Here is a 57,671-nt window from a genome sequence, read left to right as displayed (position 1 = left end):
AGAAGACGGCTACGACATCGCCTTCGGTGGCCTGCGGCTCATGAACCGGCTCTCGGACCGTATCCGTATCGAGCATCAGATCGCGTACTTCGACCTGGAGGAGTTTGAGCAGTACGACGTCACGAGTGGGATCGAAATCTTCGACGTCATCAACCCGAACTTGCCGCTTGACGACGACAACCTACTCGCCACCGGCACCGCTGCAGAGCGCGACGTTGCCGACAACCGCATCGGCTTCACCTCGTTGACAGGAGCTGGTCGCTATGGCCTTGCGCTCGACCGGCACGCCCTCGAAGTGGGCTGGCAGGCGCGCCTGCTCGAATTCCGCGACCAACTGTTCGAGTTCAAACAGATTGTGGGGCGCGACGGCATGACCAACAATCAACTCGTCTTCGCGCTCGACTCAGTCAACGCCGTCGCGCAGTTCGAGGAGTCGCAGCTTGGGATCTACGCGCAGGACGCCATCGACCTGCTGCCGCAGGAAGGCCGACTCGTCGCCACGCTAGGCGTCCGCGCGGACTACTTCTCGTTCAACGACGAGTGGACGGCCAGCCCGCGCCTCTCCGTGCTCTACCAGCACACGCCTCAGCTCACCTTCACCGGCGCGGCAGGGCTCTACTACCAACAACCTACCTACCGCGAACTTCGCGGCGACCTCGCCGAGGCCGCCACGAGCGACCAGAGCGTGGGCAATGACGACCTCAACGCCGCGTTCAACCGCGACCTCGTCAGCCAGCGTTCAATCTTAGTCGTCGGCGGCGTAGAGCGATTTTTCCCGAAGCGACGCCTCTATGTTCGCGCCGAGGCCTACTACAAGCAGCTCTCGGACCTCATCTCGTACACCGTCGAGAACACGCGCGTGACCTACACCGGCGAGAACGACGCCGATGGCTACGCTGCGGGCTTCGACGTTCAGGTGCGCGGCGAGATCGTACCGGGCGTGGAGAGTTGGGTCAACTACGGCTTTCTGACCACCCGCGAGACGTTCAAGGACGGCACCGTGGTGGACCCGACCGTGGTGGGCGTTCTCCCGAGTGACAACACCGTCGCACGCCCCTTCGACCGACGGCACAACGTCACGCTGTTCGTTCAGGACTATGTGCCCGGCGACGACTCATGGAAGCTCCACATGCGCGCGCTCTTCGGCACGGGCCTTCCCTACACGCCGCCAGTCCCCGACCCCGAAAACCCTTCGAACACCGCACTGCGTGTGCCGGGCGACCGCAACAGCGACCGCTTCCCGCAATACCAGCGCATCGACCTCGGCGCAACGAAGCAACTCATGCTCACCAACCCCGGCGCGGCGCGGCCGGTAGCGATGAAGCTCACCGTGGAGGTGCTGAACATCTTCAACTTCCGCAACACGATTGCCTACTCGTGGATCGGCAACAACTGGCAGCGGGTCCCGACGCGCCTCACGCCGCGCACGGTCAACGCGCGGCTGCGGGTCAACTTTTAGGTGCCCCTCGTGACGACCTGACTAGCCGAGGTCGTCGCGGTTGGCTTCCAGCTTCGCGATCTCGGCGCGGGCGTCGGCGGCCTTCTGGCGCTCCTTCTCGACAATGGCCTCGGGGGCGCGACTGACGAAGTTCTCGTTGGAGAGCTTCTTCTCGACGCCCTTCAGGAAGCCCTTCTTTTGCTCGATCTCTTTCGTGAGGCGCGCGCGTTCCTGTTCGAGGTTGATCATGCCCGTGAGCGGGACGAACACCTCGTGTCGGTCCACGACCACGGCGGCAGAGGCTTTCGGCTTGGCGAGACCTGTCCCGAGCGTGAGACCATCCACGCCTGCAAGGGCCGCGAACGTCGCGCGGTTGGCGTCGAGCACGGCGACGAGCTCAGCACGGCCGGCGTCCCCCCCGTCCACATCAATGTTCACCGTCACAGCGATGCCTTTCGAGGGCGGGACGTTGTACTGCGCACGCACCGAGCGGACGGCCGTCACGAGATCCTGAATCAGGCTGAACGCCGTTGCCGCCTCAGTGTCTTCGAGCGACGCATCGGCTTCGGGCCACTTGGCGACGATGCACGCAGCGCCGTCTTCCCGCGGGCGAAGTCGCCACCAGAGGTCTTCGGTGATGAACGGCATGAACGGGTGCAGCAGCTTCGTCAGCTGCTCGTAGATCTCGACGGCCAGCGCGAGCTTGTCCGGGTCCATCGCGCGGAGTTCACCGTCCGGCCCGTAGGTTGGCTTGATCAGTTCGAGATACCAGTCGCAGTAGTCGCGCCAGAAGAGGTCGTAGATGCGGTTGGCCGCTTCAGAGATGCGATAACGGTCCATCGAGGCGGTGATATCGAGGATGCCCTCCTGGAGGCGCGTCAGCATCCAGCGCTCGACCAACTCCAACTCCTCGAAGGAGCGCGTGCGGACGTGATCCGAAACGGGTCGCCCGTCGTCGCCCGTCTCCATGAAGCGGCCGAAGACGCGGAAGGCGTTCCAGATCTTGTTCGCGAAGTTGCGCCCGCCCTCGAACTTGGCCGGGTCGAGCTTGATATCCTGCCCCTGTGCGCAGAGGACCGCCATTGTGAAACGCACGGCGTCGGCACCATACTGCTCCACCATGTCGAGCGGGTCGATGCCGTTGCCGAGCGACTTCGACATCCAGCGGCCCTGCTTGTCCTTGATCATCCCCGTGATGAAGATGTCGCGGAAGGGCACCTCGTCGGTGAAGTGCAGCCCGGCCATCACCATGCGCGCGATCCAGAAGAAGAGGATGTCGTAGCCCGAGACGAGGACCGACCCCGGATAGAACGTCTTCAGATCCTCGGTCTCGTTCGGCCAGCCGAGCGTCGCGAAGGGCCAGAGCCACGACGAGAACCACGTGTCGAGCACGTCCTCGTCCTGCACCATGCCCGGCTCGGGCTGATCGACGGAGACGACGAACGGGCGGTGCTCGTCGATTTGGCCGTCCGCGTCGGTGTGGTACCACACCGGAATGCGGTGCCCCCACCAGAGTTGACGGCTGATTGGCCAGTCGCGGATGTCTTCGAGCCAGCGGAAGTACTCGTTCTTCCAGCGGTCGGGGTGGAACGTGATCGCGCCGTCTCGGACAACGTCCAGCGCACGCTCGGCGAGCGGCTCCATACGGACGTACCACTGCGGCGAGAGCAGCGGCTCGATGACGGCACCCGAGCGCGACGAGATCGGGACGGTGTGGCGGTAGGGCTCGACCTTTTCGAGCAGTCCTTCCGCTTCGAGGTCGGCGACGATGGCCTTGCGGGCAGCGAAGCGGTCCATGCCGGCGTATGTGCCGCCATTATCGTTGATCTTCGCGTCGAAGTCGATCACGGTGACGCTCTCCAGGCTATGGCGCTGCCCAAGGGCGAAGTCGTTCTCGTCGTGCGCGGGCGTGACCTTCAGCGCCCCCGCGCCAAACTCGGCCTTCACGTAGCTGTCGGCGATGATCGGGATCTCGCGGCCGACGAGCGGGAGCAGCACCGTCTTACCGACGAGCGTCCGGTAGCGGTCGTCGTCTGGGTTGACCGCGACGGCGGTGTCGCCGAGCATCGTTTCGGGTCGCGTGGTGGCGATGGTGATGTGGCCCTCGCCCTCCACGAGCGGGTACTGGATCCACCACAGGTGCCCGTCGCGCTCGACGTTGTCGACCTCTTCGTTGGAGATCACCGTGCCGCTACCCGGATCCCAGTTGACGAGGTAGTCCCCTTTGTAGACGAGGCCTTGCTCATGGAGCTTCACGAACACGTCCTGCACGGCGCGGGAGAAACCGTCGTCCATCGTGAAGCGCTGGCGGGACCAGTCGGCCGACACGCCGAGGCGGCGCTTCTGCTGGAGGATGATCTCGCCGTACTCCTCTTTCCAATCGTAGACTCGGTCCACGAAGGCTTCGCGGCCAAGGTCGTGGCGCGTCTTGCCCTCTTGCTTCTTCAGCGTCCGCTCGACCACGTTCTGCGTAGCAATGCCCGCGTGGTCGAGGCCAGGGATCCATAGCGCCTCGTAGCCTTGCATGCGGCGGAGACGGGTGTAGGCATCCTGCACGGTGTCCTGGAGGCCGTGACCCATGTGGAGCCGCCCAGTGACGTTGGGCGGCGGCATCGCAATGACGTGTGGCTTCTTGCCAGCGTGAGCGTTAGCGCTGAAGAAGCCGCCCTCCTCCCAGAAACGGTACCAGCGAGTCTCGATCTGCGTGGGGTCGTATGCGGAAGTAGACGATTCGATGGCCGGGGTGGACGTTTCGTTGGACATGTGAAGGAGGTGGCGATCGGCCGATCAGCAAGGAGGACGGAATTGAGAGCGCCAAGATACGCGGGGTCGCCGCCTCTCGATCCACCTCGGAAGCGCTCCCGAACGCCGATTCTGGGGCGTGGGTTCGGCACCAGCACGCCCCTGCTCCAGAATGAGGCACCATGTTCCAAAGCTGGCACGCACCTTGCCATCCCATGACATCGTCAGCATTCATCGCTCATGGATGGATGTTAATGTTTACAACCTTACTGGCTGATTCTCACAGTTTTGCTGGGGTTGTCATACTGACTCGCCTTCGCCTCTAAGGCGCAGGTCCTGTTCACGGCTCCCCTCCATACATCGGAGTCCCCTCCGTCCGTTGCTCTTGCCGGACTGCACGGCTGCTCTCCCGTGCCGACGTTCTTTTCCACTCCGTTGGTGCTCTCGCGCTGCGCACTCTCTGCGCACACCCGCCCCGTGTGGTCGGCGTCACGACGTCTTGCATTCCCTCCATGCCCCAGACGCTGCGCCCTCCGTTCCGTCCCCTCCTCACTGTCCTGCTCTCGCTTTCGCTGCTCCCCACTGCTGCCACAGCAGAGGAGCGCTCGGTTCCTGACCGAGAGGCCTTCGCGGCCACGACTGCACTAGAGTGCAATTCCCCACTGGACCCCGCTTACTTCGCTGACGCGCTCTTCTCGGTAGCGCCAGCGGGAATGGTCCCTGGCGCAGTACAGCGCTGGAGCGATCCATCGACGTGGGCCAACGGCCGCGTTCCGCGAAGCGGTGACAAAGTCGTCATCGAGTCCAATCAAGTCGTCCTGCTGGACACCGACACCGCCTCGCTTGAGAGCCTCACCATCAAAGGCACGCTCCGCTTCGAGGATCGACCGCTGAGCCTCACGAGCGACTGGATCCTGATCGAGGGCAACGGCGCCCTCCTGGAAGTCGGCACCGAATCGGTCCCGTTCGAGGCGCAGGCCACGATCACCCTGACCGGCAACAACCGCGACCGCAATGTGGCTGGCACCGGCGCATTCAAGACGGGCAACAAGTTCATCATCACGCGCGATGGCGGTTCGCTGACCATGCACGGCGCCAGCCGCGACAAAACATCGTGGACCGTCCTCGACCAGCATGCCGCGCGAGGCGACCGCTCGATCCGCGTCTCGGACGCTGTCAACTGGGAATCCGGCGATGTCATCGTGATCGCGCCGAGCGGCTACAACGCCTACGAAGCTGAACAGCGCGTCGTGGAGAGCGTCAGTGGCCGCACCGTTCGCCTCACCGAACCGCTCGACTATCGCCACTATGGCGAAATCCAGACCATCGAGGGCCGCCGCATCGATATGCGCGCCGAAGTGGGCCTCCTCTCACGCAACATCCTGATCCAGGGCGACGCGGCGAGCGAGGACGGCGTCTCGTCGTACGGCTACCGCTACGGCTTCGGCGGCCACATGATGTTTATGGCGGGCGGCATCGTCACGATCGAAGGCGTCGAGGTCACGAACATGGGCCAGACGGGCAAGTCAGGCCGCTATGCGATGCACTGGCACTATGCCGACTATCGCCCGAGCGACTACGTCCGCAACTCGTCGTTCCACCACAACTTCCAGCGGGCGGTCAACATCCACAAGTCGCACCAGGTGACCGTCGAGAACAACGTGGCCTACGCGACGACCAACCACACGTTTGTCTTCTCGGAGGATGGCGACGAGGTCGACAACCGGTTCGTCCGCAACCTCGCCATCCTCAACTGGGCGGTCTTGGAGGAGCACTTTGCGTTTGGGCGGAGCCAGACGCCGCGCCTCTCGAACCAGTCGGAAGAGCGCGCCGCGCTGTTCTGGGGCCGCAACCCCCACAACGAGTTGGTCGACAACCGCGCCGCAGGGTCGTACCTCGGCCACGGATACTTCTTCGATCAGCAGTTCATGGCGAGCTTCACGACGCTACGGCGCTGGCTCCACCGCGACCAGCCTATCGTCTTCCAGGGCAACGTAGCCCACTCAATCTTTATTAACCCGGGCACAGGCTCCTTCGCATCCTATGGCCCCGAGACGCGGGGGTCTGGTCTGATGATCGGCCTGCGCGAAGGCCCCTACCCGCTCGAGTTCGGCCCCGACTTCCTAGCCTACAAGGTGAGCCACTCCGGCGTCTGGATCGAAGAAGAGAACGAGACGATCGTCGGCGCCGTCGTGACGGACTCGGGCATTGGCGTGAGCCCCATGCTGGGGAGCATCCGCGACCTCTTTGTAGCCGGCAATACCGACAACGACATCGGCGGCCCGATCCCGGCCACCGCGCGGCACTTCGGGTCGATCGGTGGCGTCAACATCACCGACCAGAGCCAGAAAAAGGCAAAGGAGAATGACCGCGTCCTACGCATCGACGGCGCGACATTCGTGAACGTAGAGCCCGCAGCGGTGACCATCGAATGGCGCAAGCTCGAACTCGGTAGCGAAGTGTCCGGGCTCAACTTTGTCAACACGGACCCGCTCTTCTTCTTCACGAAGATGGAGTATGGCGGCATCTACGACGCCGATGGGTCACTCTCCGGCAAGGGCAAGCCTGGCATGGTTTACGGCGAGAACGACCGGGTCGCCACGATCAACGAATGCGACTGGATGGGTGCTTCGAGCGGCTGGTTCTGCCCCGACGATGGTGGTACAGTAGCACCGGCTACAGCCGTCGGCGTCGAAAATCCGCGGCCGGGCGTCCAGTTCACACTGTGGAAGGGCGATTTTTACCAGCTTGTCGAGGTCGACGGCCTCGACAGCCCGTCTGACACGGGGGTCGCCGACAACTTCGACCTGAGCGTTCTCCCGGTGTACTCGGGCCACACGGTTCGCTTCGAAGGCTTCATCGACGCCCCTGAGACGGGCGACTATCGGTTCCAGCTCAACGCCAAAGAAGGCGGAGCGTTGTCCATCAACGGCGAGACGGTGATCTGGACAAGCCGCCCTGGCCAGCCGCAGGTCCACGAGGGTTGGGTCCGCCTCGAAGCGGGCTACCACGCCATCGCAATTGACCACTATAAGAAGCTCTCAAATCCGCAGCTCGCGCTGAAGTGGGATGGCCCAAGCTTTAGCCTGCGCGACGTACGCGACGACGAACTTGTCTGGGGCACGGCTACGGAACCGCCCGGCGGCGGTGGTGGCGGCGATGGTGGCGGAGGTAGCTCCGACGAGAACCAGTCGCCGGTGGTCACGATCACGAAGCCCGGCGATGGGAGTTCGTTCTCGTCCAACAAGCGTGTCGTCATCCGCGTCGATGCCAGCGACCCCGACGGCGAGGTCGCAGATGTCTACTTCTACGTGAATGGCACCCAGACGCGTCGCGACAAGAAGGCCCCGTGGAAGTGGGGCACCCGCTTCTCGCCAGGCTCCTACACGATCACGGCGGAAGCTGTCGACAACGAGGGCGCGCGCACGATGTCGGCCCCCATTGACATCACCGTTTTCGAAGCAGCCCAAGCGGGTCTCTCCAACTCATCGGCGCTGCCCGCCGAGTTTGCCATCGACGATGTCTATCCGAACCCCTTCAACCCAGCCACGACCATGTCATTGGCAATGCCGCTCGCTGGTGACTACGATGTCAAGATCTTCGACGTCGCGGGTCGGCTCGTACAAGAGATTCTGCTGCTAGACCAGGAGGCGGGCTATGTGGATATCCCCCTCGACCTGAGCGGGCACGCCAGCGGGCTTTACATCCTGCAGGCTCGTCAAGCCTCGACAGGGCAGACGATCACAGAGCGCGTGACGATGCTGAAGTAGGTCGTCCGGTCACACGGATTGCGAGCGGGCACGGTCTTCGGACGGTGCCCGCTTTTCGTTAGAGGGTTTCACTAGCGCGTTCTGGAAACCGTCTTCGTTCCGATTCTAGCCCGTATTGCAGTCCCGATGCCGATCGCCACGCGAGTCGATGTGCCACGCATCGAAACGACGTCGAATACAGGCGCAGCACATCCGCCCTGGGCTTTCCAAACAGCAGATATGAACTCCCGATCGTGGGCGTTCGAGCTCGTTTCGAGACTCAACCCTTAGCGCTACGCTTCTCACGCTGATACCGAATAGCGACTCAACGCAGGCCGGCGCTCGCCGGGATCACCCGCCTGCTCCCTACCCATGTCGCTTCTCGGACCATGCCTACGCACCTACGTGCTTCCCGCCATCTCTGGCTCTGTCTCGTTCTCGCTGCACTTGCCCTTGCGACAAGTCTGCCTGCACGAGCCGCCCTCAATCTCGACGCGCCCGCGTCGCAGCGCGATGCCTTCATCGCCTCGGGCAACCTCGACTGCGCAATCAACCCCGACATCCTCTCTGAGCGCTCTTGGATCGGCTCGTTCGCCACGACCAGCGCACCCCAGTTGTGGAGCGACCCGGCTACCTGGGACGGCCAACTCCCTCGCGCCGGTGCGGACATGCTCATCCCAGTCGGCCAGCACATCATCCTTGACGTTTCGACGCCCCCGCTCGGTGGCGTCCGCGTCGAGGGCACGCTCTCGTTTGCGGATGCGCCCGTCGACCTCACCGCCGACTGGATCCTCGTAAGCGGCCCAACAGCTCGCTTCGAAATCGGTACGCCGAACGCACCCTACCGCCACAAGGCCACCATCACGCTGACCGCCGACGATCCCAGCGAAAACGTAGCTGGCAGCGGTTCTATGTCGATGGGCACCAAGTTCCTCGCCACGATGAACGGCGGCTCCATCGGCATTCATGGACACCGGCGCGATGCGGTTTCCTGGACCGTCCTCGACGGGCACGTGCGCCCTGGCGACCGGGAGCTTCGTCTCGCCGACCGCGTCGACTGGCGCCCTGGCGACGAGATCGTGATCGCGCCGAGTGGCTATAGCCCCTTCGAAGCCGAGAAGCGCGTCGTCGAGCGTGTCAACGGGCGAACGGTCACGCTGACGGAGCCCCTCGACTACCGTCACTTCGGAGAGATCCAGACCATCGAGGGCCGCCGCATCGACATGCGCGCCGAAGTCGGCCTTCTGACACGCGACATCGTGATTCAGGGCGACGAGAACAGCCTGACTCGCATTGACGAGACCGGCTACCACGTCGGCTTTGGCGGGCACGTCATGTTCATGGTCGGCGGCACGGCCCAGATCGAAGGCGTCGAACTCGTGCGCATGGGCCAGACGGGCGTGAGAGGCCGCTACCCGATTCACTGGCACCTCGCCGGCGACCGGCCGAGCGACTACGCGCGGGGCAACTCGGTGCATCACAGCTACCAGCGGGCCTATGCCACCCACCGCACGCAGCGCGTGACGGTCGAGAACAACGTCGCTTACCACGTCACGGACCACATGTATGTGTTTGCCGAAGATGGCGAGGAGTACGACAATCGGTTCATCGGCAACCTCGGCATTCTGAACTGGGCCAAGCAACCGCGCGACTTTGCGTTCCCGCACCGCGAGAACTACGAGTTGTCAGCGCAGGGCGAGGAACGCTCGGGCATCTTCTGGGGCCGCAACCCCCACAACGAGATCCGCGACAATCGCGCAGCCGGCTCCTACCGGGGTCACGGCTTCTTCTTCGACCAGCAGTACATGTCGAGCTTCACCACGTTCACGCGCTACCTGCATCGTGATCGGCCGATCACATTCACCGGCAACGTCGCCCATGCGATCTACGAGACACCCGGTCTCGGCAGCCACGCCTCCTACGGACCCAAGATGCACGGGGCAGGCCTAATGATCGGCCTGCGAGAAGGTCCTTACCCCCTCGAATTCGGCCCGGACTTCCTCGCCTACAAGGTGAGCCACTCCGGCGTCTGGATCGAGGAGGAGAACGAAACGATTGTCGGCGCTGTCGTGGCAGATGCAGGTATCGGCGTGAGCCAGACGTTCGGCCGCATCCGCGACCTGTTCGTCGTAGGGAATACGGCCAACGACGTCGGCGGTGCGATCCCAGCCACCGCACGCCACGCGCGTTCCGCGGGCGGCGTCAACATCACCGACCAGACGCAGAAGAAGTCGCACGAGAACCTACGCCGCGTCTCGATCGACGGCGCGACGTTCGTGAACGTAGAACCAGCTGCCATTACCGTTGAATGGCGCAAGCTGGAGCCCGGTAGTGAGACCTCGGGCCTGCGGTTCGTAAACACTGAGCCAGTCTTCTTTTTCAACAAGATGCAGTACGGCGGCATCTACGACGCCGACGGCTCGCTCGCCGGCACAAACCGTCCGGGCATGGTGCACGGCGAGGGCGACGACGACGCGTCGATCAGCTTCTGCGACTGGATGACAACAGGCTTCTACTGTCCGGACGACAGTGCCCTTGCTGAGCCACAGGCTAGCACATCGCTCACCGACGCGGTGCCGGGTGTCGCGTTCACCTACTGGAGCGGTACGTTCCTCGAACTGCCACGTGCTGACACACTCGGCGTCGCCACGGGCGAGGGTATCGCTTCCAAATTCGACCTCGATGCCCTTCCCGTACTCTCGGGCCACGCGGTCTCCTACGAGGGCTTCCTCGACGTGCCCACAACGGGCACCTACCGATTCGTCATGGACGCGAAGGAAGGGGGCACGCTCTCCATCGGCGACGAGGTCGTCATTCAGGGCAACCGCCCCGGCCAGCCTGAAGTCCGAGAAGGCTACGTTCGCCTCGCCGCGGGCTACCACGCCATTGATGTCCAGCACTACAAGAAGCTGTCGAACCCAAAGCTGTCGATCAAATGGGAAGGCCCAGGCTTCGGGCTCCGTGTCATCCAGGAGGCAGACCTTTCGCGTGGTAGGTCGACTGGCGGCGTCGACACCGGTGACGGAGGATCCAGCGGCGGTGGCGAGGAGCCTGCCGAGAACCAAGCACCGGTCGTGGAGCTCACGTCGCCCCAGGACGGTGATCGCCTCGACGCAGGCCGGAGCGTGACACTCCGTGTCGACGCGTCAGATCCGGATGGCACCGTAACGAAGGTCACGTTCCTCGTGGACGGCGAGCCCATCGGCGAGGACACGAGCGCGCCGTTCTCGGTGCGCGTCCGCCGCGCCCCGACTGGCGTGTATACGCTCTCCGCGATTGCTACCGATGACCAGGGCGCCACAGCAACCTCAGCCCCGGCGACCGTCACAGTCGGCGACGGCGTCCGTATTGCGCAAGCCGGAGGCGCCAATGCCTGGGTCCTCGACAGCGATTCGTCCTTGCCTGAGCAACTCGGCATTGAGGGCTTCTACCCGAACCCGTTCAACCCAACCACGGAGGCCCGCCTTCTCCTCGCCGACGACGGCGACTACGAGGTGGCGATCTACGACGTGACGGGCCGCCTCGTACAGCAACTCATGCTGCCGCGCATGACTGCTGGCACGGCCGTCGTCCGAGTCGACCTCACGGGCCATGCCAGCGGCGTCTACGTCCTTCGGGCTCGGCACCTAGAGTCAGGAACCACCACCTCGGCGCAGATGACCTTGCTCAGGTAGCCTGTTCGACCCCCGCCCTTAGCCCCCCGCTGGGAGCGTCACCGCAGCAGCTCACTTCGAAGATCGAAGTGGGCTGCTTGCGTTTGTACAGTGCGGCACCCTAGAAATCACCCATTTACATGACCTTTTCTTGCCAAGCAATTCCTCTATTTCCAACACGCTGTTCTTTCGTGCTATCGCCACTTTTTACCTGTGTACAAAACGCCAGTAGCATACCTCCCGAGGGTCTATGTGCGTGCAGGAGAAACGCGTAGGAACGCAGGCTGTCGGCTCTCTTCAACCTGACCACTCTCGACCTATGCCCTACCCACAGATGCATGGCATGATGGCCGTGCGAGGCTGTCCCCACCAGAGCATTGGCTCGTTTACGCGCCTCAGCCCTGATTACACGGCGCTCGCGGTTTCTGAGGCCGCAGCAGCCGCGCTCGGTGCCAAAGGAGGCATCATGGACGGCGGCGCTCACCCAAGCAACGAGATCACGCTTCCCGCTGCCTACATCTTCTTTGCCCAGTTCATCGACCACGACATCACGCTCGATGCCGGAGGCACAGCGCTCAGCGACTCCCCGCTCTCCCGCTCAAGGATCGAGACCATCCCCAACTTCCGCTCCCCGACGCTCGACCTCGACTCCGTCTACGGATTCGGTCCGGAGGTGAGCCCGTTCCTTTATGACGACGGCAAGGACGCCATTTTTGGTCGCCTTCGAACGGGCAACCTCGTCAACAAGAATGACCTGCCGCGTGTCCTGAAGCAAGAGCAAGATGGCTCGTTCACGGGCCGAGCGCTCATCGGCGACCCCCGCAACGACGAGAACATCTTCATCGCTCAGCTGCATCTGCTCTTCCTTCGCTTTCACAATTGCCTCCTTACCAAGTATCGCGCTACGAGTCGGTCTGCTCAGGAGGCCTTCGAAGAAGCGCAGCGGCAAGCGCGCTACCACTTCCAGCATCTCGTCGTCTTCGACTTTCTCGAACGCATCTGCGACCCCGCAATCTTCGCGTACGTCCGCGACCGCATCCGCCGTGGAGATGCCTACCCCTTCTTCTACACCCCCTCGGGTGATCGGCACCTCCCCATGCCGGCCGAATTCAGCGTGGCCGCCTTTCGGTTTGGGCATACGCTGGTCCGCGATACCTATCCGGTCAACAGGGAAAATCAACGCATCCAGCTCTTCGACGAGCGTTTTGGAACGACGGGGTTCGCGCCGGTGCCCCCCGAGTTGACTGTGGATTGGAGCTATTTGCTTGATGTGGACTCAGCCATCCCCTTCGCACGCTGCATGGCTTTCGATCACCTACTCGCGAGGGAGTTGATTCGCCTACCTATCGAGGTGGTTGGGAGCGCGCCTGCCCATGAGCAATCGCTCGCGTTCCGCAATCTCCGCCGTGGGCACGTCTTTGGACTACCGAGCGGCCAGACCGTCGCGCAACAGCTTGCGTTTGCCTACAACCAAGATGACACGCAGCGGATCGACCCGGCCGCCGACGTGGAGTTCGGCAAGATTCCAGGATGGAACAACCTCGATGCCACGATGCGCAGCGATCTGGAGTCGGCTACACCGCTCTTCTTCTACGTGCTCCGCGAGGCGGGTGTGCTGGGCGGCGGCGACCGCCTCGGCCCTGTCGGCTCCGCGATCCTTCTGGAAGTCTTCGGCGGGGCGCTCCTTGCCTGCCACGACTCGATTTTGACAGGCCCTGGTCGCACTTTCCGCCCGCTCCCCGAGGTGGCTGGTGACGGTGACTTCCGTCTAGCAGACGTAGCGCGCTATGTTCAGGCTTGTTTGAATAGCTCCGGCTAACACAGTCCTACGGATGCTCTCGCGAGTCACGGCCCGCTTCGAGCATCGAGGCGGGCCATGCTGTGCATAGACTGAACGAGGGGCCACGATTGAACGAACCCAAGCTTGCTTTAGCCAAGGACCTCAACGGCGCGCTTCATGCGGCGTACGCAGCCCTCGCGCCCGATGGCGACCATCAAGTCGAACAGACCCGGCCCGAATGTCACGCCGCTGATCGCGAGGCGTGTCGGGTGGATAAGCCGCCCGGCACCGATCTCGCGGGCCTCGGTAATCGAGCGCAGCTCACGCTCGGCGGTCTCTGCGTCGAACGTGTCGAGCGTCTCTAGACGGTCGGCGTAGGCCGTGACCAAGTCGGCGGCATCAGCTTTCCAGCGCTTTTTGACCCCCTTCTCGTCGTAGTCAGTAGGGTCTTCGAAGAAGTAGCGCGCCTCGGCGATCTCGTGAGGAAACGTCACGCGGTCCTGCATAAGCCGCGCGGCCTCGTCCAGCGTCGCGTCGTCGTAGTCAATACCTGCTCGGGCCAGAGCAGGACATGCTTCATCCGCCAGGTCCTCAACGGCCATGTCCCGGACGGCCTGGCCGTTGAACCAGCGGAGCTTGTCGAGGTCGAACTTCGCGCCAGACTTGCTCACGCCATCGAAGTCGAAAGCCTCGGCGAGCCCGCCGCGGGTGAAGCGTTCCTGCTCGGTGCCCGGGTTCCAGCCGAGCAGCGCCAGGAAGTTGACGAGTGCGTCGGCGTCGTAGCCCGCGGCGCGGTACTGCTCAACGGACACTGGGATGCCGAGCGTTTCGGCGTTGCGCTTCGAGAGCTTGCCGCCGGAAGGCGCGAGAATAAGTGGAAGGTGGGCCATCTGCGGGGGCGTCCAGCCAAAAGCCCGGTAGAGCAACAGGTGCTTCGGGACGCTCGGCAGCCATTCCTCGCCGCGGATCACATGCGTGATCTGCATGTGGTGATCGTCCACGACGTTCGCGAGGTGGTAGGTCGGCATGCCGTCCGACTTGAGGAGCACCTGATCGTCGATCTCGCTCGTGTCAAAGGCGACGACGCCACGGATGAGGTCGGTGAACTGTACCCGCCCTCCGGGCTGCACCTTGAGGCGCACGACGTAGGGCTCCCCGCTCTCGATGCGACGCGCCACTTCGTCCGCGCCGAGCGTGAGGGCGTTGTCCATGCGGCCCCGCGTCGCAGCGTTGTAGCTCTGGTTGTCAGCACGGAGCGCATCGAGCGCCTCGGGGGGATCGAACGCGACATACGCATGCCCCGCATCGAGCAGCTGGTCGACGTGGGTCCGGTAGAGCGCTGAGCGCTGCGACTGGTAGTAGGGACCGTGCGGACCGTCGACACGGGGCCCCTCATCGTACTGCAACCCGGCCCATTGAAGGCTGTCGATGATATCCTCTTCCGAATCGGCGTCGTAGCGCGAGCGATCGGTGTCCTCGATCCGCAGCACGAACGTACCGCCTTGCTGACGAGCGAAGAGCCAGTTGTAGAGGGCCGTGCGGAGCCCCCCGATGTGGAGTTTTCCAGTGGGGCTGGGTGCGAAACGAACGCGGACGGACATGCGAGTGCAAGAATGAAGCTAGGGAAAGCAGCGTGAAGCTACGTGTCCCTCTTGCACATCGGTCCGAACATGGCGATAAAATCCGTGTCAGCGGCGCCTCAACGGGCATACTGGAGTCTCACGCGTTCGTCTACTCCGCTCCGGCTTCTTCCCGCTCCTCTTCGACGGTGATGCCGGGATAGATCACGTAGAGTGCCTCGGCCGGGTCGGCGTCATCGACGATGCGGACAGGCACGGCGCTTGGCTCGGGCTCGGCCGGCTGTGCCGTGAGCAGCCCAACGGCGAAGAGCACGAGCGAGAACACGAGCGCGGTACGGATTGAGACGCGGCGCTTCAGGCCCCGAAAGGGCTGGCGGTCCTCTGCCCGGGTGGCGGCAGGGTGCGGCCGCGGCCGCTTCGCCTGGTCGAGGCGCGCGAAAAACGCGGCGTCCATAGACGGCGTCACGGGCAGGTGTTCCTGGCGAGCAGCAATCCGAAACGCCATCAGGGCGTTGAATTGGGCGCGGCAGGCCGTACAGTCAGCGAGATGCGCGAAGAGCGCTGGCTGGTCGGCGAAGGGGAGTTCGCCGTCCACATAGAGGTCGAGGAGCACCTCGTACTGGGCGTGGCTCTGATGGTCTCGGCCAGCAGGCAAGTGCGGGGTCGTCATGCGGAGGCGGCGTTCAGGAAGAAGGAGTCGACGTGGAGGGCACCGGTGCGGGCTCGGGCTCGATCCACGGCTGGAGAAACTGCCCGAGCTTGCGTCGAGCCTTGAAGAGGCGGCTCTTGACCGATGACACCGTGTTACGAGTCACGGCTGCGATCTCGTCGTACGACAGATTCTGGTACTCGCGCAGCACGATCACCTCGCGGTACTCCGGCGAGAGTTCGCCCAGGAAGCGGTTCACGAGGTCGACCTGTTCGGCCTTGAGTAGGTGGCGAAAGGGCGTCTCGCGGCTGGGCGCTGGAGGCTCGGGCGCATGTTCTGGGAAAGGCCGAGTCCGGCCGCGTGTACGTAAATGGTTGAGGCATTGGTTGCGCGCGATCGTGAAGAGCCAGGACCGGAACGCTCCAGCGTTGAGGAGGCGATCGCGGTTCTCGTAGACCCGGAGAAACGTCTCCTGCATCACGTCCTCGGCGGCCTCTCGGTCGAGGAGCAGTTTGGCGCAGAAGCCGTAGACGGGAGCCTTGTAGCGGTTGTACAGGCTCACAAAGGCGAACTCATCGCCCTTCTGGAAGGCCTCGATGAGCGCGCGATCGTCGATGACGGCGGTGGCGCGGTGACCAGAGTGGGCGGTGTATTCGGGGGGATCCGAGGAAGCTGACACGGCGGCAGGGGCAGGTGACGAGGCGCATGGGTGCCATGCAAGGCGCGACGGGGAGACACGGCGTTCGAGCTGAAGTTGCTCGTCTCGCGAAGAAAAAACGAAGCCGCATGCATCTTCGTGTACGTTGGGTGCCCGCACCTGCGCCTCAGAGCCTGCGCCCTGCTATCTTCTCGGCCCGCGTTCTCCCCCCTTTGCTTTTCCATTCCATGCCCACGTTGCACCTCCTCGGCACCGGCGCAGCGGTCTCGTCGCCGGATCGCACGGTCACCATGCTAGCCGTAGAGGACGGGCCAGAGGTGCACGTCGTCGACTGTGGCGGCGATGTCGTCCAGCGGATGCTCCAGGCTGGACTCTTTGCCGACGACCTTCGCGCACTCTATCTCACGCACGCCCACCCGGATCACATCGCTGGCTTTCCGCTCTTCCTGGAGAAAGTCTGGCTCATGGGCCGACGTGCTCCCATTCCGATCTACGGACCGGCCGATGCCCTCGATGCAGCGCGGCGCCTCTTTTCGGTGTTTGATACGGCAAGCTGGGACGGCCTACCGGAATGTGTCTGGTATCCGATCACAATGGAGCCCCACACCCCAGTGCTGACTACGGGCCGCTTCCAAGTCACGGCAACGCCAACGGTGCACCCCCTTCCGACAACCGCCCTTCGCTTCGAGGCACGCCGGACAGGCACCTCCATGACCTACTCGTGCGACACGGCACCGTCAGACCACATTTGCGCTCTAGCGGCGGGTACCAACCTGCTCGTCCACGAGGCTAACGGCACCGTCCCCGGGGTCCACTCGTCCGCGGAGGACGCGGCCGCCTGCGCGAAGAAGGCCGACGCCGAACGCCTCGTCCTCGTCCATCTGCCGCCCCAGGTCGAGGAAGCGACACTGGAGGCCAGCCGGGCGCTCGTTCCCGACCTCGAACTTGGCGTCGATGGCGCGCGCTACGAGTTTTAGGTCGTTGCTTTAGGTCGTTACAGGTAAACCGAATAGCTGCTCGGCGTTGTGCGTCGTCTGCCGCGCTATGTCCTCCATCGTGAGGCCACGTGCGTTCGCAAGATGCTCGGCGACAAGACGGACGTACGCTGGCTCGTTGCGCATTCCACGATGCGGCGTCGGCGCGAGGTATGGACCGTCCGTTTCCAGCACGATTCGGTCCAGCGGCACGTCCGCGATGGCCTCGGCCACGCTACCGTTCTTGAAGGTGAGCGTGCCCCCGATGCCCATGTGAAAACCAAGGTCGAGCACGGCCTGGGTCAACCACAGCGGACCGCCGAAGCAGTGGAAGACGCCACGTAGCCGTTCGCCTTCGGGGTGGCTCCGCCGTACGTCGCGAAGGATCTCAACGAGGTCACGGGAGCACGCATCGCTCCCACGTTGGTCGCGGTTGTGGAGCACCAGAGGCAAGTCAGCCTCAATGGCGAGACACGCGTGACGGCGCAGAAAATCGTGCTGCTTGTCGTTGAACGAGCGGTCCCAGTAGTAATCGAGGCCGCTCTCTCCAATCGCGACAACGCGCGGGTCGTCTGCAAGCGCCGCAGCCGCCTCAAAGTCCTCGTCCGCAGCCTCCTTGACCTCGCTCGGGTGGACTCCCGTCATCGCGAAGACTGCGCCTGGGTACGCGTCACAGAGCGCGAGCGCGTCGTGAATCGAAGGCACGTCGATGGCGGGCAGGAGCAGCCGCGCTACGCCCACCTCGGCGGCACGCTCGACGACGGCGGTCCGATCGATTTCGTACTTCCGATGGTAGAGGTGGACGTGGGTGTCGATCAGCATGCGCCGTCAGTCGCTGAGGTTGGGGGCGTCCTGCGCGTCCACCGGGGCATGCTCAACGGACGTAGGCACCGCGATCGACTCGTCAAACGCGACAGGTAGGGCACGGCGCATCGCCTGGATCGTGGCGTCGACATCCGCTTCGGTGTGCGCGTCCGAGACGAAGTACGCCTCAAACTGGCTTGGGGCGAGATAGATGCCCTGCGCGAGCATCGCATGGAAGTAGCGGGCAAACGCAGCCGTGTCGCAGCGCTTCGCGCCGTCGTAGTCGATGACCTTCTCGTCCGTAAAGAAGAGGCCGTTCATCGAGCCGACGCGTGTCGTGTAGAGATTGCGTCCGAGCTCGCGCAAGATGTTTGTGAGTCCATCGTGGATGGCCGCACTGGTCTGCGCGATCCGGTGATAGACGTCGAGGTCGTCGAGGATCTGGCGTAGCATCGCGTAGCCGGCATGCATGGCCAGTGGGTTGCCCGACAGCGTCCCCGCTTGGTAGACAGGGCCGGCTGGCGAGACATAGTCCATCAGGTCCTTTCGACCGCCATAGGCGCCCACCGGCAGGCCGCCGCCGATGATTTTGCCAAGCGTTGTGAGGTCGGGCCGTACGTCGTATAGCCACTGCGCGCCGCCAGGGGCGACGCGGAAGCCGGTCATGACCTCGTCAAAGATCAGGACGATATCGTGCCGGTCGCAGAGCGCTCGGAGCCCCTGCAGGAAGCCGGGCTCGGGCGGCACGCACCCCATATTTCCGGAGATGGGCTCTACGATGACCGCAGCGATTTCGCCTGGGTTGGCGTCGATGAGCGCCTGGACGGAGCTTAGGTCGTTGTACCGGGCAAGCAGCGTGTCTTGGGCATTGCCGGGTGTCACACCGGGCGAGTTGGGTTGCCCAAAGGTCATCGCGCCGGACCCGGCTTCGATGAGGAAGAAGTCGCCGTGGCCGTGGTAGTGGCCCGCGAACTTGATAAACTTCGGCCGCTCGGTGAAGCCACGGGCTAGGCGCACAGCGCTCATCGTAGCCTCTGTCCCGGAGTTGACGAAGCGCACCTTCTCGATGCTGGGGACGAGTTCCACGACGAGTTCGGCAAGCCGTACCTCGATGGCCGTCGGTGCGCCGAAGCTGGTCGAACGCGTCGCTGCATCCTGCACGGCGCGGATCACAGGCGGAAAGGCGTGTCCGTAGAGCATCGGTCCCCATGAGCCGACATAGTCGACGTAGGTGTTGCCGTCAGCGTCCCAGATCGTGGCACCGCTGGCACGCTCGAAGAACACCGGCGTACCGCCGACGCTCTTGAACGCGCGCACGGGCGAGTTCACGCCGCCAGGGATGACCGTCTGTGCCTGGGCGTAGTGCTGGGCGCTAGCGGGGAGCGGGCGAACAACCGAGTTCGTAGGGCCTTGGGTGGTGATCACGGTCAAAGGGGGTGGTGGTCCTGCTGAAGTGAATGAAGCCCCTGGCTCACGCCCGAACCCGGACGGCGTTTCGGCAATACGGCCCTCCGCCCTCGCCTTCTCAATTCTTCGTCTGCCAGTCCCGGATCAGCCGATCACGTCGCGCTCGACTTTGCGGAAGATGCCTCGGACGACAGGTCCTTCGTCGTCCAGGTCCCGCTTTGGCGGCTCAGCGACTGCGAAGTCTGCGTCCTGCATGCGATAGGAGAGCCACGCTGGCGAGATGTCCGCGCCGTCGCGCACGGCGATGATGACCCAGCCGCCTGGCTTGAGCACGCGCCGCGTCTCAGCAAGCGCATCGCTCAGCCGATTCGCTTTGATGCCATCGTAGCTGCCGAGCGCAACCACCCAGTCGAAGAAGCTGTCGGGGTAGCCAAGAGCGCGGGGGCTAGCCGTGATTACACGGTTGCCGAGCGCTGGGTGGGTTCTCGCGACGGCTTGCTGAGCTCGCACGGCCGTTTCCGTGTCGCTCATCGTGGCGTGTACGTCGAATCCGAGCGCGGCGAGTGCCTGCGATACGGCGCCGTCCCCACATTCCAGGTCGAGGATGCGACTTCCTGGTGGTACCGCAGCGAGCGTCCGAAGCAGGTGGTCGGTCAGGCCAGACATGGACCGTCCTCGCCCTACGCGTTCTCGGTGCTGCGCACCGTCACCTCGTCCGTATCCGCCTGCGCCGACCAGTCGTGCGCTTCGGTGATACAGCGGCACTGGTGGCACCGAACGGTCCTGCACGCCTGCTTGAAGCGCGGCAGCTGCGGGATCGGCTTCGGCAGTGCCACAGGTGCGCCGTCGCCAGAGGGGTTCGGGGCCGTAACCTGCGCAGCCACGGATTCGGCGAGCGCTTCGATGAAGAGCGGGTGGGCGTTCAGGCCGCGCGTCACCTCATAGTGTTCGATGCCGAACTCCTCCGCCTCCTCGCGCACCTCGATGTCTAGCTCGAACGCCGTCTCGATGTGGTCTGTCACAAAGGCAACTGGGACCACGAGGACGGCTGTGTGACCTTGCTCGGCCAGCTCTTCGAGTTGGTCCGGCGTGCTGGGCGTGAGCCATTCGGCAGGACCGACCTTGCTCTGGAAGGCGACGTGGAAGGAGCGGCCTTGCTCGCGCTCAGCCTCGCGGTAGTTCATCACCTGCTGCACCGTCGAGTGGACGAGGCAGCAGTACGGGTCCCGGCGCTGCTTCATCTCCTTGACGGGCGTGCCGTGCGCCGAGAAGACGAGGTGCACCTGGTCACGGATGGCGCGTGGGAAGCGTTGCAGCCCTTCGTCGATGCGTTCGCTCAGCGCCTGAACGTATTTCGGGTGGGCGGCGTACTCGAAGACAAGCGAGGTCGGCCAGGCGGGAATCTCGCCAGCGTCTTCGAGGGCCTTCCAGAAGATGAGCGAGGAGCCTGTGGTCGTCTTCGAGTACTGCGGATAGAGCGGTAGCAACACCACCTTCGTGACGCCGTCGCGCACCATCTGCGCACCTGCTTCCTCGGAGGTCGGCTTCCAGTAGCGCATGGCCGTGTAGCACCGGAACGTAGCGCCGGTAGCATCGCCGAAACGGTCGTTGAGGCGCTTCTCTAGCGCGATTCGCTGCTCCTCGGTAAGCCTGTTGATCGGCGACGACCCGCCGATGGATTCGTAGTCTTCCCCGACGATCTTGCTCCGCTTCGAGGCGATGAACTTGCTCAGCCAGTGCCGCGCAGCCCCCTTGAGCGGGATGTCGATGATGGCGGGATCCATGAACAGGTTGTAGAGGAACGGCTCGACGTCGTCGAGCTTCATCGGTCCCCCGAGGTTCATCAGGACCACACCGACCACGTCGCCGTCCTCGATGGCGACGGGCTCCTGCGGATAGTACCCCCCCGTCACGAGTCGCTTGTCGTAGCGGTAGACCTTGTTGAAGGCGCGGGGCGTCATGGCGTGCGGATGTGCTTGGTTGAGCGGGCAGCTTGAAGCACCAATCTCCGCCGACCGTTTCCTCAGGTCCGTTAAGGTTCGGGGGATACCTCCCAGGGCGCCCCGCCCCGGTTCAAACGCCTCCGTTACGCAGCCGAGGGCTCGTCGCCGCCGAGCCAATCGTGGGGCTGGAAAAAAGCGGACGCTTCTGCTTCGGGTGAGCTTGGCTCGGGCGCCCACGCATAGTGCCACTGCGCACGCGGAGGCAGGCTCATCAGGATGCTTTCCGTCCGGCCATTCGTCTCCAAACCAAAGCGCGTCCCCCTGTCGTAGGCGAGGTTGAACTCAGCATAGCGCCCGCGACGAATCTCCTGGAAGGTCTGCTCGCGCTCTGTGAAGGGCTGGTCTTTGCGCCGCTCCACGATGGGTGCGTAAGCGTCGAGCATCACGTGACCGGCGTCGTCAACGAAGGCGAAGGCCGCCGTTGAATCGTCACGCAGGTAGTCGAAGAAGATGCCGCCGACGCCGCGCGCCTCGTTGCGGTGTGGCAGGTGGAAGTAGTCGTCACACTTCGCTTTGAACGCTGCGTAGTCGGCCACGCCAGGGTGCCGGTCGCACACGTCCCTCCAGACCGTGTGGAAGTGCACCACGTCGTCCAGCACTGGGAAGTACGGCGTCAGGTCAGCGCCCCCGCCGAACCATTCGTCATCGGGATTGGCCAGGTCGTCGCCCAGGGCGAAGTAGCGGAAGTTGAAGTGCACCGTCGGGACATGGGGGTTGCGAGGGTGCATCACCGACGAGATGCCAGTGGCGAAGAACGGCTTCGTCTCCACGCCGAAGGCACGAGCCATGCGTTCGGGCAAGGTGCCATGCACCGCTGACACGTTGACGCCGCCCTTCTCGAACACGGGGCCGCCTTCGATGACGCGGGCCTCTCCCCCTCCGCCACCGGGTCGCTCCCACGCATCGTGGCCAAACGTTGCAGTGCCATCGAGCTGTTCAAGGCCTGCGCAGATGGTCGTCTGCAACTGCTGGCACAGCGCGAGCATACGTGCCGCGAAGGAATCCGGAGGGGTATGTGACGGAAGAGTCAGCATGACGCTTAGCCAGGGGTCGATCGCGAGAGTTCGTGGATGGCTCGGACGTAGGCGATGGCGTGGTCGGGATTGTGGTTTGGCAGCATGCCGTGACCCAGGTTGCCGATCAGGCCCGTGAGCTGGCCCTCAGCGTCACGGAATCCATCGAGCATGGTGCCGGTCAGCGCCCGAATCGTGTCGGGCGACGCGTACAGGGCGGCATTATCGAGGTTGCCCTGCACGGCCGCGCGCTTCGCAACGATGGCCCGCGCAGCAGCGGGCATCACCGTCTCGTCGAGACCGACGACGTCGTAGTCCGTGGCCGCGAGGGCATCGAGCGCATAGTGCGCGCCTCGTGCGAACACCACCAGCGGCACGGAGGGCACGCGGGCTTTGACGCGCTCAGCGATCTGGGCGAGGTACGGATAGCCGAAGCTCGCGAAGGCCGACGGAGTGAGCGCCCCGGCGTGCGAGTCGAACACCTGGAGCGCCTGCGCACCCGCGCCAACCTGGGCCACTAGGTAGTCCACGATCACGTCGGTGAGCAACTGCAGCAGCCTATGGCTTGCGTCCGGATCGGCATAGAGCCACGCCTTCGCCTTGGCGTAGTTCTTCGACCCGCCCCCCTCGATCATGTAGGCCATGAGTGTCCACGGCGCCCCGGTAAAGCCGAAGAGTGGGACGGCCCCGCCGATCTCGTGACGGGTGAGCGTGAGCGCCTCGAAGACATAGCCAAGCGCCTCCCGTACGTCTGGCCGTCTTAGCTGGTCGAGGTCGGCTGGTCGGTCGAGCGGGTCTGGGAAGTGCGGCCCCTTGCCTTTCACCATCTGCACCTCCATGCCGAGGGCCTGCGGCACCACGAGGATGTCCGAGAAGATGATCGAGGCGTCGAGTGGGGCGTCGGCGGCGTGAAAGCGGCGCAGTGGCTGGAGCGTGACCTCGCAGGCCAGCTCTGGAGTCCGGCAGACCGTGAAAAAGTCGTGCCTGGCGCGCACCGCGCGGAATTCCGGGAGGTACCGACCCGCCTGCCGCATCAGCCACACCGGGACCTGGTCAACTGGCTCCTGGCGCGCAGCCATGAGCAATCGATCGTTGCGCAGCGGCGGGAAGCCGTGTGCGGCAAACGCGGCGACGGTGGCGGATGCGTCAGTCATGGAGTTGGGTCGAGGGGAAGAGCGAGGCCATTCCGGCCGCGAGTGCCGCGGGCGTGGGGGCCGTGGCTGTGACATGCGGGGGTGCACCGACTGCAGCAAGCGCGGCGGCCGTGGTGGGTCCAATTGCGGCGTGCTTGAGGCTGTTCCAGCGTGCGCGTTTGGCTGGGGAGGCTTTCGCGAACACCGCCGACACGCCCGATGGACTGAACCAAGCTGCCGCGTTGAAGTCGCCCGGGGCGATATCGGGCGGGCGCACCTCGGTTCGATAGGCCGTGATCTCATGCACGGCCAGCCCCGCAGCGCGGAGCCGCTTTGGCAGCACTTCCCGGCGCCGATCGCCGCTCAGGAAAATGAGAGGATGCTCACGCTGCTCGGCAGAGTGCTTGACAATCACGTCGGCCAGTGCTGCCGCATTGCCTGATTCACCCCCGACCACCCGGAATCCCAAGCGTTCGGCAGCCATGCGGGTTGCGTCGCCTACGGCGTACGCCGGGGTCTCGGGATCAACGCGGCAGCCGTTGCGCTCCGAGACCGATGCGAACGCCTTCACCGCACGTGGACTGGTGAATACCCAGGCCGCCTTGCCGCCCTCTTGCATCGCGGCACCAATAAGGCTCTGGTTGAGGTAATGGAATTTCAAGATGGCGCGCGTAGTCGCCACCAGCCCGACGGCTTCGAATGCGGCTTCGTAGCGGTCCGGTAGGGGCTCGTCGCGCGAGCGAAGCAGGAGGACGCGGGGGCGAGACTCGGCACTCACGCTACGTCTGCGCGGATGGCGTTGAGCACCTCCCGGGCACCTCTAGCGAGGAGTTCGTCGGCGAGGGCCTGCGCCAGGGTCACGGCTTGAGAAGGCGTCCCGGTCTGCTCGCCACGAAAGACCTGCCGACCGTCGATGCTAGCGACGACGCCTTCGATGGTGAACGTGCTTCCTGTCTCGAGTCGAGCATATCCGCCGATGGGGACTTGACACCCACCGTCGAGTCGACGCATGAATGCTCGTTCGGCAAGCGCAACGGTGCGCGTAGCGTCATCGTCGAGGAGCCGACTGAGAAGGGCTGATGCGCTGGCGTTTTCCTCTGTGCAGACGACTCCCAGCGCGCCCTGCCCAACGGCGGGGACCATGATCTGAGGCGCGATCCGCTCCCGAATCTGGTCGTCGAAGCCGAGGCGCTGCAGGCCAGCCGCTGCCAGGATCACCCCGTGCCACCCCCCATCACCGGGAACGCCGCTGTCTGCCAGCGCCGCGAGACGGGTTGGGACGTTGCCCCGCACCGACACCGTGCGCAGATCTGGGCGCCACGCGCGAAGCTGGGCCTGCCGCCGCAGCGAAGACGTAGCGATGACGGCACCTGGAGGTAAATCCGCCAGTGTCCCGTCGTAGGCGGGGTGAGCAACGAACGCATCCCAGGGCTCGGCCCGGGCGGACACCGCTGCGATGCGCAGACCCTCGGGCAGCACCGTCGGGAGGTCCTTCAGCGAATGGACCGCCACATCGATCCGACCGTCGAGCAGGGCCTCATCCAGTTCCTTGGTAAAGAGACCGGGGTCACCAATCGCCGAGAGCGGCACATCCAGCACCCGATCGCCCTGGGTGCGGATCACAACGATCTCAACCTCACGACCTGCGGCGCGGAGCCGCGCCGCCACATGGTCGGCCTGCCAACGGGCTAGCTTACTGCCGCGCGTTCCTATGCGCATCGACGGGGAGAGGGTCTGAGGGGACAGATGGGCGGACGTCGTGCCCGAAGGGACACCGCGCAGGCGCTTCTGGACTGCTTCTCGATGACATCGGGACGCTGGCAGAAGGGTCGGACAACTCTTCCCTGGGCTCAGTACCACTCAGCGGCATCGCGCTGAAGTCCGGTTCCAAGGGATAGCCCGGCTGGGAGAAAATAGTCGCGAGGGCCTTCACGCCGCGCACAAAGTCGAGGGACTCGGGATCCGTTGCCTTGAGCCGGACGACGGGGACCGCGAGCAGCTTCTGCATGATCGACCTAGTGAGCCGTTCGACATCGGCGCGGGCCACCTTAGGAATGCGATGGGCGTGGCGTTCGATCTCTTGCTTCCGGATCGCATCGAAGGTAGACCGGATCGCCTGGATCGTAGGCTGCAGGGCTTGCTGATGGAAGAACCAGGTCACATACTCGGCGAGACTCTGCTCGACGATGGCTTCGGCCTCTGGGACCGCGCTGCGCCGTGCAGCCGCGGTGGCTTCGACTTCGCGGTTCAGCGTGTCGAGGTCGAGCACCGTGTAGCCAGGCAGCTCGTCCACCGACCGGTCCACGTTGCGAGGCACGGCGATGTCGATCACGAGCGCGGGGTCGTCCGCAGCACGCTCGGGAAGCTGCTCGGCATGAACGACGGGGGCGCTTGCTCCAGATGCAACCAGCACGATGTCGGACGCACCGATGGCTCTGTGGCGTTCGTCCCATTCGACCACTGCGCCGCCGTGGTGCTCAGCTGCAATCCGAGCACGCGCTGCTGAGCGGTTGGAGATCGCCAGGTGACCGAGCTCGAAGGTCGACAGGGCACTCAGTGCGGCCCTGCCCATCTGTCCGGCACCGAGCAGGAGCACGCGATGGCCGTCCAGGCTTCCTCCCGGCACTCGAGCACGCGCGACGGCCACAGCCAGGCTTGACACGGACGCCGCGCCCTGTGCCAGCCCCGTCTCAGTGCGCACTCGCTTCGCGACGTGAAACGCCTCGTGCATCAGCCGATGCAGCACGGGGCCTACAGTCTCGGCCCCAACTGCGTGGCGATAGGCTTCTTTGGACTGATGGAGGATCTGAGCGTCGCCGATCACCAGCGAACGCAGCCCGGACGCAACGCCGAACACGTGCCGAATGGCTGCCTCGTCCTCATAGCTGAACGCGTGACGCTCCGGCCACGGGTGACCGCTCTGGGCTTCCAGTGCCGCCAGCACTGCGGCCTTGTCCCCTTCCTGCCCATGGATGATCGCTTCTGTTCGATTGCACGTGGACAGCAGCACGACCTCCGCGCCGGATGAGAGCGCCAAGCTCCCATAGAGATCCTCGATGGCGTCCCCGTCAAGGACGAAGGCTTCGCGGACCTCAGTGGTCGCCAGGTCATGATTAAGCCCGACGGCGTACAGCGTCATCTACAAGGTGTGAAGGTCAACATGAAGGACACTAGGTACGAGAAGCCGTACCTGGGGATTTAAAACATCCATGAATGATACTGGAAGAGCATGTCCAGCGCCGAACGACCCAGGAGTGACGCCGTCAGGAAGCCGCCACGATGACTCCGAGGTAGGTTCTGAACGGACGGGCAAGCACAAGAGCAAGCGCGTGCTCCGATGCGCGCCTTTCCTCCTCCCGGGCGATTTCGAGACGCTGCCGCACCGCTCCAGGCCCGATCGGCTCGCCCCGATATTTCTCCCACGCGTCCAGCTCCGCGAGCGCCGCCTCTATGGCTTCGAGGGTATCGAAACGCGTGCATGCTCGAAAGAGCAGCCGGGTCTCGGGACTCTCCGGCAAGTCGTGGGCGCGGAACGTGTGCTGCAACGCTGTGACGACACCCTGAAGCGCATGCCTGCGCGCACTTGTCGCTCGCCGTTCTTCCACTTCGCTCGACACGACCACCCGTTCGTATTGCCGCCACACCATAGAGGCGAGCACGTGACGCAGGTGCGTTTCGTTCGAATGGGAGGCCGACCCGTCGGGTTCAGCGACAGCTCCGAGGAGTTCATCGAAGGGTACCGTTTCCTGTCGGTCGTGTTCGTCCGCAGGGGGCGAAGGAGATCGGAGCACTGCTTTGACCGCAGCCTTTCTCACCTCAATGAGCGCTCGCGTTCCACCCAGCACATGTACGTCGTCGTCATGCTCTGGCACGAATTCTGGCAAGAGGAGCAGCATCACATCGTACGACCTCATGCGGAGGTACCTCATGCGCTTCGCCGCGACAGCATCGGACAACGCCGTTTCCGCATGATTCAGGTAGGGGGCGTAGCATGAAACTAGCCCCCCGATCCGATCTACTATGCTGAGGAGCTCTGCCGTCAGGCTCGCATCGTCTTGGGAGGTGCCCCATCGATCGTGTGCTTCGCGCCAGGCTTGGTGCGCGTCTTGGAAGTCGAAGGCGATGCAGTCCGCGAGCCGCTCAAAAGACGATACCGCTTCCGTCGACTCGCCCGTTTTTTTGACACCGTTGCGTCCTTTAGCGAAGTCAGCGCCGGGTGTGAGTGCAGCTTGGAACACCTCGTCGGCGCCGTACTCGGCGTGGGCACCCGTTCTCATGGGTTGAGTGGGGGCAACGTGGGCCGTACTCCGGGCTCGTCGTCGTGTCACGACACGTGCAACGCGTCGGAGCACACCGCCTCGCCCGCCGCGCACTTCGCTCCCTCCTTCGACCATGCGACCCTCCGTTTCGGGACCGACGGGTGCCTGCGGCCCCAACAACCCTGCAGGGTATGCATTGGCGCCCACACGGTGCTCTCTAGCGGGCGCAACTCCTTCTCGATCCTTCGTCGCTGCTCCGCTGCCACGCTCATCTGCTTTGTCGCTGGGTGGCGTGGCAGGCGACGAACTAGCGGCACGAGCAGCGTCATCCAGGATGATCTCTGCCTGCGTATAGTGCCGTTGATCCGTTGGAGAAGCATAGCCTTCTTCGAAGAGGCCCAACCGGTTTCTGCGGAAGCGCTCGACCCAATGGCGTACCCGCTCGCTTTCCATGCCCACCTCGCGGGCAACCGCCGTCGCGGAGCGACGAGACGCGAAGGCCGTCAGCGCTCTCGCCCTTCGCGATGCCACCGGAGACGGGCCATCCGCAATCGCCTGCAGCGCACGACGCTCGCGGGGCGTGAAGAGGAGCGGGGCCGTCTGTGCTTGACTGAGGCGTTCAACCACCGACGAGAACCGGTCGGGATCGATTGGAACGAGCCCGTAGGCCTGTAGCATGGCGTCTAGTGCTCCCGCCGTGCGCGATGCATCCGCGGGCGCGCCTCCGACGTGCACTTTCACCTCACGGGCAATGTCGAAATCACGCGCCCACTCGTAGCGCACCTCATCCAGCACGATCGTCGCAGCAGGCCTTCCCCCCAGAGTGAGCCCGCGCGGCGTACGGTCGATGCACGCCCGTGCATGCAAGTCGAGGGGGGCGTCCCCGACGAGGGCTCCCAGCGCCGACCTCAGCGCGCCGGCAGCCAGGTCGTGGAGCGCCAGCGGGAGCGGTAGCGCACCCGGAAGACTTTGCCGGTAGGACGCTCCGCGCCGTCCCAGGGGGGCATCGAGAGGACGAAGACGCCCGAAGAAGGCCCCATCATGCTGACGGAGTCGCAGCGCGAATCCGTGTTCCACGAGGCGAAATGACTCCGTGTCGAGAAAGAGGTCGACGAGCGTCTGCGGGGCGTCAGGTGCCACCTCAAATCCAGCGATCCGCTGCACCCGCATCAGCTCTGCGACGATGCCCACATCGTGCGCGTGGTAGCGGAGCAGCATCGGTGGCGGTCGCGGGGTGCGGGGGGAAAACCTATTTTCAAGTATACGAAGCGCGCCGCAACTCGGCTGTGCTTTTCTCACGGAGCCGGTGCCTGCCAGACGACATCGAGCACGTCTGCCTCGCCGTGTAAGTAGCGTCCGCTGGCCATCAACACGCTCCTTCGCGCGCACTGGTGAAGCGTGCCGCCCGGCAACGCATCCCGGATGGTCTGCGCTGTCACCAGCCGATCGCGCTTGCTTGGCCCGAACGTACCTCGTGCAGCGTGCGCCTCGTGAAACCAGCGCGCGATCAGCCAGCCGCCTGGTCGGAGCAGTGCAGGCATGTTCGCAAGCACTCTGCCCCGCGCCTCGGGAAGTAGGTGCACCAGTAACAATATGGCCACATCGAGCGGCTCGCGCGGCAACCACGTAGTCAGATTCTCCTCAGCTACGTCGATGCAGACGCTGCGCTTCGTGGCTAGCGATCTAGCCATGGCCAGTCCAGCTCCTGCGAAATCGACGGCGGTGACGTGATGCCCGCGTTCGGCAGCATGCACGGCGACGCGCCCCTCCCCTGCGCCCAGGTCTGCGATGCGAGCCGGTACGCTGATCGCACCCGCCCCTTCAAGGAAGGACAAGCGGGCGGCGACAAAGGGGTCCGGCTGCTCGCCGAAGGCATACCCCTCCAGCTGATAGCGGGCGTCCCAGAATGCAGGCTGCGAGGTAGCTCTGGGCGTTCGCTTCATGGTGACCTCTGGAGGTTCGCGATGTCCCCAGGCCCTCGAACGTGACAGAGTCGCGCCGACGTGGCTCGACCCTGGGATTCTCACAGGAGGGCCCTGCTATCGAAGGACGATGGAGACCGTCTCCCGAGCCGTTCCCGATTGAACCTGGACGAAGTAGATCCCGCCCGGTAACGACTCCACCGGGGCCCATTCGATCTCGTGAACGCCCGCTCCCCGTGCCGCATCGGCGAGCGATGCCACGCGGCGACCCAGCACGTCGAACACATGCGCTTGCACCCGCTCTGGGGCATCAAGCCGGTAGGGAACACGAACCACATCGCCCGAGCGTACGAAGGGGTTCGGGTAGGCTGCGCCCACTGCAAAGCCTGACTCAGGGAGGCCATCCTCGGCCGCTAGCGCGTCGTTCTCGTAAAGTATCTGCACCTCGTCGTCGAGTTCTTTCAAGAGCGCAACTGAGTCGAAGCGGTCCGAGCCTCGCGCCCAGAGGATGCCAAGGGTGAGGACCTGAGACTCGCCTGGGGCGAGCGTGAACGGTCCCGTCGAAAGCACGAAGCGGCGGTCGCCTGGTGTGTTCGCGGTTCCATTGCCGTCGATGTCCCCTTCGCTCCAGAAGGCGGGAGGCTCGCCGGGGAAGGCGAAGTTGGTCAGCTCGCCCGTGGTCGCGTAGCCGTCTCCACCGACTCGGAAGGGCGTTCCGTCACGCCAACGGGCCGTCAAGTAGTTGAAGTACTGCTGCGCTGACGTGGCCTCGCCTGCAGTGGGGTCGCACCGATCTGCACAGCCACCGTTGTTGAAGTATGTAAACGCGGTGATGCCCAGCGTGTCCGGCGCCATATCGTCGCCAACGTCTGGCACATCGGCATTGATGATCGGCCCCTGGAAGAAGTCATAGCCGAGAGCCGGAGGCGCCATGCCATAGCCGCCGTTGATCTCCGAGTCGTCCTCGTCGCCGTTGTAGACGAAGGCTAGGCCGCGCTCCTGGTCAGAGCCGATAAAGTCGTCGCCGAAGTCTCCCAAGTCAGGGTCCACGAAGATGCCGACGTAGGTGTTCTCGATCGGCTGGTCGTTCTTGTTGATGATCGTGTACTCGTAGAACGTGCTCTGCCGCAGGAGGAACAGGTTGGAGGCGAAGGCGAGGGTTTGGACTTCGATGCCCAGCGGCTGCGATTGCGTGGAGGCATGCTGGTTGCCCACGTCGTTGTTGACCCACCACGCGCTCTGGTCCCCGTTGATGCGCGGCCGGTCGCCGTTGGCCAAGTTGTAGTTGTCGGGGTTGCCGTCTCCGTCGATCACCGGCGCTCCGAAATCGGCAGGCCACTCGATCAGGTCGAGCGTGGCCACGCCCGTAGACTCAAACGTCTCAACGTCTTCGTTGGAGACGACCCAGATGCGGTCGAAGTCCGCACAGTCGCTGGGCGGGACGGCGCCGTCTTCCAAGGGGCCTGGCCAAAACTCGTACCCGTCGTAGGTGGCCGCAGCTACCCGCAGTTCGTTGTTCACCTCGCCTGCAACCCAAAGACCCTGGGCGAAGATCGCCTGCACGCCGCGCCCACGTGGCACCTCATACTGGGCCGTTGAGCCGTTGAAGAAGAGGTTGCCGTTGATGAAGAGGTCGGCGTCAACCTCGTTGACATCGAGCGTCGCCGACGCTGTCCCGGGCACACAATCCCCGAACTGTTGAGCGCTAAGGGGCGATGCGAGGAGAAGGGCAAGCGCACCGGCAAGCAGCGCGCGAGATGGGAATGTATCGATACGCATGGGCAGCCATGAGGCAGATACGTGGGAGAAGGGCGGTGCGCTGAAAGTACGCACCACCGAACGCTCGCCCTTCCCCGAGGCTCTCACACGTCCAGTTTGGCGGCTTCGGCCTCGGCTTCGGTGACGAGTGCCTCAATGGCGTCGAGCCCCTGCTGCCAGAATCCCGGGTCATCGAGGTCGATGCCGAGGCGTCCGACAAGTACGTGCGGCCAGTCCGAGCCCCCCGCCACCAGAAGGTCCCGGTACTTCGGAGGAAACGCCTTCCCCTCCTCGACATAGCGTGCGTAGAGCGCGAGCACGAGTAGCTCGCCAAAAGCATACGCGTAGACGTAGCCGGGCGTATGGACGAAGTGTGGGATGTAGCTCCACCAACGCCGATAGTGGTCGCCCAGGAGAACGCTGTCGCCGTACATCGCCGTCTGTGTGGTCATCCAGTGCTCGGCAAACTGGTCCGCCGTGAGCTCCCCTTCGCCCCGGCGATGGAGATGAATGGCCTCTTCGAAGCGGTTCATCGTCACTTGCCGGAAGACCGTCGCCATCGAGTCGTCAATTTTCTGAACCAGCATCGAGAGGCGGCGGCGCGGTGCCGTCTCTGCCCCGATGAGGCGCTGGAAGACGAGCATCTCCCCGAACACGGACGCCGTTTCCGCCGTCGTCAGCGGCGTGTCGGCGTGGAAGACGCCTTGCTCGCGGCTGAGATACTGGTGGACGCCGTGGCCGAGTTCGTGTGCGAGCGTCTGCACGTCGCGGACGCGGCCCGTGTAGTTCATGAGGATGTACGGGTGCGCACTTGGCACCGCGCCGTGGCTGAACGCCCCGCCCCGCTTCCCTGCAACCGGCGGCGCGTCGATCCAGCGCTCGTCGAAAAACCGAGCGACGATATCACCCAGTTCTCTATCGAAGTCGCCGTAGGCCTCGGTGACGAGGGTGCGAGCCGCGTCCCAGGAGTACGACGACGCTTCCGTATCCGCGACGAGGGGCAGCGGCGCATAGCGGTCGTAGTCCATCATCGGCGCCTCGTCCTGGCCAACCTGATCTGGGCTAAGTCCGAGCAGCCGTGCCTTGAGGCGGTAGTAGCGATGGGCGAGGCCATATCGTCCCGTCACGGCGTCGATGAGCGCTTGCACGCTCGCATCTTGGATTTCGTTGGCGAGGTTGCGGCTCTGAATCCACGATGTGTAGCCACGAAGCCGGTCTGAGGACGCCTTGTCGGCCAGGACGGTGTTGAACGCGTAGGTGAGTGGGTACTCAAGGCGCTCAAACCCTTCGGTGAGCGAGAGAGCGGCGTCCTTTCGCACCGCACGGTCGGCGTCGTGGAGCTTCGCGAGCACTGCCTGTTCCGGCAATGACTGGCCTCTGAACTCAAACCGGGCGCGGCCGATCGTCTCGTCGAAAAACCGCGTCCATGCGCTCCGCCCCGTGATGCTCTTCTCGGCAAGAACCTTCTCCTCGGGCTCGGAGAGGAGGTAGTCTTTCTGGAGTTGCTGCAGTTCGAGGTAGTGCCGGTACGAGACCAGCGCCTCGTCCTGTAGCAGGTAGTTTGCCTTCTCGGCGTCCACGGCCGCCCATTCGACATCGAAGAAAATGAGGCGCTGCGCGGTCTGCGTATAGGCTTCCTTCACATGTTGGAGCAGCGCGCCGCGCGCCGCGTCTTCAGTCGCGGTGGACCAGTTGAGGTACGCGAACGTATAGGCTCGACCCAGCGTGTCCTGGATTTCCGCGAGCTCTGCCATCGTCCGCGCCAGACTGGCGGGATCCAATGCGCCGAGCTTGCCACGGTAGCGCTCGGCGAACGAGGCCGCCTGCCCGTCAGCCGCCACGAGATCTGCTTTGAGGATCGCGGTGTCTGCGTAGAGGTCGTCCAGGTTCCAGCGCACGTTTTCGGCTCCAGTATTCGGGGAGTCGGGAGTGTCTACGGTGGGGGCCATATACGGCGACGGTGGAGCGGTGCAGAGGGACATACGGGAGGGCAAAGGCTGGGTCGTTCGTGAATGGGCGCGTCCCGGGCATCACAGTAGCGGTTCCAAACCGCTGGCGACACCCAAGCTTGCAACTTCGCCCAGAAGGACGGGTATCTTCGGCCTGCTCTTCTGGGGAGGTCGGCCCGTTGTAACCCGCCCTCAGCCCCGTGTTTCCGCCCCTCTCCTGCTTCCCGTCCCGCCATGGCCAAAGTCACGACCCTCCACACCCCGGACGATTTCCAGGTCGTCCTCGACGCGTCGAAGGAGCATCCCGTGGCCGTCCTCAAGACGAGCATCGCCTGCCCGATTTCGGCACGCGGGCAGGAACAGTTCGTCCAGCTCGAGAACGATGCCGACCCGCCACTCTACGGCCTCGTGGTCCAGTATGCTCGACCGCTCTCAAACCACATTGCTGAGACGACTGGGGTGGAGCATCAGACGCCTCAGGCTCTCGTCATCTACGACGGCGAGGTGGTCTTCCACGCAAGCCACCAGCACATCACGGCTGGGCGCCTGCGCGATGCTGCCCGCCGCGCCGTCGGCGCGTCCTCCCTCTCCTGACGTCGTCGCCCTGCTCACCCTCCCGCTGTCTCGTGAACGTACGACTACCCCGCTATGTCGTCGCGCTGATGCTGCTCCTCGCGGCCACAGGGTGCCGAGAGGCGGCCGACACGTCACAATCGGAGACAGCCGTGACCTCTTCCTGGGCCGCCCCACCCGACAGCGCTAACACGTATGCCCAACCAGGAGCGCAGCAGCTTCCACGATTCTCCCTGCCGACCCTGAGCGGGACGCGCTTGACCAACCAGGACTTGGCCGATGCTGCCCTAGTTCTGCACTTCTGGGCACCCTGGAGCCGTCCAAGCATGGGCGACCTCTCTCTTCTCGACTCGTTGAGCACGGTACTCGTAGACGACGGCATTCGCGTGGTTGGCGTCCTTGAGGCAGACGGTGAGCAAAACGCTGCCCAGTCCGTCGTCGATTCGCTGGGCATACGCTACCCGATCCTCATCGACGAGACGCACCAACTCGCCACGGCGTTTGGCGAGATCGCGATGTTGCCTACAACGCTTCTGATCGACCGCGATGGCGCCGTGTTCGAACGACGTGTGGGGGCGTTCACGTCGGCTGAACACCTACGCATCCGTCTGCGCCACTTGGCAGAGCAAGCCCCGAGCCTTCCGCCCGAGTCTTCAGAAATGCCCCAGGCGCATGCCCTCACGCCAGACCGGGCGCATGCGCTCGTACGTGACGGTGCGGCCGTCTTCGATGTCCGTGACCTCTCCGAGCGGCTTGCCAACGATCCCTTGACGCCTGCAACGCCTGCGCCGCTTGCAACGCTGGCACCAGAACATCTGCCTACCGACCTATTACGGCCGGTGCTCTTCGTTGGCGACACGCTAGGGACACGCGCGCAGCTTGCTGCCGAGCAAGCCTTAGCCTGGGGCCATCGTCGGGTCTATTTCGCTGGCGGCGACCTCTCGCAACTTTTCGCCGGGCAACTCGATGGCTAGGAGTGGCGTGGTGTGAGTAGCTTAGCACGCCTGCCGGAGTGGCGGAATTGGTATACGCAGCAGACTTAAAATCTGCCGCCCATTCGGGATTGCGGGTTCGAGTCCCGCCTCCGGTACACGTGCTCTGGGGTGACTTGTGGGGACAGGATCTCCCCTGCTGCACCCTCACCGTGGCATTTCGAGCAGGTAGTAGAGCAAGTTGTCAGCGAATGCGATGCTCTGCGTCATCTCCAGGTGATCGGCAAAGATGAAGGTCACCGACGACCAATCGATCGGCGAGACGAGCATCGGTGCCCACTCGTCCCCAACGCGCTCGTCCATGAGCGCACTCGTGCGGAGGACGGTATCGTCGCCTGGTTCGTAGCTGTAGGCCGTCACGGTACCTTCGTCTCGGTCGACAGCCAGCCGTGCGAGCGTGGGCGCCGCGTCACTGGCGATCAGCTTCAGTTCGAGGCCAGGTGGGCGTTCTGCCCGGAGGTCGAGCGCGGCGAAGAGCTGTTCAGCGCGGCGCAGGCTCTTCCGTTGATGGTCCAGGGCAATGCGGCGCCGGTCGTCGCGCTGGCTGACGACGGGCAGCAGGTTTTGCAAGACCTCGTCCTGGGCTGGGTCGGCGAGGCCCCACTGCATGCGTTCCCAGTAGTCGGCGTGCAACACCGAATCGATCGAGGCCTCCGGTTGGGCGGCGTCCACGAGCGTTCGGTGGCGGTCACGCGGAAGCAGTTGATACACCGCCGGCATGGTGCCCAGGATTGCAGCAGGGTAGTCAGGCGTGACAGCCGGGGTCTTGAGCCCCTCCACGAGTTGCATCACCGTGAGGGGTGATCCTGCATTCGGGGTACCGACGAGAACGACGCGCTCCACGTGTTTGGCCCCTTCCCAGGTCAGTTCAGGCAGGCTCCCATTCGCCGGAAGGTCCTGCGCCCCGTAGCGGAGAAAGTAGCGCGTGATCATGCCTCCCATCGAGTGCGCGACGATGTCGAACTTGATGTCGTAGTCCTCCACACCGTACCGCTCTGCGTACTGCGCCTGCAACGTTGCGCGCGTCTCTTGGATGAAGGCGTGTAGCCGCTGGGCATTTTCGACGTTGTCGCGGCGCCAGTCGTAGTCAAACTGGAAGCAGGTAAAATGGTCGCTGCCGTAGTCGACCGATTCGAGGGCGCCCGCAGCGTCGCGATACCCGCCGATCCCTAAGACGCTCAAGATTTGCGCATAGGCGCGGAGCTGGATCGGCAGACCTAGCACCTTGATCCGCACGCTTTCCAGCGCGCCGTCTGGCTCTACTCCGTCGATCAGTTCACGCAGCGAACGCCCCTCTTCCATGGGCAGCGCGACCAGACGCTGGCCTGCGGGCTCGTCAGGGTCCGCGAACGCCCCAGTGAAGGCGCCCCAGACGATCTGTCCGCTGGTCTCGTCACGCAATCGGGACCCCAGCACGCCGGGGATCAAGATCACCGGATTCCGCTCGATACCTTGATACTGCGCCTCGCGGTTGTAGATCGCCGCGAGATCCGGCTCGGCGCGGCTCGACAAGCATCCGGCGAGCACGGCCGCGCCGCCCAAGAGCACCAGCAGGAGCGTTGCGTTTCGTCGAGGTGTCTCCTCCATGGCTTCCGGAAGGGTCCGCATTGTGTGGGTTGTCTTTGTCGAGGGTACGATACACACGGCCGAGAACTCTCCCCACATGCAGCGCGAACATGTTGGGCCCAAACGCAAACGCGGCCCACCTCCGATCTGGAAGCGGGCCGCGCCGATGTAGGTTCGGTGAGCGCTTAGCTCTTTTTGCCGTAGCGCCGGTTGAACTTCTCAACACGGCCCGCCGTGTCGACAAACTGGCGCTTGCCGGTGTAGAACGGATGGTTGGTCGAATCCACGTCGGAGACGTAGTTATCGGTCGGCATCGTCGTACGCGTCACGAACTCGGTGCCGTCGGCGAGGCGAACCGTTGTGAAGCTGTAGTCGGGATGGATGTCTTTTTTCATGGTCGGAGCCGGAGGTGTCGGGGCGATCAAAGCTCGCGTTGGTTAGATCGTTCCGAACAGATCATTGTAGCAGAGCTTTATAAACTAGGGCTGGACCTCATCGAACACCATCACGTGTGCTCAGATTCACGCACCCTTATGAAAATCGCATGCCCCTCCTGCGAGTGGGAGCCTCCGCCCGAAGCGCGATGGCGCTGCTCGTGCGGCCATAGCTGGCACACCTTTGACACCGGCGGACGGTGCCCCGCCTGCTCGCGTGTCTGGCGCTCGACCCAATGCTTGGCCTGCACAGCGTGGTCGCCTCACCACGCCTGGTACCGCGACCTTCCGGACATCGAGTTGGATGAGCTACTGCGTCCTGTCCGCGAAGAGGCGTGCCTCTAGTAAGCTCCGGATCCTTTGGTGACCGCGCGGAAGGTGCGCACGAGGATCACGATGTCGAGCCAGAGTGACCAGTTGCGCACGTAGTACGGGTCCCAGCGCTCCATGCCCGCGTTGCCGCTGTCGGAGCGGCCTGAGACTTGCCATAGCCCCGTCAGCCCAGGCCGAACGCGCTCTCGCACCTCGCGGACGCTGGCTGGCAGCTCGCCGTGGTGATACTGCGGGAGCGGGCGCGGACCAACCAGGCTCATCTCGCCTCGGAGGACGTTGAACAGCTGCGGGATCTCGTCGAGGCTGGTCTTGCGGAGGAACTGCCCGACGCGAGTGATGCGCGGGTCATTCTTGAGCTTGAAGTTGGCGTTCCACTCGGCGCGCAGCGCCGGATCGCTCGCCAGCGCGTCCTTCAAGACGAGATCCGCATTGGGCACCATCGTGCGGAATTTGAGCGTGCGGAAGTGGCGGCCGCCTTGTCCGATCCGCTCCTGAGCGTAGAGCGGGTGCGCGCGGTCTTCGAGCCAGATCGCCACGGCGAGGAGCGCGCAGAGGGGCATCCACAACGGCGCCGTGAGCAGCACCGCCCCGAGGTCAAACGCCCGCTTGGCGATGCGACGGGTGAGGCTGATGTGGTGGTAGGTAATCTCCAGGCCGAGCATCCCGCTGAGGTCTCGCGAGCGCATCCAGAGCGTCGGCGTCTCGTTGAGGTCAGGAATGACGATGGCCTTGCGGTAGCACGCGAGCGGCCCTTCGAGCAAGTCGCGCCGGGCGTCCATGTCGAGGTTCTGGATCGCGAGGATGGCAAACGGCGCCTCCACCGAGACACGGTCCATCGACCCGACGACGGGGACGCCCTCGACGGTCGATCCGTGCAAGCTCTCGTCGTCGTCGAAGAACGCCGCGGGTACGTAACCCAGGCCGCGCTCCTCACGGAGTTGGCGCACTACGGCGGCACCCATCTCGCCCGCCCCGTAGATCACGACGGGAACGCCCCACAGCCCCGCGTCAATCATGGCCGACTTCGTCCAGTTGCGCAACAGCGGCACCGTCACCACGGCGAACAGCGCCGCGAGCCCCATCAAGAAGCGGCTGTTGTCGAGGCCTTGCTGCGAGAGAAAGAGGCCAAACGCCGCGACGACGAAGGTTCCCACGGTCAACCAGGCTAGGCGTCGGTACTCCTCGACAGCGCCCACGCCCCATCCCGGCAGCAGGCCTAGGCTGACAGCGCCCGCCCAGTAGATCGTCGGCATGACGAGCATCCAGGGCTGCACGAAGGCCGCTCCGAAGAGGAAATGACGCACCGTGCCCGCGAGCGCGAAGGCGATCACCAGGCCAAGCGCGTCGCCGAGGCCGAGCATGGTGGCGCTGAAGACGCGGCGGCGCACATAGTCAAACGTGCGAGCACGGGCGAGCGCGAGGCGGCGGGCAAATGAGTGGTCGCGGGCGAGGACGCGGGTTTCCATGGACCGGGGTGGGTCGGAACGGCGAAGGCGGCGCGCTCCGTGAGAGCGCGTCGGCCCTGGAGTAGGCAGCCTGTCCGCTGACAACTTTGTTCCAGTCGAGCGGCTGGTCCGTTGAGCCATCGGGTCTGTCCGCAGGGCGTTCCGTCAGCGTCCCAGTATTGCCGGCCGTCGGTCGTGGGACCGCCGGAGTGTCGGCATTTTTAGACGCTGAGCGGGTGAGTGGCGCTTCCCGTCGCGCGGTGGTTGTCGCGTCGGAGCACTGGGAGGCCGCTGCGTCCTCGCCCGAGGTCACACCGGCATGGGGTTGTGAGGCGTGAGCCCCGCAGGCAACACGCCTTCGGAGTATACCTAGCGCCAGATGATTTTCCGACCTGTAAATGCCTCCGCTTGGTCGACACCCGCCTCGATACCGCGCAGCCGCATCAACCCGGCGAACGTCGCACGGGTGAACCATCGCTTGCTCCGCTGCGTCCCGAAGTGCCGCATCAGAAGATCGACCTTGCGATCAGCCGTCGCGGCGTCGAGCGGGACGTAGACGTTGGGCTGGCCGAGGTCGCCGTCCCACTTCGGGATCTCGTATTCTAGCACGAGGTGGTCGCGGAACGTATTCCACGTTAAGTCCGAGACGACGCGGTGGTCCTGATGGCGGTCCGCACGAGCGTGCGTGAAGACGATGTCCGGCCGTAGCGCTTTGAGCGTCGACTCGAAGTAGTCTTTGATCCGGGCTCCCTCGAAGGGGAAGCAGCCGTCGCGGAAACCGCCGAACCGGAGCGTGGCAGCGGCGGCGCTGGAGAGCAGGTCTTCGGCTGCCGCCCGCGCCTCAGCCTCGCGCTCAGGGTTGCCCGATAGGCACACGTAGTCCACCGTGCTTCCCGGATGCGCCGCAAGCAGCTGTAGCACGGTCCCCCCGCATCCGATCTCGATGTCGTCGGAGTGCGCACCGAGACAGAGCAGGCGGAGCGGGCCGTCGGGGAGGCGCATGGGGTCGAGTCCAGGATGGTGCGTTTTGGGTACAGAACAGACGCCTCAAGAGAAGCGCAGAGGGTGTGCTGGTACCCTCGCGGCTACTCCTCGCTCTTCACCACCGAGACCGCCTTCATCGCGCCATCGCCGGAGGCGGGGCCGAGGGTCAGGTCCGGCGCGCGCACGGGCTCGCGGTTCCACACCTCCCAGGGCGCATCGCCCTGGCGCTGGATTTCTTCGAGCATTTGCTTTTCCTTGAACGTGTCCATGCACGCCCAGAAGCCGTCGTACACATAGCTGGCGAGCTGCCCGGCTTCAATCATGCGGCGGAACGGTGCTTCCACGAGTTCGTCGCCCGGCTCCATATAGTCGAACACGTCGGTGCGCAGCACAAAGAAGCCGCCGTTGATCCGCAGGCCGACGTCGGAGACGTGCTGGATGGCGGAGACCGTGCCGTCGGGCTTGGTGGCCACGACGTGACTGGTGTAGTTCGGCTGCACGCCGAGGAAGCACGCCGCCTTGCCGTGTGCCCGTGCGAAGTCGATCATCTTCGGGAGCGGCACGTCGGAGACGCCATCCGCATAGTTGGCGAGGAAATAGTCTTCCCCTTCGAGGTACGGTTTTACCGCCATGAGACGCTCTCCCACGCAGGCATCGAGTCCGGTGTCGACGAACGTGATGGTCCAGTCGTGGATGTCACTCTGGATCAAGTCGACCTGACGTCCCCCCTTCGAGAGGACGAAGTCGTTGGAGACGCACTCGTCGTAGTTGAGGAAGTACTCCTTGATCTTGTCACCTTGATGGCCAAGGCAGAGGATGAAGTCGGTGTGCCCGTAGTGGGCGTAGAACTTCATGATGTGCCAGAGGATCGGGCGGTAGCCGACGCGCACCATCGGCTTGGGTAGGCCGCCGCTGTATTCGCGGATGCGCATGCCTTGGCCGCCGCAAAAGAGAACGACTTTCATGATCGGGGAGGAACTCGGGAGGGGATCTGAAAGCGAGTGGGCAAGGATCGCACCAGGGAGGCGTCGTCTGCAACTGAGGCGGCCGTCGGCTACGCGCGTTTCCGAAAAACCGGCTGGACAGGGCGGCCGACGAGCCAGCGTCCCGGGCCGCCATCTGGGCCGCCCTCTTCGAGAGCCCGGGCGTAGACATGCAGGGCCTCAGCAAAGGCCGCGACCGTTCGGTCAAGCGCGCCGTCGTCGTGGGCGAAGGACAGTACGAGTGAGGGCGCGAGGATGCCGCGCAGCACGAGTTCTTGCAATAACAGCGTACGGAACGCCTGAGACGGCCTCCCCGCTCGGTCGCGCGTGGCGAACACCAGGTTCGAGGAGCGGCCGAGGACCTCGACATAGCCTTCCACTCCAGCGACCGTGATGGCTGCGCTGAGGCGAGCGCGGAGCTTTTCGCCCTGCCGGTGCATGAAGCCACATATGTCGTGCTTGCGGTAGACCTGCATCGTGGCGATGGCGGCAGCGAGGCCATGCGTTTCCGCGCCGTGTGTGGCCGACAGCAGGAAGACGCGGTCCTGGTCGGTGCGTAGCCCGCCCAGCTCCATGATGTCTCGGCGGCCCGTGAGCGCGCTCACCGAAAAGCCGTTGGCGAGGGCCTTGCCGAAGCATGCCAGGTCCGGCGTGATGCCGTAGAGCGCCTGTGCCCCGCCCGTATGCCAGCGGAAGCCCGTGATCATCTCGTCGAGGATGAAGAGCGCGCCACGCTGGTGGCAGAGCCATTGCACGCGATGCAGAAAGCCCTCTTCCGGGTCGCTTCCGCGCGAGGCTTCCATGATGACACACGCGATCTCACCCGCATGGTCATCGAAGAGTTTGAGTACGCTCTCGAAGTCGTTGTACTCGAACGCGACTGTATCGGCTACGGCCTGCTGTGGGATACCCGCGTCCATCGGTGTGCGGCCGATGAACCAGTCGTTGTAGCTGAGAAACGGGTTCTGCTGGCACACAGCCACCTTTGTGCGCCCGGTGACTGCACGCGCCAACTTGATGGCAGCTGTAGTCACGGTCGAGCCGTCCTTCGCAAATTTGACCATCTCGGCACCTGGCACGAGGTCGAGCAGTGCTTCGGCGGCTTCGACTTCGATGGCAGCGGGGCGCGTGAAGTTGGTGCCCTGCATCGCTCGCGTCGCGGCCTGGACGACGGGCGCGTAGCCGTGCCCCAGTGTGACCGCGCGGAGGCCCATCCCGTACTCCACGTACGCGTGTCCGTCGGCATCCCATACGGTGCAGCCGTCACCACGCACGACTCTCACGGGAGCCCAAGCCGGAAGCTGGTCGTCACCCTTCGCGTAGGTGTGCGCACCACCGGGGATGAGCGCGTGTGACCGCTCGGCCAGTGCGATGCTCTTGGCGAATCGGGCTTCCAGCGCAGCCCGGTCCAGGCCGAGCGCGGGGCGCACGTCGGTCGATGTTGTCATGGATCGGATAGAGTACGGGCGAGGATGGAATGCCGGAGGTATCGGCGTGCCCTCGGTAGCCTTTAGGTTTTCAAGCGCTCCACAAGCCCCTGTTCTTCCAAGAGGTCTGCGGCCTTGCGGAGCGCTACGAACGGTAGCCCGGACCGCTCCGCGACGGCGAGGAGGTCAAACGTCGGCGTTGTGTCGGCGGATGCCATATTCAGCGCCCAGAGGAGGGCAAGCTGCTGTGTAGGAGCGTCGGGTTGACCGCCTAAGGCGCGGTAGAGCCCCCGTCTACCGAGTTGCGGTTCGCCGTTGGGGTAGAGACTTCGAAGAAACCGGTTGGCTTCGAGGATGTCGACCGTATCTGTGAGCCGCGCGAGCGCTCCCTGGAGTTGCGCTTCCGAGATCGTGTCGAGGTTGTCCGCCGAGGTGTGGTATTCGGGGTACTCGCCGTACGGAGTCCGGGTGAAGCATCCAACGGGCAGGTTGAAGCCGGGGCTTCCATACTGCCGTTCGTCGTAGCCATAGGGCGTGAAGGGCCGCTCGTCGAGCTGCTCCCCAGCATCGCGCATGGCCACGGCCACCACGCGATCGATCTCGGCAGATGCTACACCGAACGTGCCGGGGCGGCTCCGTTTGTAGGTGAAGCCTCCCGCGTTGCCCAGGTTGGCTAGGATGAGCCCATGCCGCACCAGTGGAACCCTCGCCGCATTCTGGGCGAGCCACGTGATCGCGCCAACAGTGCCTGGAGCCCACACGAAGTGGTAGGTGTAGCGGCGCTCTGGGCGCGCGGCAAGCCTCTCAGCTAGCGCCGCACTCACAACGAGTCCGGAGAGATTGTCGTTAGCGAGCATCGGGTGGCAGACATGCGCAGAGATCAGCACCGTGTCTTCCGTCGATCCCGGCAGGATCACCTCGCCGTAGGTCAGCGCGCCCGGCTCACGCGTCGCATCGATGCAGACCTCGTAGACGGCATCGTCCCCTTGCCCGTCTAGTTCTAAGACCGTGCGGTGGCGCAGGCAGAAGCCCCAGGTTTTTGCGTAGTACGCGGTGCGATACGGGATAAGGTCGGGCCAGTCAGGAAGCGAGTGCACGCGTGGCCGTAGCTCGTTCCATGTAAGCCGCTCCCGAACGGGCACGCTGTAGCCGACGAGGTGCAGGCTATGACGGTCCGCGTCGACAATTCGACGGCCGTTGGCGTCTTCGATCCAGGCCTCGCGCCAGTTCCACTCGTCGGGCACGGTCCAATCGAGGACGGGGCGGCCAGACGGCACTTCGTGCTGGACCAGCATGGGCAGACGCTCTCCGAGCACGTGGAGCGTTGCGCGCACGCCATCGCCCGTGAGACTACGGCGAAGCGGGTAGAGGCGAGCTGCGAGGTCGTGAAGCGGAGACACTGATTCGATCGTGAGCGCGAGCTTTGATGGACGGAGACCAGCGCAAGGTCCGTACCGGAGGGTTTTCTGACACAGCGAGCCCCGCGCTCCAGGGCGAAACGCGGGGCTCGGCAGCGTATCGAGACGCCTGTCAGGCTGGCTGGGACAGCTTGTCCATGAACCGCTTTCGGAACTTGGCGACCTTCGGCGCAATGACCGCAGCACAGTAGGGCTGGTTCGGGTTGCGCTCGAAGTAGTCCTGGTGATAGTCCTCCGCCGCGTAGAACGTGGGCGCCGGCTCCACGTGCGTCACGATCGGGTCGTCGAAGATGCCTGCCGACTCGATTTCGGCGATGACGGCGCGGGCCGTCTCCGCCTGCCCGTCTGAATGCGTAAAGACCACGGAGCGATACTGCGTGCCTACGTCTGCGCCTTGTCGGTTGAGCGTCGTAGGGTCATGTGTGGCGAAGAAGACGCGCAGGAGGTCGGCGTAGTCGATCTCGCGAGGATCGAACACCACCTCCACCACTTCGGCGTGGCCGGTGAGCCCCGAGCAGATTTCGCGGTACGTCGGATTGGGAATATTGCCGCCTGCATAGCCCGATACAGCAGCCTTCACACCGCGCAGGGGCTTGACTACGGCCTCAACGCACCAGAAGCAACCGCCGCCGAGCGTGGCCTTGTCGAGAGTCGTCATTGGATGAAATCGTGGATGGTAGAAACTAGCCAGGGGCGTATACCCGAGGCTGAGTGGGATGCTCCATCCTTGGACGCGCTTACCTCAAAGGGGTCCCCCCATTCGCCACCGTATGTCGGGCCGTCTTGAGGCGGGCTCCAAATGAAGCGCGTGGCATGAGTAGACTCATGCCACGCGCTGCAGTGAGATGCGTCGTCGCGGCGAGAGGCCGCATACGAGCCTAGCCGAAGTCCTCATCACGGCCGACGAAGACACGGTAGTTGTTACCGGAGTCGTCCGTGCGGGCGCTCTTGACGGTCCACTCTTCGCTATCGAGATAGCGGTAGAGGTAAGCGCGGAGACCCTGTACTTCGTTGGGGCTGAGGTTGTCGAGCGTCACGACTTGCGTGCCCCGACGACCTTGAACAGCTTCGAGAACAGGGTGATACTTCGACGTCCGCCCGCCTCGTCCAGAACGAAGCTCGGAAAGCTTGTTCTTGGCATCCTTGGCAGAGATCGTTTTGATGTTCAGCGACATGGCTGCGATTCGTACGTGATGGTGGAAGGGATGGCTCAATGTCCAAAGCTGTGGACACTGAACGCGTCCTTGCTTCGATAAACGAAGTATAAATCTACAACCCTAAGTGAACGAATAGGATGATTTCCTAGATCTGCGCTGATTTTCATTTCTACACGAGCCTCGCGAGTTTGATCGCCTATCCCTGTATCAACACAACTACACCGTGATGTACCCTAAGCTCAGAATAAATTGTCCACTAGCTACGCATACCTAACTAACAAAGTATGTCCGCACACTCGATACGTCATAGAGCACGACCGACATATGACTTCAATATATCACACATATTGTACTATAAGTATACACTGCTAGGAATGCACGTATAGCTTCAATATGCCTAAAATCTGTTGTAACCCCTAAATATCCGACGTTGCCTTCATCCCGCCTACTGCGCCGACGTTATTCACCCGTGGGGCGCCACTTGTTCTGGTGCACTGCCTATTGGATCGTATATCGCCCCAAGGCTGGCGTTGGACCTCAAGGATTCCTGCCGAGGGCGACATATCGGTATGGTGTTCCAGCAGTTTCACCCCGTGGGCGCACTCACAATCGTTCAGATCCTGATGCTCGCGCCGTCAATGGCTGGGCTCCCAGCGGATGCATACCGCGCGCGGTCTCTGCGCGGCGCACTCGGCATTGCTGAGAAGGAGAACGCCTACCCCGACAAGCTCTACCAAGGGCAGCGTCGATGCGTTGCGATCGCACGTGCCTTGATGAACAAGCCCCCGCCTCTCATTGCGGACGAGCCGACGAGTGCCTTGGACTACAGCACCGCCGAGGCCATGGCCGATCTCCTTGTCGATGTCGCGGATCGCGTGGGAGTAGCACTCGTTGTGTCCACACACGATGCGCGCATAGCCCACCGTTTCGGGCATCGGCTGGCGCTGCCGCTCGTCAGCACCGAGGCAAGCCTGTAGAACGAGTAGCCCACGGACGCCGCGGTTTCGCGGTGCGTCCCGGGCTCGCGGCGCGCCTGTGACTTGCGATCCGCACGGGCCTCACGAGCCGGGCGCGAACCGCAGCGGGCGCCGTGCCACGGAGCCGTTCTTCGCGTCTCCGTCGTGCTGGGCATGGTACGCCAGGTCGTGCATGACCTGGATGTCGTTCGGGTCGATGCCTAGCAATTCCTGCGCATCCCGCAGTCCCACGTGCTCGCCGAACTCGATGCTCTCATCAACCAGCGCGATGTCAATCAGATTGAGCATGAGGCTGTGCCGAACTTCGGCGCTAGCATCGCGGAGCTGCTCCAAGCACGTTGCCAGGCTCGGCGGCTCGATGGCGAGTTGAAAGACACGCTTGCGGGCCTCGGACGAGAGTGGCTCCAGGTCGAGCGTCTCGAAGATGAGCGTCGACTCCGCGTCATCAACGTTGTGATCCGCGTCGGCGATGGCAAAGAGCGCCCCGTAGAAGGCGAGGCGTTGGACTTCGGGCAGCGAACGGAGGTCGAGCGTCTCGAACGAAGCGGCAGACATGACAGGCGACAGGCAGGGTGAAGTGGCTAGAAGGTGCAAATTACGCCCTGAAGGGGTCGGCTGCGTCCGCGAGACGCCTCGTGAGCGACAGCGGACTGCTACCGGGACGGGACCGGAAGCCCGAGTTTCTTGCCGAGGTGGTCAAACGCGGCGGAGAGCGGGCGTGGCTTGTACCCGAGTTCCGTCTCCGCGCGCAGGATGAGCAGCGGCGTCGAGGCGGGACGCGGGTGCGTCGGGTGCAACTCTGCAGCCGTGATCGGCTGCACCAAGTCCGGGTCGAAGCCAAAGTGCTTGGCGAGGCGCCGCGCGAACTCGAACACCGTCATCGTTTCTCGCCCAGCGAGGTGATAGATCCCGCTCTTGCCCCGCCACTCGATGCGCAGCAGCCCGTCGGCAAGGTCGTCCACATAGGTCGGCGTACGAATCAGGTCGGTCACCACGCGCACCGTCTCGCCGGCCTCAAGCGCGCTGCATAGCCACAGCGCGAGATTGCGGCGACGCAGGTCGGTGCCTGGGCCGAAGACGAGCGCCGTCCGTGCGACCGCCCAACGGTGAAGGCCTGCACCACGCACGGCGTTTTCAGCGGCCAGCTTTGAGCGGCCGTAGAAGTTGATCGGTGCCGGGTAGACGTCCTCCGCATAGGGGGGCGTTTCGCCATCGAACACAAAGTCGGTAGACACCTGGATGAGGCGCGTCCCATGCGCACGGCAGGCACTCGCCAGGGTCTCGACGGCCTCCACGTTGACTGCCCAGCACGCCTCGCGGTCCGCATCGCACGCCTCGACCTTGGCCAGGGCGGCGCAGTTGATGACGGAACGCGGCGCGAAGTCTACGAACACGTCGCGGATCGCCTGGGCGTCCGTCAGATCGAGGGGGACGTAGCCACAGTTGGCCGTCTGAAAGCGCGGGTGGTCCTCGCGGCTCGTCGCCAGCACGTCGATCTCGGGCACCGCGGCGAACCGACGCACCACGGCTTGGCCCACGAGCCCGTTGGCTCCGGTGACAAGTACACGGTGGTAGAGCATCGAGCGAAAACGGCTGCGGTGGCACGGCGGGATCACAAAGCTACGCAGGCATCGTGCCAGCGTGCCCCATCACCATGGAGCGCAATGGGTTGCGCGTGCTAGGGGTAGAACCGTATCCCGAGCGCGACGCCAAGGTCTACATCGGAAGCAGGAACGAGCAACAAGCGGGGCGTTGCTTGCGCGAACCCCTCGAATTGGGGCGCGAAACGATACGAAACCCCTACGTTGACGCTAAGGCCTACTCCCAGCTCGCTGTCTGCCCTGTCGTTCAAGCGGATAAAGCCACCCGGGCCGTAGTACCACCGCACTCGACTCGTGCCCGCCTGGCTGAGCACGGGCTGCGCGAGCAGCACGTGGGCCTGCACCACAACAGACTCAGCGTTGAAATCCCACGCGGCGGCGAAATCGTACGCGCGCCCGGTTGCGCCAATCTTCAAGGAGAGGCCAGTGATATCACCGACTTGCACGCCAACTCCCGTCTGGCCTTGGCCCTGGGCTTCGTGGACGAGGAGGGCGAGAACCAGCAACGGGATCAGACGCACTGGGATCAGACGCACCGGGAATAGGCGCATGGCGAGCGGGTCGAGGGTGGTTGGAGCAGCGCGGTGTGAACTCAGAGCGCCGCGGCGTGGATGTAGTCGCGGAGGTGGGCAGCCTCGCTCAGGTGCAGGCGCCCGCTCAGGATGAGCCGGAGTTCGCGACGGCGGGCGGCGGCCACGTAGCGCTCGTGATCATCGTCGGTTTCTGGCAGAACGGGGGGCACTGGAATGGGCCGCCCCGACTGATCCACGGCGACAAACGTGTAGAAGGCGCGGTTGCTCAACCGCCGCTCCCCTGTGCCGGTGTTCTCCGCCCACACGCTAATCTCGGTTTCCATCGAACTGGTAAAGGCGCGGTTGACCTGCGCTTCCAGAACCACGACCTCGCCTAGTGCGATCGCCGAGGCGAAGTCGACGTGGTCTACGCTCGCCGTGACCACGGTTCGGTTTGAGTGCCGCTGCGCAGCGATCGCGCCGCAGATGTCCATCAGGTGCAGGAGGCGCCCGCCCATCAGGTTGCCCAACGGGTTGGTGTCGTTGGGCAGGACGAGTTCGTTCATGCGACACGCAGACTGTGCGGGCGTTTTCGGTGACACGGCGGTATGGTGTTGGCAAGCAGATTGGGGAGCTGTACCCTACCATCGCGACCCGGGTGGGTTCGGCAGGCCCATAGGAACGGCCTCGCCATCGCTATGAATTAACACTGTTCACCGAACCCGAAATCGTCCACACGGTACGCCGCGACGGCCTTCTTGTATGCCTCTTCCCCACTGCGCCCACGTCTCATGATCGATCCGTCCCATCCTGCCCAAATTGGCCTGGTGCTTGGGGGCGGCGGTGCGCGCGGTCTCGCCCACGCGGGCGTCCTCAAAGTGCTCGACCGCGAGGGTATCCCAATCTCCTTCATCGCCGGGACGAGCATGGGTGGGCTGGTTGGCACCGCCTACGCCTCGGGAGTTCCTGCTCGCGCCATCGAGGCGGAGCTGATTGATCTATCGCGGCGCTCGCGGCTGATCCAGCTGGCGGACTGGCTTCCGAGCCTCACCGGTCTGTTCTCTGGCAATCGTCTGCAAGACTACTTCGCGAAGTGGTTCGGTGTGGACCGCACGTTTGGCGAACTCGCGTGCCCGCTCGCGCTCACGGCCACCGACCTCCGCAGCGGCCGCGAGGTCATCCTCGACGCTGGATCCGTTATCCAGGCGATGCGGGCCACGATGTCGATTCCAGGGATCTACCAGGCCGTCCAGGTGGGCCAGAAGCGGCTCGTAGACGGCGGCGTCCTCAACAACGTCCCCGCTGACGTGGCCCGCCGGATGGGCGCAAAGCGGCTCATCGCCGTGGACGTGCTGCCAAGCTTTGACAAGAACCGCCCCGACGCGCCGGTCGTCGAGCCACAATTGATGCCGCCGATGTTTCCGCCCGTCGCGCGCGACATCTGGCACACCATCTTCCTCTCGATCTCGGCGCTGACGGCCTACCGGCTTGCGGAGGCGAAGCCTGAAGTCCTGCTCCGCCCGGCACTACCGCAAGACGTAACGCTGCTCTTTGGCTTCACCCGCGCCGACGAGCTGATCGCGCTGGGCGAACAGGCCGCGGAGGCTGCGCTCCCCACGATTCGACACATGCTCGCCACCGTGGCAGACCACAACGACGCGGAACGCCCCGTGCCTGACGGGCGCGTCGCAGACCTGACCAAGGGCGCCGAGCCGGACCCCAGCGAATGGCCGCAGCCGTGATCGGCGCCGGTGCACCGTGGTAGCTTGCGCCAAACCCACCGCCTACACCATGCGCACCATCCTGGCCTTTCTCTGCCTCGCCCTGCTTGTTCCGTGTGCGTCTGCGCAAGAGCCCACGCTCTTGCCTGATTCCGTGGATGCTGTCCCCAACTCGCCGCCACCGGGCCCGTATTTCGTGATGGCGGGGAGCTTCCAGTCGAAGCGTACCGCGCAGGAATATGCGCTCCAGACGGGCGGCTGGGTACTCCGGACCGACCTCTACGCGCTACTGACGCCGGGCTTCTTTGCGGTCGTCCACGGCCCCTTCGTGTCCCGCGATGCGGCAGAGGCAACCCGTGAGCGCCTCGGGTTGGACGATGCCTACGTGCGCCTGGGCGGCGACTCCTACCTCCCTCCCAGCCTCGGCGACCCGGCCTTGCTGGCCGCACTGCTCGGCGACCTAGGCGCCGAGGTCACCCCTCGCGACGGGTCCACCGACGGCTGTGCGCCGCCCGAGCCCTATCTCGATATCCGCATCCGTTACGTCGCCGACAGCGGCCTGAGCGAGTCGCCCTCGCTAGGCCGAGGCTTCTGGGTGCTCCGGCGCACCGGCGAGGTCCGGCGCATCCCCGCCTGCGGTGCCGAGTGAGTGCCTCCGCTGTGCCTGGGCACGCTCCTGACGCCGGAGCGAGAGGTGCGCGGCAAACACCAGCACCAGGCCCACGATGATCGCCAGGTCGGCGAAGTTCGCCACCGGAAAGAGAGCAACAAACGACGGATACGCGCGCCAAGGAAGCTCGACGAAGCCGTGGTAGACGTCCAGGTGCAGGAAGTCGATCACGTTGCCATAGCCGAACGGGGCGTAGCCATAGACAACGCCTGCAAAGAGGCGGTCGAGCACGTTGCCGATCGCGCCCCCGAGGATGAGTGCGAGGGCCAGGCGATAGGTCCGCGATGCTGCGCGCAGCCAGACGAGGTAGATCGCTACCATCGCCGTGGCGAGCACCGACACGATGGTGAGCAGCAGCTTCGAGCCGAGGGTCCACCCGAACGCGAACCCCGGATTCTGGAAGTAGGACAGCCTAAACCACTGTCCGAGCACGGGGATCGTATCGCCCACTTCCATCATCGCCACGACCCACGTCTTGGTGAGTTGGTCGAGGACAACGACGGCGAAGGTCGCCCAGAGGACGCGCATAGCGAAGCGACAGGTGCGGTGGGAGCGGATGCCGGGTTAAGCGCCGCGCCGGGGGCGGTTCCCCCTCAGCCCACCGCACTGCGCCCGGTGAGCGCCTCGAAGCGCCGCCCGTCGATGCGGAGGGCGCGCACGTTCTGCACGTGTGGTCGGTCGAGGTGCCACCCCGCGCGCTGCAGGGCGTCGGCGCGCTGCGGGGCATGGAGCATCGCGGGGATCGCGTTTGCCACTGTCTCAAAGTGCGTGGTGCAGTACCGCCGTAGCTCCTGCGTAAAGTGCCGCCGCATGCCGTAGGGGTACGAGAAGTGCTCGACGGGGGCTTCAAGCACCACTTCAAGCTCGCGCTGGCTGCGGTCGATCTCGGCGACGGCCTCATCAAAGGGCAAGTCTGCCAGACACCGGTGCGTGTGCGTGTGCGCGCCGATGACGTGCCCGGCCGCGGCAATTTCTCGTAGCTCGTCGGTGGTCAGACTTGTGCGGTCACCGTAGTGGTCGATGCGGTCAAAGTAGGCGTCGAGGGCGGCGGGCGTCGCGCGGTCGCGGAAGACGCCCGTGTTGGTGTAGAACGTGGCCGTGACGCCCAGCCGGTCTAAAAGAGGCAACGCTTGATGCCAGGCGCGGTAGTTGTCGTCGAACGACACCCATGCGACGCGCTCGCCCTCAGGTGCACCGAGAAACGCCCTTGGCCCGGCCACGAAACGATAACCCTCACTTCTCGTCCACACTATAGCGCGCTCGAACGCCTCGTGCTCGTGCGGTTCAAGGCTGTGAAAGTAGAGGGCGAGGCGATTCGGCAGACCACGGTCAGCGAAGACGGCGTGGGCGCTACGGATCGCAGCTTGAACGAAGGATTTCACCGTGGGTCGTGGGTCGTGGGTCGTGGGTCGTGGGTCGTGGGTCGTGGGTCGAAGAAGCAACGCGGTTTTGAGGGCTGTGCCTAACAAATTCGCCGCGTCGGTCGCCCCGCTAATCGCTAGTCGACTGTCGCTCGGAGTGGACGATGGCGGGGTTTGCGCCTGCGTGCGGGTAGGGGCGGACCGTGGCCGTCGTGGGCGTGCCAGGCGGAAGCGGACGGGCGAGGTTGGTGCCCAGACGCACGGGGAGGTCGGCCCAGCGTCGCGCGACGGGCTGGAGGTCGTCGGGCACCGGCACCAGCTTCGCCTCTGCGTCGGAGCCGGTGTAGCGCTGCCAGGTGGCAAGGTCGCTGCCGCGGTAGTCGCCGCCCCAGTCTTCAGTGCCGGTTGGCATGAAGAAGAACGATTGCACCTCCCCTGCCCGGTGCGGGCTGTATACGTTGGCAAAGAAGCGCGTCGAGCGAGCCTCGGCCTGCGTCCCTCCACGCACCTGCACCTCGTAGGCCTCAGGCGCACGGGTGCCGTTTCCCACCATCACATTGCTCACGACCACATTGCGACCGTCCCGCGCGCGGCGGTCGGGGTCGAGCCGGAGCCAGAGGCCGTGACCTTCGTTGCCCGCAAAGGTGTTGTGGACGATCACGTTTTCGCTTGCCGCTTGCGAGAGCAGCCCGGCCCCGCTCCAGGCGTTCCAGCGCGTCTCGACGACCACGTTATGCTGAACGAGCGTGCGCTGCGTCTCGTATTCGAGCATGATGCCGGCTATGCTATTGCCCTCGGCGTACGTCCCCTCGATCACGTTGTCATAGTTCTCGATGTCGAGCCAAAGTCCGGGACCGTCGTTGTCGAGCGCGCGGAAGCGGCGAAAGATGCTGCGCTGGGTGTGACTCCACTTGCCGCCGCCCGCCTCCCAGAACGGGTCGTAGCCTTTCCAGTTGTTGCGCGACGCCTCACAGTCCTCGAACAGACAATCGAGGCAGCTCCCCGACCAGCCGATCTGCCCGTTGTCGAGTGCGCGCACCCGCCGAAACACATGCTGCCGCCCGCCCGGATCGATACCGCTGCCGTTTGTCCACTCAACGGTCACGTCCTCGACCAGCCCGCCGACGCTCCCAGCGCAGAGCACGCCCCACTGCGCTCGGTTGGTAGCGTGACGGAATGTGACGCCCGCAAGGCGAATCCAGCCGGGCATGTCGGCGTCCCCACACTCCGCGTAGTAGTTACTGCCGAGCGGTGCAAACAGGTGCGGCTCGACGGCCACCTCGATGCTGCGGAACGACGCTGGCGCACGGTCACTAGGAAACCGCGCCCAGATCGATCGCGGGTCCTCCGAGGCTCCGTCGACCCAGAACGAGCCCGGTCGCAATGCCGCCCGATCTGGCACCGCGCGCATCACCGCATCATCGACAACGACCATTTCGCGGCGGAAAACAGGCTCGTCGCTGTAGTGCTCCATCGACCCGTAGGTCCACGGCCGCACCCACACGTCGCCGATCCGCGACCATCGGTCGCTGGCGAGTACCGCGCCTGATATCACGACCTCGTCGCCAGGGTAGGCGGCATAGGTTATACGCTCGTCCTCGCTGGTTCCGCCCGTTTGGGGGCGGACAAACTCGCGGTAGACGCCCGCACGGATCAGCACGGCATCGCCGGGACGCATGACGCCGCGCCCGGTGGCACGCCCGATGCTGCGCCACGGCGCCTCGCGGGTCCCCGGGTTGGCATCGCTGGCCGTCGGGTGGCGCTGATCGACCCAGAAAACCCGACCGTTGGGGGCGTAGACGCGCTCGGCTGGCTGACAGCGCTCCGTTGCGTCGTACACCTGCCCAGCAGGGCATGCGTTTGTCGTGGAAGCATTCGCAGCCTCGACTGCCGCCACAGGCATCGCGCTCGTGGCAGTGGCTTGCGGCGCCTCGGCGCACGCAGACGTCGTGCTCCAGACGAGCACAACGCCAGCGGTGAGCAGCAGTCGAAGCTGGTGCATCACGCTGCGCGACGGGTGGCGAGGGCCGCGTCGTAGATCTCCACCAGGCGGAGGTAGTTCGCCTCGGATGTGTAGAGCGCGTCATACTGAGCCCGGGCGGTTTTCCGGAGCGCGCCGAGGTGCGCCGGGTCCTCGGCTAGGCGTTTCACAGCTGCCGCCAGCGCCGCCGGGTCGCCGGGCGCAAAGCGGGTCCCAACTACGTCTTCCACCACCATCGACTTCGTACCGCCGAGATCGGACGCCACCACGGGCGTTCCGTTGGCCATCGACTCGATGAGCGTCATCGGCGTGCCGCCTTCGTAGCACTCCGAGGAGAAGACGAGCAACGCCGCGTCGCTCATCAGTTGCATCACCCCTTCGCGCGTCTGGTGGCCTACCCAGGTGATCGACGGGTGGGCGTCCGCCGCAGCCCGCACCGCCTCGGCGCGCGGGCCGTCGCCAGCGATGCGCAGCGGCATCGGTGGGGCATGTTGCGTCCAAGCGTCGAGGATCAGGTCAATGCCTTTCTCGGGCGACAGGCGTCCCACAAACAGCGCATAGCCGCCCTCGCCAGCACCCGCGCCTGGATCGTCGGCGAGAAAGTTGGGCTTCATTGCGAGCTTCTCCGCCGGCAACCCGCCCTCGACAAACTTCGCGTGAGCGAAGTCTGTCATGGCGATGTAGCGGTCGATGCTGCGCGTCCAGGTTCCCAGCACGCGGTGCGAGGCCGTCATGGTAGCCACGGCCGCGGTCGCCGCTTTCGACCCCCGGTAGCAGCCGTGGCGGACACCAGGCCAGGCAAAGGTTTTGCCCAGGCACAGTTCGCAGACCTGACCGTCGCGGAAGTAGAGCGCCCCGGGGCAGTGGAGCCGGTAGTTGTGGAGCGATTGCACGACGGCCGCGCCAGACTTGCGCGCCGCGTGGTAGGCCGCGGGCGAGACGAGCGGGAGCGTGTTGTGAAAGTGGACGACGTCGATCTCGGCCTTGCGGACTTTTCGCACGATGGCATCGTGTGCCTCGCGGCTCCAAACCGTTCGCGCAACCAGTCCGGCACGGCTCAGATCGCGGACGTCGTCATTGTGGACCGTGTACGTCTCGACCGTATGCCCCATCCCCTCCAGCAGCCGGACCTCGGCGCGGAAGACCTGGTCCTCCCCGCCGGGCTGTTGGTAGAAGTTGTGCACCACCAGCACCCGTGCCGGGCGCCCCAGCTCGGACGACCGGCGCGGCGGGGGCATGGGCGTGGGTGACATCGGCGGGCGGGACGGTCGTACCGACGGCTGAGCCACGGACGGTGAGGCGGGCGTCGTCATCGAGCAAGGAGGGCTGGTGCCGGAAGAGCCACATGACCGCAAGACCTAGACCAAACACGGTCCAGTACCAAACACCGCCCATGGGCCCTTCGAAGTAGACATCGAAGGAGGCGTTGATGTTGGTTGCGATGAAATAGGTGATCAAGAATGCAGAGACGGCCATCCATCGCGGCTTCCCGAACGCACGGGCCTTCCACCAAACGGCGAGCATGCTGAAGAACCACATCAGGTTGAGCACGACCCACAGCGCGGCGCCCGGCACGCCCATGCGTGCGAGGATGGTCATGTGTCCGTTGTGCGGACTCCTCAGCGTGCGCTCGACGAGGAAACCGTCCTCTTTGGCGAGGTTGGGCCCGAAGCCCTTCCCGGTCATGAAGTAGGGACCGAGGACGGTGTAGTTGTAGATCTCTTCCCACCATTCTAGCCGCCACGAGACGGTGCCCTGGAGCGTGGCGGAGTCGCTCTTGCCAACGATGCTCTTGATGTTCTCGAAGAGCTGCTCCACCGACACTGCGCGCGTCCCGCCGTGGATCTTGCTCCCCACCGGCCCGAGGAACAGACCGAGGATGATGCACAGGATGCCGACGTAGGCAAAGCGAGAGATCTGCCCCCGCTGGAAGGTACCGGGCCGGAGGATCAGGACGAAGCCGACCGCGAGGAAGTAGGCCACCATGCCGCCCCGGTTGCTCACCACGATGAGCAGAAAGTTGATGACGAGCGCTACAGCCAACCAGATCGGCACCTTGCGCATGCCAAGCAACAAGAAGGCCGTGATGCCCGCCAGGTGCACCATCAGGTCGCCGCCTTTGGCTTCGAAGATCTTGGCGTTGTCGGTCCACGGGAGGTTGGGCAGCGAGTCGAAGCCAAACTTAAACGCGATGTAGACGATCCACACCGTGGTGAGCATGACCACGACGAAGCCTTGGTACCGCCGGAGCAACACCTTGAGCCGCTCCGGCTGCGCCAGCACCAGCGAGCCTGCGACGAAGGCGAAGGCCGCATAGCCGACCTGCATAAAGTCGCGAGGCGCGTCGATGCCATAGAGCCCGAGATTCGGCAGCGTGCGCACCCCCGCCAGCGCGATGTAGGCGACAAGCACCCACACGACCGGCAGCGTGAACAGAGGCCGCAGCGCGCCCCCCGCCATCATCGCGGCCACGCCCAACACCAGGGTAAGCTCCGAGATGAAGAGGGGCGGCACCCCCCAGTAGGCGAACCCCCGTGCGAAGAGCGCGAGCCCGATGAGGGTGAAGCACAGCAGCACGAGGTACCGATCGGCAAGGCTTTGGCCGGGCTTGCGGTGCGCCGCCACGCGCGCGAAATGGGCGTGCTGCGCGGCCGCACGAGTGACGCGGAGCGAGGACGACGAAGCGGGTGGTTGATGCGACATCGAAGCGTCGAGGTCTGGATTGGTCAGGAGCGGTCGTCGGGCGGAACAGCGAGGGTCGGGTGGAGCGCCGAATCTGCCGACATCCCCGAATCCGTGCTAGGCTCCCGTAGGTGTCGAGGCCCACCGTCGCCAGCGTGTGCGATCTGCGGAGGTCCTCCAGGACGCGCATGCTGCCAGATGCTCCACGCCGCCACCATCATGAATATGGTCTCAGTGCCGAGGGCAAGCTGGCTGGAGGCGATGGCGCCCGTGACTGCGAACTTGTAGATCAGCGCGACGCCCACCGTCGCCGCCATCGCCGCCGCGACGGCACGGGCCTGGAAGACGATGCGCGGCCGCTCCATCGCGCGGAGCAGCGCCAGCAGCACGGCCACGACCGTGCCGATCACAGGCAGCGCGCCCAACAGCCAGCACAGCGAGGCGTACTGGAGGTACTGCCCGTCGTACAACAGCACGATGAGGTCGGCGCCGAAGACGCCGAGCAGGACCCAGTTTACACACGCGGCCGCGACGAGTCCGCCCATCGCGATGGCGAGGGTACGGCGTAGCGTGCCCCGTTCGTTGGCCTGCACGAACGTGGGCATGAGCAGGTCGCCCAGCGCCCCGTAGATGTGGATCATCGGCAAGATCAAGTTGAATAGCGCTCGGAGCGCTCCTGCCGCCTCAAGGCCTCCCCAGATCGGGACGAGCAGAAAGGGTAGCAACCCATGACCCATCTCCATGAGGCCCGTTGGGGCAGCCCAGCGGCCGTAGTCCGTGTGCTGTTTGCGCACTTCGGCGCGGAAGCTGGCTGGCGGTGGCTCCCGCTCGGGCAGGTCGAGGCGCACGTAGATCCAGATGGCCGCGGCTACGCTCGCCAGCCCGATCAGGCCAAGCGCAACCTCGACCGTCAGGTGTCCCCATAGCCACTCTTCGACAAACAGCCCGCCCAGCACCACACCCAGGTAGATCAGGCCACCCGTCACAGCTACGAATGGCCGGAACTGCGTGTAGCACGCGCGCCGCATGATCCACATCGTAAGGATCGCGCCCTGCGTCCCAGCCATGATCAAGCAGGCTCTCCCCATGACCTGTTGTCCCAACGCGAGCGCCACGCCTCCCGCGATGAGGTAGGCCACGGCGATGCCGACCGAGAACACACTGTGCCCGACGAGGAGCGCCCTGAGATACGTGCGCGGCGCCGCCTTGAAGCGACCGGCTCCGAACACCAGCTGCGGCTCGGTGATGAACCCGGTGTGGACAACCGCTGCGAGCAAGAAGCCCGCGTAGCCAACCATCGTGTAGATGCCGTACTCGGCCGGTGCGAGCGTCCGCGCTAGCCAGATGTTGAGCAGGAAGTTGGACCCGGCGAAGAGCGCTTGG

The 57,671-nt window shown here is 64.5% G+C and carries 46 protein-coding genes and 1 tRNA gene (2 of these 47 running past the window's edge); 11 read left to right on the top strand and 36 right to left on the bottom strand.

The genetic code is table 11. The features are described from left to right. Positions 1 to 1,459, top strand: the 3' portion of a protein-coding gene (locus AAFU51_01390) for a TonB-dependent receptor (protein MEO1569897.1). Its footprint begins 1,076 nt before the window's first position; 1,459 of the gene's 2,535 nt are visible here — the last part of the coding sequence; the start codon falls outside the window, past its left edge; its stop codon occupies positions 1,457 to 1,459. Positions 1,460 to 1,480: 21 nt separating this feature from the next. Here AAFU51_01390 and AAFU51_01385 read toward each other — a convergent pair whose 3' ends face one another. Next, positions 1,481 to 4,201, bottom strand: a complete 2,721-nt coding sequence (locus AAFU51_01385) for a valine--tRNA ligase (GenBank protein ID MEO1569896.1) — start codon at positions 4,199 to 4,201, stop codon at positions 1,481 to 1,483. Positions 4,202 to 4,692: 491 nt separating this feature from the next. Between AAFU51_01385 and AAFU51_01380 the strand changes: the two genes are divergently transcribed. The 3 genes from AAFU51_01380 to AAFU51_01370 all read left to right on the top strand — a co-directional run bounded on the left by AAFU51_01380 (position 4,693) and on the right by AAFU51_01370 (position 13,401). Next, positions 4,693 to 7,950 carry a G8 domain-containing protein gene (locus AAFU51_01380; GenBank protein MEO1569895.1) on the top strand — a complete coding sequence of 1,086 codons (3,258 nt, stop codon included), beginning with the start codon at positions 4,693 to 4,695 and terminating at the stop codon, positions 7,948 to 7,950. Positions 7,951 to 8,318: 368 nt separating this feature from the next. Further along, the gene (locus AAFU51_01375) at positions 8,319 to 11,603 is read left to right on the top strand and encodes a G8 domain-containing protein (GenBank protein ID MEO1569894.1); all 3,285 of its coding nucleotides are present in this window, start codon (positions 8,319 to 8,321) and stop codon (positions 11,601 to 11,603) included. 298 nt (positions 11,604 to 11,901) lie between these two features. Beyond that, positions 11,902 to 13,401, top strand: a complete 1,500-nt coding sequence (locus AAFU51_01370) for a peroxidase family protein (protein ID MEO1569893.1) — start codon at positions 11,902 to 11,904, stop codon at positions 13,399 to 13,401. Between the two features lie 110 nt (positions 13,402 to 13,511). On the opposite strand, the gene gltX is transcribed toward AAFU51_01370, so the two are convergent. From gltX to AAFU51_01355, 3 genes are all read right to left on the bottom strand, one after another. Then, entirely contained in the window at positions 13,512 to 14,963 is a 1,452-nt protein-coding gene (gene gltX, locus AAFU51_01365; GenBank protein MEO1569892.1) for a glutamate--tRNA ligase, read from the bottom strand. Positions 14,964 to 15,093: 130 nt separating this feature from the next. Then, positions 15,094 to 15,612: a zf-HC2 domain-containing protein gene (locus AAFU51_01360; GenBank protein ID MEO1569891.1), complete on the bottom strand. Its 519-nt coding sequence runs from the start codon at positions 15,610 to 15,612 to the stop codon at positions 15,094 to 15,096. Positions 15,613 to 15,625: 13 nt separating this feature from the next. Next, on the bottom strand, positions 15,626 to 16,270 hold the full coding sequence (locus AAFU51_01355) for an RNA polymerase sigma factor (protein ID MEO1569890.1): 645 nt from the start codon (positions 16,268 to 16,270) through the stop codon (positions 15,626 to 15,628). Positions 16,271 to 16,476: 206 nt separating this feature from the next. Between AAFU51_01355 and AAFU51_01350 the strand changes: the two genes are divergently transcribed. After that, positions 16,477 to 17,226 carry a ribonuclease Z gene (locus tag AAFU51_01350; GenBank protein ID MEO1569889.1) on the top strand — a complete coding sequence of 250 codons (750 nt, stop codon included), beginning with the start codon at positions 16,477 to 16,479 and terminating at the stop codon, positions 17,224 to 17,226. Positions 17,227 to 17,235: 9 nt separating this feature from the next. Here AAFU51_01350 and AAFU51_01345 read toward each other — a convergent pair whose 3' ends face one another. The 13 genes from AAFU51_01345 to AAFU51_01285 all read right to left on the bottom strand — a co-directional run bounded on the left by AAFU51_01345 (position 17,236) and on the right by AAFU51_01285 (position 33,471). Further along, entirely contained in the window at positions 17,236 to 18,045 is an 810-nt protein-coding gene (locus tag AAFU51_01345; protein MEO1569888.1) for a TatD family hydrolase, read from the bottom strand. Positions 18,046 to 18,051: 6 nt separating this feature from the next. After that, the gene (gene hemL / locus AAFU51_01340; GenBank protein MEO1569887.1) at positions 18,052 to 19,449 is read right to left on the bottom strand and encodes a glutamate-1-semialdehyde 2,1-aminomutase; all 1,398 of its coding nucleotides are present in this window, start codon (positions 19,447 to 19,449) and stop codon (positions 18,052 to 18,054) included. A 129-nt stretch (positions 19,450 to 19,578) separates the two neighbouring features. Beyond that, entirely contained in the window at positions 19,579 to 20,100 is a 522-nt protein-coding gene (locus AAFU51_01335; GenBank protein ID MEO1569886.1) for a class I SAM-dependent methyltransferase, read from the bottom strand. Positions 20,101 to 20,114: 14 nt separating this feature from the next. Next, complete coding sequence (gene hemH, locus AAFU51_01330; GenBank protein ID MEO1569885.1) at positions 20,115 to 21,395, bottom strand: ferrochelatase; 1,281 nt, start codon at positions 21,393 to 21,395, stop codon at positions 20,115 to 20,117. 125 nt (positions 21,396 to 21,520) lie between these two features. Further along, positions 21,521 to 22,423, bottom strand: a complete 903-nt coding sequence (gene hemF, locus AAFU51_01325) for an oxygen-dependent coproporphyrinogen oxidase (GenBank protein MEO1569884.1) — start codon at positions 22,421 to 22,423, stop codon at positions 21,521 to 21,523. Positions 22,424 to 22,476: 53 nt separating this feature from the next. Beyond that, positions 22,477 to 23,604: a uroporphyrinogen decarboxylase gene (gene hemE, locus AAFU51_01320; GenBank protein ID MEO1569883.1), complete on the bottom strand. Its 1,128-nt coding sequence runs from the start codon at positions 23,602 to 23,604 to the stop codon at positions 22,477 to 22,479. Next, a complete protein-coding gene (locus AAFU51_01315; GenBank protein ID MEO1569882.1) occupies positions 23,597 to 24,361 on the bottom strand; it encodes a uroporphyrinogen-III synthase in 765 nt (254 codons plus the stop codon). Before AAFU51_01315 ends, hemE begins: the two co-directional genes overlap by 8 nt. Continuing rightward, the gene (gene hemC / locus AAFU51_01310) at positions 24,358 to 25,302 is read right to left on the bottom strand and encodes a hydroxymethylbilane synthase (protein MEO1569881.1); all 945 of its coding nucleotides are present in this window, start codon (positions 25,300 to 25,302) and stop codon (positions 24,358 to 24,360) included. The genes AAFU51_01315 and hemC overlap by 4 nt, the downstream gene beginning before the upstream one ends. Continuing rightward, positions 25,277 to 26,722 carry a glutamyl-tRNA reductase gene (gene hemA / locus AAFU51_01305; GenBank protein ID MEO1569880.1) on the bottom strand — a complete coding sequence of 482 codons (1,446 nt, stop codon included), beginning with the start codon at positions 26,720 to 26,722 and terminating at the stop codon, positions 25,277 to 25,279. Before hemA ends, hemC begins: the two co-directional genes overlap by 26 nt. 124 nt (positions 26,723 to 26,846) lie before the next feature. Beyond that, the gene (locus tag AAFU51_01300) at positions 26,847 to 29,060 is read right to left on the bottom strand and encodes a helix-turn-helix domain-containing protein (protein MEO1569879.1); all 2,214 of its coding nucleotides are present in this window, start codon (positions 29,058 to 29,060) and stop codon (positions 26,847 to 26,849) included. Between the two features lie 77 nt (positions 29,061 to 29,137). After that, entirely contained in the window at positions 29,138 to 29,785 is a 648-nt protein-coding gene (locus tag AAFU51_01295; GenBank protein MEO1569878.1) for a class I SAM-dependent methyltransferase, read from the bottom strand. 96 nt (positions 29,786 to 29,881) lie between these two features. Beyond that, positions 29,882 to 31,543, bottom strand: a complete 1,662-nt coding sequence (locus AAFU51_01290; protein MEO1569877.1) for a T9SS type A sorting domain-containing protein — start codon at positions 31,541 to 31,543, stop codon at positions 29,882 to 29,884. An 83-nt stretch (positions 31,544 to 31,626) separates the two neighbouring features. Continuing rightward, the gene (locus AAFU51_01285) at positions 31,627 to 33,471 is read right to left on the bottom strand and encodes a M3 family oligoendopeptidase (protein MEO1569876.1); all 1,845 of its coding nucleotides are present in this window, start codon (positions 33,469 to 33,471) and stop codon (positions 31,627 to 31,629) included. 234 nt (positions 33,472 to 33,705) lie between these two features. Here AAFU51_01285 and ytxJ point away from each other — a divergent pair, with 234 nt between their 5' ends. From ytxJ to AAFU51_01270, 3 genes are all read left to right on the top strand, one after another. Then, positions 33,706 to 34,065, top strand: coding sequence for a bacillithiol system redox-active protein YtxJ (ytxJ, locus tag AAFU51_01280; GenBank protein MEO1569875.1), 360 nt, complete (start codon positions 33,706 to 33,708; stop codon positions 34,063 to 34,065). A gap of 68 nt (positions 34,066 to 34,133) precedes the next feature. Next, positions 34,134 to 35,018 carry a TlpA disulfide reductase family protein gene (locus tag AAFU51_01275; GenBank protein ID MEO1569874.1) on the top strand — a complete coding sequence of 295 codons (885 nt, stop codon included), beginning with the start codon at positions 34,134 to 34,136 and terminating at the stop codon, positions 35,016 to 35,018. A 32-nt stretch (positions 35,019 to 35,050) separates the two neighbouring features. Then, a tRNA-Leu gene (locus tag AAFU51_01270) sits at positions 35,051 to 35,134 on the top strand. Between the two features lie 49 nt (positions 35,135 to 35,183). Here AAFU51_01270 and AAFU51_01265 read toward each other — a convergent pair. From AAFU51_01265 to AAFU51_01225, 9 genes are all read right to left on the bottom strand, one after another. After that, positions 35,184 to 36,644 (bottom strand): hypothetical protein, encoded by a 1,461-nt coding sequence (locus AAFU51_01265; GenBank protein ID MEO1569873.1) that lies wholly within the window; start codon positions 36,642 to 36,644, stop codon positions 35,184 to 35,186. A gap of 143 nt (positions 36,645 to 36,787) precedes the next feature. Next, positions 36,788 to 36,997 (bottom strand): 50S ribosomal protein L31, encoded by a 210-nt coding sequence (gene rpmE / locus AAFU51_01260; protein MEO1569872.1) that lies wholly within the window; start codon positions 36,995 to 36,997, stop codon positions 36,788 to 36,790. Between the two features lie 380 nt (positions 36,998 to 37,377). Continuing rightward, positions 37,378 to 38,835 (bottom strand): undecaprenyl-phosphate galactose phosphotransferase WbaP, encoded by a 1,458-nt coding sequence (gene wbaP / locus AAFU51_01255; GenBank protein MEO1569871.1) that lies wholly within the window; start codon positions 38,833 to 38,835, stop codon positions 37,378 to 37,380. Positions 38,836 to 39,183: 348 nt separating this feature from the next. Next, complete coding sequence (locus tag AAFU51_01250) at positions 39,184 to 39,816, bottom strand: PIG-L deacetylase family protein (GenBank protein ID MEO1569870.1); 633 nt, start codon at positions 39,814 to 39,816, stop codon at positions 39,184 to 39,186. Positions 39,817 to 39,899: 83 nt separating this feature from the next. Next, a complete protein-coding gene (locus AAFU51_01245; GenBank protein MEO1569869.1) occupies positions 39,900 to 40,763 on the bottom strand; it encodes a glucose-1-phosphate cytidylyltransferase in 864 nt (287 codons plus the stop codon). 89 nt (positions 40,764 to 40,852) lie between these two features. Then, positions 40,853 to 42,229, bottom strand: a complete 1,377-nt coding sequence (locus AAFU51_01240; protein MEO1569868.1) for a glutamate-1-semialdehyde 2,1-aminomutase — start codon at positions 42,227 to 42,229, stop codon at positions 40,853 to 40,855. Between the two features lie 62 nt (positions 42,230 to 42,291). Further along, the gene (locus AAFU51_01235) at positions 42,292 to 43,608 is read right to left on the bottom strand and encodes a DUF4910 domain-containing protein (GenBank protein ID MEO1569867.1); all 1,317 of its coding nucleotides are present in this window, start codon (positions 43,606 to 43,608) and stop codon (positions 42,292 to 42,294) included. A gap of 130 nt (positions 43,609 to 43,738) precedes the next feature. Continuing rightward, a complete protein-coding gene (msrA, locus tag AAFU51_01230; GenBank protein ID MEO1569866.1) occupies positions 43,739 to 44,284 on the bottom strand; it encodes a peptide-methionine (S)-S-oxide reductase MsrA in 546 nt (181 codons plus the stop codon). A 220-nt stretch (positions 44,285 to 44,504) separates the two neighbouring features. Further along, positions 44,505 to 44,801, bottom strand: a complete 297-nt coding sequence (locus AAFU51_01225; GenBank protein MEO1569865.1) for a hypothetical protein — start codon at positions 44,799 to 44,801, stop codon at positions 44,505 to 44,507. A 512-nt stretch (positions 44,802 to 45,313) separates the two neighbouring features. On the opposite strand from AAFU51_01225, the gene AAFU51_01220 reads away from it, so the two are divergent. Continuing rightward, complete coding sequence (locus tag AAFU51_01220) at positions 45,314 to 45,760, top strand: ATP-binding cassette domain-containing protein (protein MEO1569864.1); 447 nt, start codon at positions 45,314 to 45,316, stop codon at positions 45,758 to 45,760. An 81-nt stretch (positions 45,761 to 45,841) separates the two neighbouring features. Here the strand turns inward: AAFU51_01220 and AAFU51_01215 are convergent, their stop codons facing one another. The 4 genes from AAFU51_01215 to AAFU51_01200 form a co-directional block, all read right to left on the bottom strand. Next, positions 45,842 to 46,315 carry a TerB family tellurite resistance protein gene (locus AAFU51_01215; protein MEO1569863.1) on the bottom strand — a complete coding sequence of 158 codons (474 nt, stop codon included), beginning with the start codon at positions 46,313 to 46,315 and terminating at the stop codon, positions 45,842 to 45,844. Between the two features lie 98 nt (positions 46,316 to 46,413). Beyond that, the gene (locus AAFU51_01210; GenBank protein ID MEO1569862.1) at positions 46,414 to 47,340 is read right to left on the bottom strand and encodes an SDR family oxidoreductase; all 927 of its coding nucleotides are present in this window, start codon (positions 47,338 to 47,340) and stop codon (positions 46,414 to 46,416) included. A gap of 98 nt (positions 47,341 to 47,438) precedes the next feature. Beyond that, on the bottom strand, positions 47,439 to 47,912 hold the full coding sequence (locus tag AAFU51_01205) for a hypothetical protein (protein MEO1569861.1): 474 nt from the start codon (positions 47,910 to 47,912) through the stop codon (positions 47,439 to 47,441). Between the two features lie 41 nt (positions 47,913 to 47,953). Beyond that, entirely contained in the window at positions 47,954 to 48,439 is a 486-nt protein-coding gene (locus tag AAFU51_01200; GenBank protein MEO1569860.1) for an acyl-CoA thioesterase, read from the bottom strand. A gap of 225 nt (positions 48,440 to 48,664) precedes the next feature. Between AAFU51_01200 and AAFU51_01195 the strand changes: the two genes are divergently transcribed. Continuing rightward, entirely contained in the window at positions 48,665 to 49,615 is a 951-nt protein-coding gene (locus tag AAFU51_01195; GenBank protein MEO1569859.1) for a patatin-like phospholipase family protein, read from the top strand. Positions 49,616 to 49,664: 49 nt separating this feature from the next. Continuing rightward, a complete protein-coding gene (locus AAFU51_01190) occupies positions 49,665 to 50,243 on the top strand; it encodes an SPOR domain-containing protein (GenBank protein MEO1569858.1) in 579 nt (192 codons plus the stop codon). Here AAFU51_01190 and lspA read toward each other — a convergent pair. From lspA to AAFU51_01160, 6 genes are all read right to left on the bottom strand, one after another. Continuing rightward, positions 50,172 to 50,792, bottom strand: coding sequence for a signal peptidase II (gene lspA / locus AAFU51_01185; protein ID MEO1569857.1), 621 nt, complete (start codon positions 50,790 to 50,792; stop codon positions 50,172 to 50,174). The two genes, AAFU51_01190 and lspA, sit on opposite strands and share 72 nt — an antisense overlap. Before the next feature lie 65 nt (positions 50,793 to 50,857). Then, positions 50,858 to 51,646, bottom strand: coding sequence for a polysaccharide deacetylase family protein (locus tag AAFU51_01180; GenBank protein ID MEO1569856.1), 789 nt, complete (start codon positions 51,644 to 51,646; stop codon positions 50,858 to 50,860). A gap of 109 nt (positions 51,647 to 51,755) precedes the next feature. After that, the gene (locus AAFU51_01175; GenBank protein ID MEO1569855.1) at positions 51,756 to 53,627 is read right to left on the bottom strand and encodes a right-handed parallel beta-helix repeat-containing protein; all 1,872 of its coding nucleotides are present in this window, start codon (positions 53,625 to 53,627) and stop codon (positions 51,756 to 51,758) included. Next, positions 53,627 to 54,790, bottom strand: a complete 1,164-nt coding sequence (locus AAFU51_01170; protein ID MEO1569854.1) for a glycosyltransferase family 4 protein — start codon at positions 54,788 to 54,790, stop codon at positions 53,627 to 53,629. Before AAFU51_01170 ends, AAFU51_01175 begins: the two co-directional genes overlap by 1 nt. Further along, positions 54,681 to 56,309 (bottom strand): O-antigen ligase family protein, encoded by a 1,629-nt coding sequence (locus tag AAFU51_01165; GenBank protein ID MEO1569853.1) that lies wholly within the window; start codon positions 56,307 to 56,309, stop codon positions 54,681 to 54,683. Before AAFU51_01165 ends, AAFU51_01170 begins: the two co-directional genes overlap by 110 nt. A gap of 23 nt (positions 56,310 to 56,332) precedes the next feature. Then, positions 56,333 to 57,671, bottom strand: partial view of a hypothetical protein gene (locus AAFU51_01160; GenBank protein ID MEO1569852.1) — the 3' portion only. 158 nt of this gene lie beyond the right edge of the window; 1,339 of the gene's 1,497 nt are visible here — the last part of the coding sequence; the start codon falls outside the window, past its right edge — the gene reads right to left on this strand; it ends in the stop codon at positions 56,333 to 56,335.

The sequence above is a fragment of the Bacteroidota bacterium genome (assembly GCA_039821555.1).
In the GTDB taxonomy this organism is placed as follows: domain Bacteria; phylum Bacteroidota; class Rhodothermia; order Rhodothermales; family Rubricoccaceae; genus JBCBEX01.
Note: the sequence above shows the minus strand (reverse complement) of the source record. Positions and strands in the feature narration are given on the sequence as shown.

Coding starts and splice junctions, on each gene's coding strand:
- lspA (MEO1569857.1), bottom strand. CDS start 50,792: ATGCGCGTCCTCTGGGCGACCTTCGCCGTCGTTGTCCTCGACCAACTC.
- AAFU51_01250 (MEO1569870.1), bottom strand. CDS start 39,816: ATGCGCCTCCCCGACGGCCCGCTCCGCCTGCTCTGTCTCGGTGCGCAC.
- hemF (MEO1569884.1), bottom strand. CDS start 22,423: ATGCTCGCGCTGTGCCAGCAGTTGCAGACGACCATCTGCGCAGGCCTT.
- ytxJ (MEO1569875.1), top strand. CDS start 33,706: ATGGCCAAAGTCACGACCCTCCACACCCCGGACGATTTCCAGGTCGTC.
- hemE (MEO1569883.1), bottom strand. CDS start 23,604: ATGACTGACGCATCCGCCACCGTCGCCGCGTTTGCCGCACACGGCTTC.
- AAFU51_01265 (MEO1569873.1), bottom strand. CDS start 36,644: ATGCGGACCCTTCCGGAAGCCATGGAGGAGACACCTCGACGAAACGCA.
- AAFU51_01300 (MEO1569879.1), bottom strand. CDS start 29,060: ATGCTGCTCCGCTACCACGCGCACGATGTGGGCATCGTCGCAGAGCTG.
- AAFU51_01175 (MEO1569855.1), bottom strand. CDS start 53,627: ATGCACCAGCTTCGACTGCTGCTCACCGCTGGCGTTGTGCTCGTCTGG.
- gltX (MEO1569892.1), bottom strand. CDS start 14,963: ATGTCCGTCCGCGTTCGTTTCGCACCCAGCCCCACTGGAAAACTCCAC.
- AAFU51_01245 (MEO1569869.1), bottom strand. CDS start 40,763: ATGAAAGTCGTTCTCTTTTGCGGCGGCCAAGGCATGCGCATCCGCGAA.
- msrA (MEO1569866.1), bottom strand. CDS start 44,284: ATGACGACTCTCGACAAGGCCACGCTCGGCGGCGGTTGCTTCTGGTGC.
- AAFU51_01285 (MEO1569876.1), bottom strand. CDS start 33,471: ATGGCCCCCACCGTAGACACTCCCGACTCCCCGAATACTGGAGCCGAA.
- hemA (MEO1569880.1), bottom strand. CDS start 26,722: ATGACGCTGTACGCCGTCGGGCTTAATCATGACCTGGCGACCACTGAG.
- AAFU51_01195 (MEO1569859.1), top strand. CDS start 48,665: ATGATCGATCCGTCCCATCCTGCCCAAATTGGCCTGGTGCTTGGGGGC.
- hemC (MEO1569881.1), bottom strand. CDS start 25,302: ATGCGCATAGGAACGCGCGGCAGTAAGCTAGCCCGTTGGCAGGCCGAC.
- AAFU51_01385 (MEO1569896.1), bottom strand. CDS start 4,201: ATGTCCAACGAAACGTCCACCCCGGCCATCGAATCGTCTACTTCCGCA.
- AAFU51_01350 (MEO1569889.1), top strand. CDS start 16,477: ATGCCCACGTTGCACCTCCTCGGCACCGGCGCAGCGGTCTCGTCGCCG.
- AAFU51_01165 (MEO1569853.1), bottom strand. CDS start 56,309: ATGTCGCATCAACCACCCGCTTCGTCGTCCTCGCTCCGCGTCACTCGT.
- AAFU51_01200 (MEO1569860.1), bottom strand. CDS start 48,439: ATGAACGAACTCGTCCTGCCCAACGACACCAACCCGTTGGGCAACCTG.
- AAFU51_01335 (MEO1569886.1), bottom strand. CDS start 20,100: ATGTCTGGCCTGACCGACCACCTGCTTCGGACGCTCGCTGCGGTACCA.
- rpmE (MEO1569872.1), bottom strand. CDS start 36,997: ATGAAAAAAGACATCCATCCCGACTACAGCTTCACAACGGTTCGCCTC.
- AAFU51_01240 (MEO1569868.1), bottom strand. CDS start 42,229: ATGACAACATCGACCGACGTGCGCCCCGCGCTCGGCCTGGACCGGGCT.
- AAFU51_01370 (MEO1569893.1), top strand. CDS start 11,902: ATGCCCTACCCACAGATGCATGGCATGATGGCCGTGCGAGGCTGTCCC.
- AAFU51_01275 (MEO1569874.1), top strand. CDS start 34,134: ATGCTGCTCCTCGCGGCCACAGGGTGCCGAGAGGCGGCCGACACGTCA.
- hemH (MEO1569885.1), bottom strand. CDS start 21,395: ATGACGCCCCGCGCCTTCAACAAGGTCTACCGCTACGACAAGCGACTC.
- AAFU51_01190 (MEO1569858.1), top strand. CDS start 49,665: ATGCGCACCATCCTGGCCTTTCTCTGCCTCGCCCTGCTTGTTCCGTGT.
- AAFU51_01295 (MEO1569878.1), bottom strand. CDS start 29,785: ATGAAGCGAACGCCCAGAGCTACCTCGCAGCCTGCATTCTGGGACGCC.
- AAFU51_01375 (MEO1569894.1), top strand. CDS start 8,319: ATGCCTACGCACCTACGTGCTTCCCGCCATCTCTGGCTCTGTCTCGTT.
- AAFU51_01205 (MEO1569861.1), bottom strand. CDS start 47,912: ATGCGCCTATTCCCGGTGCGTCTGATCCCAGTGCGTCTGATCCCGTTG.
- AAFU51_01210 (MEO1569862.1), bottom strand. CDS start 47,340: ATGCTCTACCACCGTGTACTTGTCACCGGAGCCAACGGGCTCGTGGGC.
- AAFU51_01360 (MEO1569891.1), bottom strand. CDS start 15,612: ATGACGACCCCGCACTTGCCTGCTGGCCGAGACCATCAGAGCCACGCC.
- AAFU51_01380 (MEO1569895.1), top strand. CDS start 4,693: ATGCCCCAGACGCTGCGCCCTCCGTTCCGTCCCCTCCTCACTGTCCTG.
- wbaP (MEO1569871.1), bottom strand. CDS start 38,835: ATGGAAACCCGCGTCCTCGCCCGCGACCACTCATTTGCCCGCCGCCTC.
- AAFU51_01225 (MEO1569865.1), bottom strand. CDS start 44,801: ATGTCGCTGAACATCAAAACGATCTCTGCCAAGGATGCCAAGAACAAG.
- AAFU51_01345 (MEO1569888.1), bottom strand. CDS start 18,045: ATGCTGATCGACACCCACGTCCACCTCTACCATCGGAAGTACGAAATC.
- AAFU51_01290 (MEO1569877.1), bottom strand. CDS start 31,543: ATGCGTATCGATACATTCCCATCTCGCGCGCTGCTTGCCGGTGCGCTT.
- AAFU51_01215 (MEO1569863.1), bottom strand. CDS start 46,315: ATGTCTGCCGCTTCGTTCGAGACGCTCGACCTCCGTTCGCTGCCCGAA.